This window comes from Aliiruegeria haliotis (assembly GCF_003003255.1).
GTDB classification, from domain to species: Bacteria; Pseudomonadota; Alphaproteobacteria; order Rhodobacterales; family Rhodobacteraceae; genus Tropicimonas; species Tropicimonas haliotis.
Window position 1 is genome coordinate 286,556 of the sequence record NZ_PVTD01000002.1, and the last position, 57,524, is coordinate 344,079.

The 57,524-nt window shown below is 63.5% G+C and carries 52 protein-coding genes (2 of these 52 running past the window's edge); 35 read left to right on the plus strand and 17 right to left on the minus strand.

Translation table 11 applies throughout. The features are described 5' to 3' along the window. The 3 genes in view from CLV78_RS06740 to CLV78_RS06750 are tightly spaced (each overlapping or abutting the next) and all read left to right on the plus strand, a layout consistent with a single transcriptional unit that may run on beyond the window. A protein-coding gene (locus CLV78_RS06740; RefSeq protein ID WP_245924862.1) for a lysylphosphatidylglycerol synthase transmembrane domain-containing protein crosses the window boundary here: on the plus strand, positions 1-423 show its 3' end. The gene continues 567 nt to the left of window position 1, outside the view; 423 of the gene's 990 nt are visible here — the last part of the coding sequence; the start codon falls outside the window, past its left edge; the stop codon is at positions 421-423. Beyond that, positions 404-1,711: an FAD-binding oxidoreductase gene (locus CLV78_RS06745; protein WP_106204025.1), complete on the plus strand. Its 1,308-nt coding sequence runs from the start codon at positions 404-406 to the stop codon at positions 1,709-1,711. Before CLV78_RS06740 ends, CLV78_RS06745 begins: the two co-directional genes overlap by 20 nt. Continuing rightward, positions 1,708-2,457: an SDR family NAD(P)-dependent oxidoreductase gene (locus CLV78_RS06750; protein WP_106204026.1), complete on the plus strand. Its 750-nt coding sequence runs from the start codon at positions 1,708-1,710 to the stop codon at positions 2,455-2,457. Before CLV78_RS06745 ends, CLV78_RS06750 begins: the two co-directional genes overlap by 4 nt. A 6-nt stretch (positions 2,458-2,463) precedes the next feature. Here CLV78_RS06750 and CLV78_RS06755 read toward each other — a convergent pair whose 3' ends face one another. Then, the gene (locus CLV78_RS06755) at positions 2,464-3,396 is read right to left on the minus strand and encodes a lytic transglycosylase domain-containing protein (RefSeq protein WP_425427923.1); all 933 of its coding nucleotides are present in this window, start codon (positions 3,394-3,396) and stop codon (positions 2,464-2,466) included. Between the two features lie 350 nt (positions 3,397-3,746). Between CLV78_RS06755 and CLV78_RS06760 the strand changes: the two genes are divergently transcribed. The 13 genes from CLV78_RS06760 (at position 3,747) to CLV78_RS06820 (ending at position 14,310) form a co-directional block, all read left to right on the plus strand. Further along, positions 3,747-3,944 (plus strand): Flp family type IVb pilin, encoded by a 198-nt coding sequence (locus CLV78_RS06760; RefSeq protein ID WP_106204027.1) that lies wholly within the window; start codon positions 3,747-3,749, stop codon positions 3,942-3,944. Between the two features lie 395 nt (positions 3,945-4,339). Next, entirely contained in the window at positions 4,340-4,537 is a 198-nt protein-coding gene (locus tag CLV78_RS06765) for a Flp family type IVb pilin (RefSeq protein ID WP_106204027.1), read from the plus strand. Positions 4,538-4,798: 261 nt separating this feature from the next. Beyond that, positions 4,799-4,996, plus strand: coding sequence for a Flp family type IVb pilin (locus tag CLV78_RS06770; protein WP_106204028.1), 198 nt, complete (start codon positions 4,799-4,801; stop codon positions 4,994-4,996). Between the two features lie 264 nt (positions 4,997-5,260). Next, positions 5,261-5,458 carry a hypothetical protein gene (locus tag CLV78_RS06775; protein WP_106204029.1) on the plus strand — a complete coding sequence of 66 codons (198 nt, stop codon included), beginning with the start codon at positions 5,261-5,263 and terminating at the stop codon, positions 5,456-5,458. Positions 5,459-5,733: 275 nt separating this feature from the next. Further along, a complete protein-coding gene (locus tag CLV78_RS06780) occupies positions 5,734-5,925 on the plus strand; it encodes a hypothetical protein (RefSeq protein WP_425427924.1) in 192 nt (63 codons plus the stop codon). Positions 5,926-6,159: 234 nt separating this feature from the next. Beyond that, complete coding sequence (locus CLV78_RS06785; protein WP_106204031.1) at positions 6,160-6,342, plus strand: hypothetical protein; 183 nt, start codon at positions 6,160-6,162, stop codon at positions 6,340-6,342. Between the two features lie 168 nt (positions 6,343-6,510). Then, entirely contained in the window at positions 6,511-7,365 is an 855-nt protein-coding gene (cpaB, locus tag CLV78_RS06790) for a Flp pilus assembly protein CpaB (protein WP_106204032.1), read from the plus strand. Between the two features lie 197 nt (positions 7,366-7,562). Further along, positions 7,563-8,966 carry a type II and III secretion system protein family protein gene (locus tag CLV78_RS06795; protein ID WP_106204033.1) on the plus strand — a complete coding sequence of 468 codons (1,404 nt, stop codon included), beginning with the start codon at positions 7,563-7,565 and terminating at the stop codon, positions 8,964-8,966. 5 nt (positions 8,967-8,971) lie between these two features. Next, a complete protein-coding gene (locus CLV78_RS06800) occupies positions 8,972-9,292 on the plus strand; it encodes a hypothetical protein (protein WP_106204034.1) in 321 nt (106 codons plus the stop codon). A gap of 314 nt (positions 9,293-9,606) precedes the next feature. Beyond that, entirely contained in the window at positions 9,607-10,857 is a 1,251-nt protein-coding gene (locus CLV78_RS06805; protein ID WP_106204035.1) for a CpaE/TadZ family protein, read from the plus strand. A gap of 33 nt (positions 10,858-10,890) precedes the next feature. After that, positions 10,891-12,330, plus strand: coding sequence for a TadA family conjugal transfer-associated ATPase (locus tag CLV78_RS06810; protein ID WP_106204036.1), 1,440 nt, complete (start codon positions 10,891-10,893; stop codon positions 12,328-12,330). Between the two features lie 3 nt (positions 12,331-12,333). Beyond that, positions 12,334-13,302, plus strand: coding sequence for a type II secretion system F family protein (locus CLV78_RS06815; protein WP_106204037.1), 969 nt, complete (start codon positions 12,334-12,336; stop codon positions 13,300-13,302). 9 nt (positions 13,303-13,311) lie between these two features. Then, positions 13,312-14,310 (plus strand): type II secretion system F family protein, encoded by a 999-nt coding sequence (locus CLV78_RS06820; RefSeq protein ID WP_106204038.1) that lies wholly within the window; start codon positions 13,312-13,314, stop codon positions 14,308-14,310. A gap of 81 nt (positions 14,311-14,391) precedes the next feature. On the opposite strand, the gene CLV78_RS06825 is transcribed toward CLV78_RS06820, so the two are convergent. After that, the gene (locus CLV78_RS06825; protein WP_281261141.1) at positions 14,392-15,300 is read right to left on the minus strand and encodes an NAD(P)-dependent oxidoreductase; all 909 of its coding nucleotides are present in this window, start codon (positions 15,298-15,300) and stop codon (positions 14,392-14,394) included. A 294-nt stretch (positions 15,301-15,594) separates the two neighbouring features. On the opposite strand from CLV78_RS06825, the gene CLV78_RS06830 reads away from it, so the two are divergent. From CLV78_RS06830 to CLV78_RS06840, 3 genes are read left to right on the plus strand one after another with little or no spacing between them, the layout of a single operon-like run. Beyond that, positions 15,595-16,161 carry a tetratricopeptide repeat protein gene (locus CLV78_RS06830; RefSeq protein ID WP_106204040.1) on the plus strand — a complete coding sequence of 189 codons (567 nt, stop codon included), beginning with the start codon at positions 15,595-15,597 and terminating at the stop codon, positions 16,159-16,161. Between the two features lie 29 nt (positions 16,162-16,190). After that, positions 16,191-17,039, plus strand: coding sequence for a tetratricopeptide repeat protein (locus CLV78_RS06835; protein ID WP_106204041.1), 849 nt, complete (start codon positions 16,191-16,193; stop codon positions 17,037-17,039). Positions 17,040-17,046: 7 nt separating this feature from the next. Continuing rightward, positions 17,047-17,547: a prepilin peptidase gene (locus CLV78_RS06840; protein WP_106204042.1), complete on the plus strand. Its 501-nt coding sequence runs from the start codon at positions 17,047-17,049 to the stop codon at positions 17,545-17,547. A gap of 45 nt (positions 17,548-17,592) precedes the next feature. Here CLV78_RS06840 and CLV78_RS06845 read toward each other — a convergent pair whose 3' ends face one another. Next, positions 17,593-18,183: a hypothetical protein gene (locus CLV78_RS06845; protein ID WP_106204043.1), complete on the minus strand. Its 591-nt coding sequence runs from the start codon at positions 18,181-18,183 to the stop codon at positions 17,593-17,595. A 121-nt stretch (positions 18,184-18,304) separates the two neighbouring features. Continuing rightward, a complete protein-coding gene (locus CLV78_RS06850) occupies positions 18,305-19,921 on the minus strand; it encodes a glycosyltransferase family 87 protein (protein ID WP_106204044.1) in 1,617 nt (538 codons plus the stop codon). A 130-nt stretch (positions 19,922-20,051) separates the two neighbouring features. Between CLV78_RS06850 and CLV78_RS06855 the strand changes: the two genes are divergently transcribed. The 5 genes from CLV78_RS06855 to CLV78_RS06875 all read left to right on the plus strand — a co-directional run bounded on the left by CLV78_RS06855 (position 20,052) and on the right by CLV78_RS06875 (position 26,034). Beyond that, positions 20,052-21,362: an ATPase gene (locus tag CLV78_RS06855; protein WP_106204045.1), complete on the plus strand. Its 1,311-nt coding sequence runs from the start codon at positions 20,052-20,054 to the stop codon at positions 21,360-21,362. Beyond that, positions 21,359-22,180, plus strand: coding sequence for an NAD(P)-dependent oxidoreductase (locus CLV78_RS06860; RefSeq protein WP_245924863.1), 822 nt, complete (start codon positions 21,359-21,361; stop codon positions 22,178-22,180). Before CLV78_RS06855 ends, CLV78_RS06860 begins: the two co-directional genes overlap by 4 nt. A 121-nt stretch (positions 22,181-22,301) precedes the next feature. Then, positions 22,302-24,713 (plus strand): ligase-associated DNA damage response DEXH box helicase, encoded by a 2,412-nt coding sequence (locus CLV78_RS06865; protein WP_106204047.1) that lies wholly within the window; start codon positions 22,302-22,304, stop codon positions 24,711-24,713. A gap of 39 nt (positions 24,714-24,752) precedes the next feature. Next, on the plus strand, positions 24,753-25,400 hold the full coding sequence (gene pdeM, locus CLV78_RS06870; RefSeq protein WP_106204048.1) for a ligase-associated DNA damage response endonuclease PdeM: 648 nt from the start codon (positions 24,753-24,755) through the stop codon (positions 25,398-25,400). 220 nt (positions 25,401-25,620) lie between these two features. Next, positions 25,621-26,034, plus strand: a complete 414-nt coding sequence (locus CLV78_RS06875; RefSeq protein ID WP_106204492.1) for a PaaI family thioesterase — start codon at positions 25,621-25,623, stop codon at positions 26,032-26,034. Between the two features lie 81 nt (positions 26,035-26,115). Here the strand turns inward: CLV78_RS06875 and folD are convergent, their stop codons facing one another. From folD to pepT, 4 genes are all read right to left on the minus strand, one after another. Beyond that, positions 26,116-27,009 carry a bifunctional methylenetetrahydrofolate dehydrogenase/methenyltetrahydrofolate cyclohydrolase FolD gene (gene folD, locus CLV78_RS06880; RefSeq protein ID WP_106204493.1) on the minus strand — a complete coding sequence of 298 codons (894 nt, stop codon included), beginning with the start codon at positions 27,007-27,009 and terminating at the stop codon, positions 26,116-26,118. A 117-nt stretch (positions 27,010-27,126) separates the two neighbouring features. Beyond that, positions 27,127-27,435: a chorismate mutase gene (locus CLV78_RS06885; protein ID WP_106204049.1), complete on the minus strand. Its 309-nt coding sequence runs from the start codon at positions 27,433-27,435 to the stop codon at positions 27,127-27,129. A 55-nt stretch (positions 27,436-27,490) separates the two neighbouring features. Beyond that, complete coding sequence (locus CLV78_RS06890) at positions 27,491-29,167, minus strand: formate--tetrahydrofolate ligase (RefSeq protein WP_106204050.1); 1,677 nt, start codon at positions 29,165-29,167, stop codon at positions 27,491-27,493. 473 nt (positions 29,168-29,640) lie between these two features. Further along, entirely contained in the window at positions 29,641-30,882 is a 1,242-nt protein-coding gene (gene pepT, locus CLV78_RS06900; RefSeq protein ID WP_106204052.1) for a peptidase T, read from the minus strand. A 707-nt stretch (positions 30,883-31,589) separates the two neighbouring features. Between pepT and CLV78_RS23830 the strand changes: the two genes are divergently transcribed. The 4 genes from CLV78_RS23830 (at position 31,590) to CLV78_RS06920 (ending at position 35,892) form a co-directional block, all read left to right on the plus strand. Further along, a complete protein-coding gene (locus CLV78_RS23830; protein WP_158263461.1) occupies positions 31,590-32,087 on the plus strand; it encodes a TRAP transporter small permease subunit in 498 nt (165 codons plus the stop codon). Beyond that, positions 32,080-33,696 (plus strand): TRAP transporter large permease, encoded by a 1,617-nt coding sequence (locus tag CLV78_RS06910; RefSeq protein ID WP_106204054.1) that lies wholly within the window; start codon positions 32,080-32,082, stop codon positions 33,694-33,696. Before CLV78_RS23830 ends, CLV78_RS06910 begins: the two co-directional genes overlap by 8 nt. A 44-nt stretch (positions 33,697-33,740) precedes the next feature. Continuing rightward, complete coding sequence (locus tag CLV78_RS06915; protein WP_106204055.1) at positions 33,741-34,805, plus strand: TRAP transporter substrate-binding protein; 1,065 nt, start codon at positions 33,741-33,743, stop codon at positions 34,803-34,805. A 439-nt stretch (positions 34,806-35,244) separates the two neighbouring features. Continuing rightward, positions 35,245-35,892: a Crp/Fnr family transcriptional regulator gene (locus tag CLV78_RS06920; RefSeq protein WP_106204056.1), complete on the plus strand. Its 648-nt coding sequence runs from the start codon at positions 35,245-35,247 to the stop codon at positions 35,890-35,892. A gap of 443 nt (positions 35,893-36,335) precedes the next feature. Here CLV78_RS06920 and ppc read toward each other — a convergent pair whose 3' ends face one another. The 5 genes from ppc to CLV78_RS06945 all read right to left on the minus strand — a co-directional run bounded on the left by ppc (position 36,336) and on the right by CLV78_RS06945 (position 42,941). Beyond that, on the minus strand, positions 36,336-39,047 hold the full coding sequence (ppc, locus tag CLV78_RS06925) for a phosphoenolpyruvate carboxylase (RefSeq protein WP_106204057.1): 2,712 nt from the start codon (positions 39,045-39,047) through the stop codon (positions 36,336-36,338). A gap of 220 nt (positions 39,048-39,267) precedes the next feature. Next, on the minus strand, positions 39,268-39,879 hold the full coding sequence (locus CLV78_RS06930; RefSeq protein ID WP_106204058.1) for an inner membrane-spanning protein YciB: 612 nt from the start codon (positions 39,877-39,879) through the stop codon (positions 39,268-39,270). A gap of 52 nt (positions 39,880-39,931) precedes the next feature. Next, positions 39,932-40,834 carry a DMT family transporter gene (locus CLV78_RS06935; protein WP_106204059.1) on the minus strand — a complete coding sequence of 301 codons (903 nt, stop codon included), beginning with the start codon at positions 40,832-40,834 and terminating at the stop codon, positions 39,932-39,934. 78 nt (positions 40,835-40,912) lie between these two features. Continuing rightward, positions 40,913-42,202 (minus strand): signal recognition particle-docking protein FtsY, encoded by a 1,290-nt coding sequence (gene ftsY, locus CLV78_RS06940; RefSeq protein WP_106204060.1) that lies wholly within the window; start codon positions 42,200-42,202, stop codon positions 40,913-40,915. A gap of 76 nt (positions 42,203-42,278) precedes the next feature. Next, a complete protein-coding gene (locus CLV78_RS06945; RefSeq protein WP_106204061.1) occupies positions 42,279-42,941 on the minus strand; it encodes a lysoplasmalogenase in 663 nt (220 codons plus the stop codon). A 208-nt stretch (positions 42,942-43,149) separates the two neighbouring features. Here CLV78_RS06945 and CLV78_RS06950 point away from each other — a divergent pair, with 208 nt between their 5' ends. Continuing rightward, entirely contained in the window at positions 43,150-43,551 is a 402-nt protein-coding gene (locus tag CLV78_RS06950) for a hypothetical protein (RefSeq protein WP_106204062.1), read from the plus strand. 523 nt (positions 43,552-44,074) lie between these two features. Here CLV78_RS06950 and CLV78_RS06955 read toward each other — a convergent pair. The 3 genes from CLV78_RS06955 to CLV78_RS06965 form a co-directional block, all read right to left on the minus strand. Beyond that, positions 44,075-45,337 (minus strand): ABC transporter permease, encoded by a 1,263-nt coding sequence (locus tag CLV78_RS06955; protein ID WP_106204063.1) that lies wholly within the window; start codon positions 45,335-45,337, stop codon positions 44,075-44,077. Then, positions 45,334-46,140, minus strand: coding sequence for a taurine ABC transporter ATP-binding protein (locus CLV78_RS06960; protein ID WP_106204064.1), 807 nt, complete (start codon positions 46,138-46,140; stop codon positions 45,334-45,336). The genes CLV78_RS06955 and CLV78_RS06960 overlap by 4 nt, the downstream gene beginning before the upstream one ends. 107 nt (positions 46,141-46,247) lie before the next feature. Beyond that, positions 46,248-47,249: a taurine ABC transporter substrate-binding protein gene (locus CLV78_RS06965; RefSeq protein ID WP_106204065.1), complete on the minus strand. Its 1,002-nt coding sequence runs from the start codon at positions 47,247-47,249 to the stop codon at positions 46,248-46,250. A 254-nt stretch (positions 47,250-47,503) separates the two neighbouring features. On the opposite strand from CLV78_RS06965, the gene CLV78_RS06970 reads away from it, so the two are divergent. Then, the gene (locus tag CLV78_RS06970) at positions 47,504-48,883 is read left to right on the plus strand and encodes an aminotransferase family protein (protein ID WP_106204066.1); all 1,380 of its coding nucleotides are present in this window, start codon (positions 47,504-47,506) and stop codon (positions 48,881-48,883) included. A gap of 115 nt (positions 48,884-48,998) precedes the next feature. Here CLV78_RS06970 and CLV78_RS06975 read toward each other — a convergent pair whose 3' ends face one another. Beyond that, a complete protein-coding gene (locus CLV78_RS06975; RefSeq protein WP_106204067.1) occupies positions 48,999-49,928 on the minus strand; it encodes a LysR substrate-binding domain-containing protein in 930 nt (309 codons plus the stop codon). A gap of 458 nt (positions 49,929-50,386) precedes the next feature. On the opposite strand from CLV78_RS06975, the gene pdxR reads away from it, so the two are divergent. From pdxR to CLV78_RS07000, 5 genes are all read left to right on the plus strand, one after another. Continuing rightward, positions 50,387-51,853: a MocR-like pyridoxine biosynthesis transcription factor PdxR gene (gene pdxR / locus CLV78_RS06980; protein ID WP_106204068.1), complete on the plus strand. Its 1,467-nt coding sequence runs from the start codon at positions 50,387-50,389 to the stop codon at positions 51,851-51,853. A gap of 153 nt (positions 51,854-52,006) precedes the next feature. Beyond that, entirely contained in the window at positions 52,007-53,782 is a 1,776-nt protein-coding gene (gene xsc, locus CLV78_RS06985; RefSeq protein WP_106204069.1) for a sulfoacetaldehyde acetyltransferase, read from the plus strand. Positions 53,783-53,995: 213 nt separating this feature from the next. After that, a complete protein-coding gene (locus tag CLV78_RS06990) occupies positions 53,996-55,018 on the plus strand; it encodes a YeiH family protein (RefSeq protein WP_106204070.1) in 1,023 nt (340 codons plus the stop codon). A gap of 167 nt (positions 55,019-55,185) precedes the next feature. Next, complete coding sequence (locus CLV78_RS06995) at positions 55,186-55,749, plus strand: helix-turn-helix domain-containing protein (RefSeq protein WP_106204071.1); 564 nt, start codon at positions 55,186-55,188, stop codon at positions 55,747-55,749. A gap of 33 nt (positions 55,750-55,782) precedes the next feature. Then, on the plus strand, positions 55,783-57,524 hold the 5' portion of the coding sequence (locus CLV78_RS07000) for a GcvT family protein (RefSeq protein WP_106204072.1). It continues 700 nt past the right edge of the window; the window shows 1,742 of its 2,442 coding nt (coding positions 1-1,742); it begins with the start codon at positions 55,783-55,785; the stop codon falls past the right edge of the window.

The window sequence follows — 57,524 nt, forward strand, 5'->3', positions numbered from 1 at the left end:
CGATGGAAGCGCCATTTCGGCAAGATCCGGCAGTCGACACGCTCGCTGGAATTGTTCAGCCGCCCGACCGTGCTGGGCTCCGCGCTCGTGCTCGGTGGCGTCGGTTGGCTCGCCGAGGGCTATGCCTTCTTCATGCTGCTTGGCTGGATGGGGGCTGACATCCCGTTCTGGAACGCGGTCGGCATCTTCATCTTCTCGACTCTTGCCGGGGGGCTGACCGGCGCCCCGGGCGGCGTCGGTGGCGCCGAAGCCGCGATGATCGCATTGCTGAAACTGCAAGGCGTACCGCTGGAAGTCTCCATTCCCGCGACCGCCGTCATTCGCCTGACCACCCTCTGGTTCGCCATCGGGCTCGGGCTCGTCGTCTTCCCCTTTGCGGAAAGCCATTCGAAAAAGGCCGCACATGACCTGGAAAACCGCTGAATACGCCGGCTGGGGCCGGTTCTTCACCGCCCGCGGAGAGCTTGCCCGCCCCGAGCGCATCTCGGCGCTGAGCCGGCTCGCAACCGAGACCCCTGCCCCCGCCATCGGCGCCTGCCGGTCCTATGCCGATGCCTGTCTGAACGCGGGCGGCCGGGCGATCACCACCGCGCGGTTGAATCGCCTGCTCGGCTTCGACGCGGAAACCGGGATACTGACCGCCGAAGCCGGCGTGCCCCTCGGCGATATCGTCACGGCCTTCGGCGCCAAGGGCTGGCTGCCCACGATCCTGCCCGGCACCGGCTTTGCGACCGTGGGCGGCGCCATTGCCATGGACGTGCATGGCAAGAACCATCACCAAAAGGGCAGCTTCGGCCAGCACGTGGTGGAACTGACTTTGCACCTGCCAGACGGCCCCCGGACGATCACTCCGGAGGACCCACTCTTTGCGGCAACCGTTGGCGGCATGGGTCAGACCGGCCCCATCGGCACCGTGAAACTGCAAATGCAGCCGGTGCGGGGCGATGTGATGATGGTGACCGAGCAACGGATGCCGAACCTCGACAGCTTCCTCGATCACCTGGACCGTTCCGAGGCAACCTACACCGTCGGATGGATCGACGCGACGGCCAAGGGCGACGCTCTGGGCCGCGGCATCCTAGAAGAAGGAGAAACCGGCCCCGGTCTTGTCCCCCCTGCCAAGCGCGGCAAGCGCGTGCCCATGGATGCCCCCAGTTTCGCGCTATCCGGGCCGATCGTGCGCAACTTCAATGCCGCCTATTATCGCCGCATCCCGGAGCGTGGGCGCACGGTGGTGAAGCCGCTGGAGGATTTCTTCTTCCCGCTCGACAAGATCCACGACTGGAACCGGCTCTACGGGAAGCGCGGCTTTCACCAGTTCCAATGCGTCGTGCCCATCGCGGCCCGCGAGGTGCTGCGCGACATGCTGAACCGCGTCAGCGCCTCGGGGCTGGCCTCTCCGCTTGCGGTGCTGAAACGCATGGGGCCGGGCAATGCCGGCATGATGTCCTTCCCGACCGAGGGCTACACGCTGGCCATCGATTTCCCGGCGCGCGACGAGGCTCCGGACATGATCCGCACATTGATCGGACTCGTGCAGGACGTTGGCGGCCGGGTGTACTTGGCCAAGGACGCCTTCGCGACCGCCGAACAGATGGATGCGATGTACCCAGACCGTGCCGCCTGGGCGGAGATCGTCAACGACCTCGACCCCGAGCATGCCTATGAAACCGACCTGACACGCCGTCTTGCCCTGAGGACCCAGACATGACCGAGACCCCGCAGGAAACCTGGCTCATCGTCGGCGCGACGTCCTCGATGGCGCGCGCGCTCGCCCGAGAACTGGCGGAACGCGGCGCTGCCGTGATCGTCTGCGGTCGCGACATGGTGGATCTGGACGCCACGGCGGCCGATTGCAGGCTGCGCGGCGCCCCGTTCGCCGAGGCCATGCGCTTCGATGCCCGCGACCCGGAGAGCTTTCCGGCACTGATCGACGCCATGGCCGCCCGCGAAGGCACGTTGAACGCGGCCGTGTTTGTCGGCTCGATGCCACCACAGGAGGAGATCGACGGCGCCCCGGACATGCTCGACGGTGTGGTTGCCGACAGTTTCACCGGTCCGGCACGGTTGTTGCACATGCTTGCCCCGCTCCTCGAGGAGCGCCAAGGCGGCACCATCGTTGGCGTGGGCTCCGTCGCCGGCGATCGCGGTCGGGTTGGCAACTACGTCTACGGCTCGGCCAAGGCCGGGTTCGCGACCTACATGTCCGGCTTGCGCAATCGACTGACGCGCTCCGGCGCGCACGCGGTCACGGTGAAGCCCGGGTTTGTCGATACCGCGATGACATGGGGGCTCGACGGCATGTTCCTCGTCGCCCCGCCCGAGGCTGTGGCCGAGTCCATCCTGACGGCCGTGGCGAAGAAGAAGAACGTGCTCTACACGCCCTTCTTCTGGCGCTACATCATGATGATCATCCGCGCCGTGCCGGAGCCGATCTTCAAGAAGATGTCGATCTGACGCCGATCAGTCGGAGGCGCTCGCCGTCGCCCGGACACTGGTGCGGAAGACACAGCCGTCCGAGACCAACTGCGGCTGCGTGAGGCAGAGACCGCGCGCCACGCTCCAGGCGGCGATCACCTTCGGCACGTAGTCACGCGTCTCGGCGTAAGGGGGGATGCCGCCGTTTTTCTCGACCGCGCCTTCACCTGCGTTGTACCCCGCCAGCGCCATCAGCGGATCGCGCCCGAAGCGGTTCAGCAACCAGTCGAGATAGGCCACACCGCCCTTGATATTCTCCGAGGCGATGGTGCTGTCCTTGACGCCAAAACGTTCCGCCGTTGCCGGCATCAACTGCATCAGCCCGGTTGCACCAGCATGGCTGACCGCTTGCCTCTTGCCTGCGCTCTCGATGCTGATCACGGCAAGCACCAGCGCGGGTGAGACCCGCGTGCCGATCGTTGCCTTGAGGATCTCTGCCCCGTACCTGTCCGCGATGTCCTGCATCGTCGAAAGGCGCGGTGCCTTGACGGTCCGGCCATCGGGACCGTTGTGCAAAGCGTTGATCGCGCTTTCCATCCGCCCCGACCGGCTTTTCGCAAGCTCAGGCGACATCAGGTCCCAATACCAGTCATAGGCCGCCGAAGCGACTTTCTTCGTCGCTCCATCGCCCCCATCCGGTCGGATCGAGCCATCGGGCTGCGCGGTCACGGGCTTGACGCCGTCGGGGAACGGCGCCGGCACAGCCGGGTTTACCGCCAGCAGACGCTTCTGCTCCGCCGGATCGATCTGGACAAGAATGCGCTTTCCCGCACCACCACCGCCGACCTTGACGCGCTTGAAGGTAAAATCCTTCGACTTGGCGCTGACCGTCTTCGCCTCCTGGGCCTGAGCCGCACAGGAAAACGCCACGACGGCAAGTGCGGCCACACATCTTTGCATGGATCGCCTGTACATCATTGAACTGCTCGTTTTGTCTTTTCCACAGGGTCCCAGATCGGAGATCACATTGCCAGTCACGATCGCCGAAGCCGCGATCTTTCGCGTCGGAACCGGCATTCAGGCCACAACGCAAGCGTCAAAAACAACCGGCTTGGCTCCAAATTTCGCATTCTTTCCAATCAATTACCCCAATACCCCGCCACGACCGACCTGATGCCAAAAAGGTACGATACGCGCCCAAGTCTCGCCTCAATCCGGTGGCCTATTGAGCCCATGCCAAGCGGGGATCGGGTCATTGAGAGGCCGGCCCGAGACGAACCGGAGAGGCAAATCGACACTGTGCTAGATCCTTTCTGGAGGGAAAACCCATGAAACTGTTCAACCTGATCAAGAACTTCCGCAACGACGAAGACGGCGCCGTGACCGTTGACTGGGTCGTGCTGACCGCCGCCATCGTTGGCCTGGGCATTGCCGTGCTGACCGCCGTCGAGGGCGGCGTCGAGAGCGTCACCAACGAGATCACCACCGAGCTGTCCCGCGACCGCGTGAAGACGACCTTCAACTGATCGCATACGCGTCAGTCGAACCAGTTGGCCGCGCCCGAAAGGACGCGGCCTTCTGCTATTTCGGACATGGCATCGCTTGCCCGGACAGCCACGTCCACCAAGCGCCCCCACCTGCATGTGCCCAAAGCGGACTGTCCCCCTGGATCGCTCCGGCGACGACGGCCTTCTCTCCGCCGCTGCGGAAAACTCAACACATTGAACCCGAAGCCGTTTTCACTTTCTTAGGAAAAATGTGTCTGCTGCAAAATCTCACGAAACTTGCCCAATTCCCGCCAGTTTCCGAGGGCTATATGCTCCCATACCGAACGGAGATCGGGTCATGGAGAGGCCGATCCGAGATGATCCGATGAGGTTTCGACCTACTCTGTGCTAGATCCTTTCTGGAGGGAAAACCCATGAAACTGTTCAACCTGATCAAGAACTTCCGCAACGACGAAGACGGCGCCGTGACCGTTGACTGGGTCGTGCTGACCGCCGCCATCGTTGGCCTGGGCATTGCCGTGCTGACCGCCGTCGAGGGCGGCGTCGAGAGCGTCACCAACGAGATCACCACCGAGCTGTCCCGCGACCGCGTGAAGACGACCTTCAACTGATCGCATACGCGTCAGTCGAACCAGTTGGCCGCGTCCGAAAGGACGCGGCCTTCTGCTTTTGGCCAACACTCTTCGCGGCACTTGGCGGATCCTCGGTACTGGCAGCCGAACTGCCCAAAAAAGAACGCAAATTGCCCAAATCATGCCCTCATCGACGATTTTCTTTCTACGCGACCTGACCGGGATCAGGCCACGTGGAGACCGGCCTGATCTGCTCCGTGAAGGTAGTGCCAAGGTTCAAGTTCTTTCTGGAGGGAAACCATGAAACTGTTTGATCTGATCCGGAGCTTCCGCAACGACGAAGACGGCGCCGTGACCGTTGACTGGGTCGTGCTGACCGCCGCCATCGTTGGCCTGGGAGTCGCCGTTCTGACCGCCGTCGAGGGCGGCATCGAGAGCGTCACCAACGAAATCACTGCGGAGCTGTCCCGTGACCGTGTGAAGACGACCTTCAACTGATCACTGACGCATTGCCGACCCGTATGGCCGCGCCCAATCGGCGCGGCCTTGGTGTTTCAGACCCGCCGCCATCGCGTCAATCATGTCCATGTTCGCGCTTGCCCTGCAGGCTTCGACAAAAAGATTAACGTTCCAACAAAATGTCGCCACTTTTTTGATGTCATCTGGCCACAGACCCAACCGGGAACGAGTCGCAAGCGAGGTCGGCTCGGAGTGCTCCCAGGGGGGTGGGACGACATTGTAAAAGATTTGTGGAGTGAAATCATGAAACCTCTCGACCTTCTGAACAGATTTCGAAACGACGAGAATGGTGCTGTGACCGTCGACTGGGTGGTCCTGACCGCGGCTCTGGTCGGCTTGGGAATTGCGGTTCTGAGCGCCGTCGAAACCGGGGTCGAAAGCGTTACCAACGAGATCACCACCGAGCTATCGCGGGATCGCGTGAAAACCACCTTCGACTGATATCCATTGCATCTGACGGATCGACAGGCCGCGCCCCAGTGGGCGTGGCCCTTTGTTTCCAGATCCTGCCTGTGCGCCGCCCATTCAGGTCCATTGTCCATCCAAGGTGGCCAACTATTGCAAAAAGGAACCTAACACGCCCAAATCTCGCCCCGTTTTAAGGTTTTTCTAATCCTCGACCAAACCGGGATAGGGCCATATGTGGGGCCGGCTCATACTACTCCGTCGAGGTTGACGCCAATGTGCTAAATCCTTTCTGGAGGGAAAAAGTGAAAATGTACGACCTTATCAAGACTTTTCGTGACGACGAGGACGGTGCCGTGACCGTTGACTGGGTCGTGCTCACCGCCGCGCTCGTGGGCCTGGCCATCGCGCTCATGGCGGCTGTTGCCGGCGGCGTTGACACGGCGACTAACGAGATCACGACCGAAATGGACGCGTTCGCAGTGAAGACGACTTTCAACTAGTCGTGGCGCCAACTCACCCGGCCAAGGCCGCGTCCTAACGGGCGCGGCCCTTTTCTTGGGCCCGTCCGGGGCCAAGACACGACGATCCCGGCACCGTTGCCCCGATCGCCGGTGGGTGTCGAAAGATGCCCGGATCCCGCTGTTCTCTGGCCGCATTCGGCGTACAGACTGGTTGCGTGGCCCATAGGGGTCCTGTTTGAAAGTGCGCCGCACATTGCGGCAAAGGGTGGTAAAATGTGTTTCGTTTTGCGAAGTTTCATCCAGAAGGACGATGGTGCCATTTCGTCCGACTGGGTCATTTTGGGGGTTGGAATTCTCATGTTCGCCGCTGGCGCGGCAAGCGTGATCCTGACCGGCGGCAGCACCATGTCGCTCGACACTCGGGTCGCCATGGAAGGTGCGTCCATTGGCGGCTGATCGGCCACATGACGGGCGGGGCTTGATCTTCGTTCACCTCTTCTAGAGGTTTCTCGCCCAAGTCATGGGGGTGCCAAGGTTCCGCCGCAATTGCCCCGCACAATCGAAACAGAGTCGCCACAGCCGCGCTTTGTTGCCCTGTGGGAAAGAATAGAGAAAGGACATGACATGCGAATGGTATTTGCCCTCGTCCTGATCGCTGGAGTCGGTCTGGCCGGGTTTGCCGTTTACATGGCGCAAGGCTTCATGTCGCAGATGAGTGCCGAGCGCGATGCGCTCCTCGCGGCCCAAGCTGCCGCCCCGCCCATGGTCGACGTCGTTGTGCTGAAATCCGACAAGACCTACGGCCAGCTCCTCACCAAGGAAGACGTTAGGTGGGCTCGCATGCAGGAAGACAGCCTGCCGGAAGGCGCGTTCACCGAAGCCGACAAGGAGAAGCTGTTCCCGGAGAACGGCGATCTCCGCTATGTCATCACCGCCATGCGGAAGTTCGAACCGATCCTGGCCCACAAGGTCACGGAACCGGGCGAAGATGCCGGAATCACCTCGCGACTCGCCAAGGGCAAGCGCGCGTTTGCAATCCGGGTCGATGTGTCCTCCGGCGTTTCGGGGTTCCTGCGGCCGGGCGACCGCGTGGATATCTACTGGACCGGATCGCCGAGCAACCTCTCCGAAGTGGCGGGGGATCTGACGAAGCTCATCGAAAGCAGCGTGAAGCTGATCGCGGTCGACCAGATCGCCGACACCGGCCGGACATCGCCGGTCATCGCGCGCACCGTGACGGTCGAGGCCTCCCCGCAGCAGGTCGCTGCACTGGCGCAGGCACAATCCTCAGGCCGGTTGTCACTGTCGCTGGTCGGTGCCGAGGACGATACCGTGGCGGAGGTCAGCCAGGTCGACCAGCGTGCGCTGCTCGGCATCATCGAACAGGCTCCGGTCGTGATCGAGCAGGAACGCATCTGCACCACGAAGATCCGCCGCGGCGCCGAAGTCATCGAGCAGGAGATCCCCTGCACGAACTGACCGCCCTACGAAAAGCCTTTCAAAACAACACGATCCCAATTCACGAACCCGCTGCAGTCCCCGACTGTTGCGGGTTCACTACATAAGAATCGCTCCACAACATGTTGATTCTTGCAATAAAACGCGTTTGCGGGCACTCTTCGGACAGATGCGGGCAAAGACCCGCCGTAAATCTGTGATCGAGAGGCAGGGTCACCATGACAGTCAAGTCGCTTGTGCGAGCGGGTCTTTTGGGCCTTGCGATTGCCAGTACTACCTACGTTCCCTACGCCGCCGCCGAAACACTGAGGGTGTCTGGAGGGACAGTGCAGCGGGCGCTCAAAGTGCCCATGAATCGCGCGGTTGTTGTCGAAGCCGACACACCCTTCGCGGAACTATCCATTGCAAATCCGGGGATTGCCGACATCTCGACCTTGTCGGAGTCCTCGATTTACGTGCTCGGCAAGGCGCCGGGCCGGACCACTCTGACGCTGTTGGCGCCAGACGGGTCGCTCATCACCAATGTCGAGGTGCAGGTCACCGCCGATGTCGGCGAGTTGAAGGAGCGTCTGCGCGAGGTTCTTCCCGGCGAATCCATCGAGGTCCGCCCGGCAAATGACGGCATCGTCCTGTCGGGCACCGTTTCCAGCGCGATGGCGCTGGACCGGGCCATGGACCTTGCCAACCGCTACGCCCCCGACCGGGTGTCCAACCTGATGATGGTCGGCGGCACGCAGCAGGTCATGATGAAGGTTCGCTTCGCTGAAATGAGCCGATCGGTGAAGAAGTCGCTTGGCCTCTCCGCCGCGTTGCAAGGTACCAGCGACAACGGGTCGATCGGGTTCCAGGGTGGAACCGGTGGCTTCCTGAACAACAATGACGGCACCGCAACGCTGAATTCCGAATCGCAGGGCGCGTTCCAGATCGGCTTCGGCTACGGCGACGTCGAGTTTGCGGTTCTGATCGAAGCCCTTGAATCCAAGGGATTTGTTCGCACCCTCGCCGAACCCAACCTGACTTCGCTGTCGGGTCAGGAAGCCAGCTTCCTCGCCGGCGGAGAATACCCGGTGCCGGTCCGCGACGACGACGGCAACGTGTCGGTGACCTTCAAGCCCTTCGGTATCGTGCTCAACATGATCCCGCGGGTGATCGGCGAAAACATCAACCTGTCGCTGGTGGCGGAAGTCAGCCAGATCGACAGCTCGATCGGCATCACCGACGCGGGCTTCAGCATCTCCGGCTTCTCGACCCGCAAGACGGAGAGCACGGTCGAGATGCGGGACGGCGAGAGCTTCGCCATCGCCGGCCTGCTTCAGGACGACTTTGTCGACGCCAGCGCACAGGTGCCCTGGCTGGGGGATGTGCCGGTCCTTGGCTCGCTCTTCCGCAGCGCCGACTACCAGCGTGACCAATCCGAACTGGTGATCATCGTCTCGGCCCACCTGGTGACCCCGACACGCGGCGACGCCCTCGCGCTGCCGACCGATCGGGTTCGTCCGCCGACCGAGAATCAGCTGTTCATGCGCGGCGTGACTGCGGTGACCAACCGTCCGGTGACCGGTGGCGCAGGCGAAGTCGCCCGGCAGGACTTCACCGGGTCCTACGGCTACGTGATGGAGTGAGAGAGATGAAACAGACCTTCACCATTCTCGCTTTCGCGACCATCACCAGCCTTGCCGGCTGCGGCAGCTACTGGAACGAGGAGGCAGGCGCCTCTCTCGACCAGGGCGAGTTCGGCAATGCCACGATGAACAACCAGCTGGCGCATACCTGCCGGAAGGTCACCCCGGCAAACCTGTCGAAATACGGCAACCCGATCTCCGCCGGATGCCCGGGCAGGGTGCAGGATGGCAAATATGCCCTCTTCGCCTACCAGGAGACGGTCGAAAGCGCGACCTTCACCTCCGAGATCACCGGAGAATCGGTCACAGAGGGCGTTACGGAGTAACTATACTCCGAAAAACGCGAGCCTTTTCAATGGCGCCCCCGTTTCGGTGGGCGCCATTAACCATTTGAGAGACCTCGGATTCACTTTCTACGCATCGGAAACAGAAAGCCCTATCCCGGCGAACCGAGCCCGGATACCGCACAATTTCGATAATCTGGCCCCATTTTCGCCCGGTTTCCCGATCAGACAGGATCAAAGGATTAGTGCGGGCAAAATGTGCGCGCGAAAGGCAAGAACCAGCATACGCAGGCACTGGGCTGGATCCCGGCCTTGCGCCGAGCCGGCCAAGCCATCTGTTGAAGGACGAGAATACCATGGCAAGCAGTATTGCATTGACCCCCGAGCCCGCGCCCGTCGCAGCGTGCACGGTCAGCCGTGACGTGCAGAATTTCGACCTTCTGATCGAGGACATGGAAACCGAACTGGGTGAGAGCTGGGGGGACCTGAGCTTCACCGACGCCTTGGCCTTCCTCGACCAGCCAGACGCCAACGCATTGGAATTCCTTGCAATTGCGATGGACAATCAGGACGAGGATGAGTTGATCCTGATTGGTGACCTGATCGCGGCGGCGCGTGAAAAGGGCATCAAGGCGATTCTGATCGCCGAAGACGTGAGCCCCGGGGTCTTGCACCAGTTGCTGCGCACCGGCGCAAACGACTTCCTGCCCTACCCGCTTCCCGAAGGTGCGCTGCACGAGGCGATCGAACGCATCCGTGCCCCGGAACCCGAACCTGTCACGAAGCCGATGGAGAGCGGACCCGCTACCGCGACCGGTGACAGCGGCGAGCACGATGGGGCGATTCTCTCCGTGCACGGCCTGGCAGGCGGGGTTGGCGCAACGACCTTCGCCGTGAACCTGGCCTGGGAACTCGCAACCAAGGAGAAGAAGGACGGCCCGCGGGTATGTCTGATGGATCTGGATCTTCAGACCGGCTCCACGTCGACCTACCTCGACCTGCCGCGCCGGGATATCATTTCGGAGATGCTGTCTGACACCTCCTCCATGGACAACGACAGTTTCATGCAGGCCCTGCAGACCTACAACGACAGGCTGCATGTCTTCACCGCGCCTGCCGAGATGCTGCCGCTCGACCTGATCACGCCCGATGATATCGCGGTGCTGATCGACATTGCCCGATCCAATTTCGACGTTGTGGTGATCGACCTTCCAAAGACCCTGGTTTCCTGGACAGAGACGGTCCTGCATGCGTCGCATGTCTACTTCGCGCTGATGGAGCTCGACATGCGCTCCGCCCAGAACGCGTTGCGCTTCGTGCGCCTGCTCAAGAGCGAGGACCTGCCCTACGAGAAACTGCGTTTCGCGCTCAATCGCGCGCCGCGGTTCACCGATCTGCAAGGCAAGGGGCGGGTTAAGCGGATGGCTGAAAGCCTCGACATCGATATCGAACTGATGCTGCCCGATGGCCAACGCCAGGTGACGCAGGCCTGCGACCACGGGTTGCCGCTGTCGGAATCCGCGGCGAAGAACCCGTTGCGCAAGGAGATCGCCAAACTCGCAGCGTCCCTGCACGACTTGATTTCCAGTGAGGTCGAAACCGGCTGATTTGCCGGCATTGTTACGTAGGAGAGATTGTACATGTTCTCGCGCTACAAGAAACAGGCACCAGAGGCGGTCCAGGCCGCAAACTCTGCCCCGCGCGTCGAAGCCGCCCCTGCCGCGCCGGCTCCGCGGACCCAGCGGAAATCCGCGTCCAAGCCAAAGGCGGCGGCGCAGGTCACGCCGATGGACAAGGAACAGAAGCGCAAGGAGAAGCTCGCCGAAGTCAAAGTCGAGCTGCACAAGGCGCTTCTGGACAACCTGAACCTCGCCGCGCTGGAAACCGCCTCGGAACAAGATCTCCGCGCCGAGATTGCCGCCATCGCCGCCGAGAGCCTCGAGGAGATGGCCGTTGTCCTGAACAAGGACGAACGGCTTTCGCTGCACCAGGACCTCTATGACGAAGTGACCGGCCTCGGCCCGCTCGAACCGCTTCTGAAGGATGACACGGTCAACGATATTCTTGTCAACGGCCCCAAGCAGATCTTCATCGAACGCTCCGGCAAGCTCGAAGTTTCCGAGATCACCTTCAAGGATGAACGGCACCTGCTGCGGATCATCGACAAGATCGTTTCCGCCGTGGGACGGCGGGTCGATGAATCGAACCCCTACGTGGACGCCCGTCTTGCCGACGGGTCGCGTTTCAACGCCATGGTGCCGCCCATCGCGGTGGACGGCTCTCTGGTCTCCATTCGTAAGTTCAAGAAGGACAAGCTGGGCGTCGATGACCTGGTGAAATTCGGCGCCTTCACCGAGGAGATGGCCGCTTATCTTCAGGCTGCGGTTGCCTGCCGGCTGAACATCATCGTCTCTGGCGGTACGGGCTCGGGCAAGACAACAACGCTCAACGCGCTGTCGTCCTTCATCGACAATTCGGAACGCATCCTGACCATCGAGGACACCGCGGAACTCCAGCTCCAGCAGACCCACGTCGGGCGGATGGAAAGCCGGCCTGCCAACGTCGAGGGCAAGGGCAGCGTCTCGCAGCGGGATTGTCTGAAGAACGCGCTCCGGATGCGCCCCGACCGCATCATCGTCGGCGAGACACGCGGCGAGGAAGTCATCGACATGTTGCAGGCCATGAACACGGGCCACGACGGGTCGATGACCACGATCCACGCGAACTCCGCCCGTGATGCGGTGTCCCGTCTTGAGAACATGATCGCAATGGCCGGCATCGAGATGCCGCTGAAGGCGGTCCGGTCCCAGATCGCTTCGGCCGTGAACCTGATCGTGCAGGCCTCACGCTTGCAGGACGGATCCCGCCGCATGGTCTCTGTCACCGAAATCACTGGCATGGAAGGCGAAGTCATCTCCATGCAGGAGGTGTTCCGCTACGAACGCCTCGGCCTTCAGAACGACGGCAAGATCATCGGCCGCTTCAACGCTACGGGCGTGCGGTCTTTCTATTCCGACCGGTTCAAGCAGTGGGGCTACGATCTGCCGGCTTCCATCTACGAACCCATCGTCGCGGAGTAAGTCATGCAGATTTCCGCCGAACCTCTCATTTACGGCCTGATCTTCGTCGCTGTTCTCGTGCTCGTCGAGGGCATCTACCTCACCGTCTTCGGCAAGTCGATCAGCCTGAACTCGAAGGTCAACCGCCGCCTGGACCTGCTCGAAAAGGGCGGCGCCCGGGACGAAGTGCTGGAACAACTCCGCAAGGAGATGTCGCAGCACATGAATGCCAAGGGCATTCCGCTCTATTCCATCCTTGCCGACAAGGCCCAGAAGGCAAATATCGCCTTTTCGCCATCGCAACTCGTGCTCTTGATGATCGTGTTGGGCGGGGTCGCCTTCGTCGGTCTGACCGTCGGCACCCAGGCCGGCCTCGCGGTTCGGATCGTGGTATCGATCGGCATGGGCGTGGGCGGTGTCTACGTCTGGGTCAACAAGAAGGCCAAGAAGCGGCTCGACATGATCGAAGAGCAGCTTCCGGACGCCGTGGAACTGATGGTCCGGAGCCTTCGTGTCGGGCATCCGTTCTCCTCTGCCGTCAGCATCGTCGCCAAGGAGATCCCCGATCCGCTTGGCTCCGAGTTTGGCATGATCGCCGACGAAAGCGCCTATGGCCGCGAGATCTCCGAAAGCCTCAAGGCACTGGCCGAGCGCATGGACATGCAGGACCTTCGTTTCCTCGCTGTGGCCGTGACGATCCAGCAGCAATCGGGCGGCAACCTGGCCGAGATCCTGCACGGACTGGCGCAGGTGATCCGGGCCCGCTTCAAGCTGTTCCGCCGGGTGAAGGCAATCACGGCCGAGGCCAAGTGGTCCGGCATGTTCCTGTCGGTCTTTCCGATCCTGGCGCTGATCATGATCAACGTGATCCAGCCCGATTACTATGACGACGTGAAGGAAACGTCGGCGTTCATCCCGGCCTGTCTGGTGGTCGGCGTGTTCCTGGTCGTGAACGTGATCTTCATGAAGATCATGGTCAACATCAAGGTGTAGGGGGTAGCAATGGAATTTCTGATCCAGGCCAATGAGTGGCTGGTCGCCAATTTCGGAGAGCTGGGCCCGCTCTATGCGGTCGGAGTTCTGGGCGTCGTTCTTGTCGCACTGACGCTGCCGATCTTCTTGCAACGCCGCGAGGATCCGCTCGACAAGCTGAAGCGGCAATCCCCCTCCGGGAGCGGAATGGGGCGCAAGGACAAGGCCGAGAAGAAGAAGCTGCGCTACGAAAGCGGGCGGGCCGACAAGCTCGACAAGTTCTCCAGTTTCCTGGAGCCACAGGACGAAAAGGAAATGTCCTCGGCACGGCTGAAGATGCTTCAGGCCGGATATCGCTCGAAATCGGCGGTCCGCACCTTCCACTTCGCGCAATTCGCGCTTGGAATCGGCTTCCTGTGCCTCGGCCTGCTCTATGCGATCATCACCTCCACGACCGGCGAGGTCGAGACCTCGCAGCTGATCCTGTCGGTGATCATTCCCGGCGCTGTCGGCTACTACCTGCCCAAGTACTGGGTGGAGCGTCGCCTGCAGAGCCGCCAGCAGGAAATCACCAACGGCTTTCCCGATTCGCTCGACATGATGCTCGTTTGCGTGGAAGCCGGTCAGTCGCTGGAGCAATCCATCATTCGCGTCGCCAAGGAGATCCGCGCCGGCTATCCCGCGCTTGGCGAAGAGTACGAGATGGTGTCGCACGAGATGAAGGCCGGCAAGGAGAAGATCCAGGTCCTGCGCGACATGGCCGAGCGTTGCGGCGTGCCCGACGTTGCTTCCTTTGTCACCGTGCTGATCCAGTCCACTAGCTTCGGCACCTCGATCGCGGACGCCCTGCGCGTCTACGCCAGCGAAATGCGCGACAAGCGCGTGCTGCGCGCGGAGGAAAAGGCCAACGTCCTGCCAACGAAACTCACGCTGGGCACGATGATGTTCACCCTTCCGCCTCTCCTGATCATCCTGATCGGCCCTTCGATCTACGAGATCTCGGAGACGCTGCAGGCATCGAACTTCTGAATGAAAACGGGCCCGCGTGGGGCCCGTTTCCCTGTCTGGCAGACAGGCTTTGCGGGGCGCCTTGGCGCCCCGTTGCCGTTGTTACTTTCCGAGTTTCAGGAAGTAGTCGAAAATTTCCGGCACATTGCCGTTGCCCATGTCGGCATCGACCGCCGCCTGAAGGTTATGCGACGTGCCTTCCGCGATCTCGGCCCGGGTGCCCAGGTCTTCGACCATCTTCAGGAAATAGCCCAGATCCTTGTTCGCATTGGCAATGGAAAAGCCCAGATCGCTCACGCCATCCACGGCGTAGTTCTTGCAGAACCCCATGAAGGGCGAGTTGGACGGACCGGTCGACATGATGTCGAAGAGTTGCTGGCGATCCACGCCCGCGCGATCGGCGACCGCGAAGGCCTGCGACATGGCGCAGACGGTGGTCATGCCCATGAAGTTGTTGATCAGCTTCGTCGTGTGGCCGGCGCCGAGCGCACCGAGGTAGAAAACGTTCTCGCCCTGCTCATCCAGTACCGGCTTGACCTTGTCGAAGGTCTCCTTGTCGCCGGCGGCCATGATGTTCAGCAGGCCGTCCTTGGCGTGAGCCGGCGTGCGGCCGAGCGGAGCATCGATCATGCCCGCGCCCTTGGCGGCAAGGTCGGCGCCGATCTTGCGCGTGGAGGCCGGAATCGATGTGCCGAAGTCGATCAGCACGGACCCTTCCTTGATGCCGGCAAGAATACCGTCGTCGCCATAGACGATCTTTTCGACCACGTCGGAGGTTGTGAGGCACAGCATCACGATGTCGCTGGCCTCGGCCAGGGCTTTCGGCGAAGCAGCCTCGCTGGCATTGCCACGGGCGACCACGGCTGCCACGGCATCCTTATTGAGGTCCATGACCACCAGCTCGTAGCCCTTCTTTTGAAGGTTTTCGACCATGTTGCCACCCATGAGGCCAAGGCCGATAAAACCGATAACGGGTTTGGACATGTCTGACTCCTGAAGATATGTGTGAATATTCCGCTGGGACCGGTATACCAATTTTTACAAATTTGCCAGAGCCAGTTTCGAATTTGACAACTTGGCGGAACGCTGATGGTTCGCCATCGGCGATCTGGCGCCGACACACCCCAAGCCCACCCTGTTGCCGGCGCCCGGTCGCGCAGGAACGCAACGCCGGATGGGGGCAGTTTCAAGGGAGTCGGATTTGCCACACCCCTCTTCGAACACCGCACCGACCGGATCTGCCCCCTTGGCGGGCTCCGCCGGAGCGAACACACTGCCGCAAGTTTCACCTGACAGGCTGCCTGAATGCTCCGCCCGACCGCCCTGCCCCTGATGATCTGCCTGATGCTGGCCGCCTGTGGCGAGGACCCGCGGCTCGAAGCGCTCAACGAAGGCCCGCCCGCACCGCCGGGCACCGAGACGGTCGACGACGCGGTTGACGGCTTGATCGTGGGCCACCGGCTGATGGCCGCCGGCGAATACGAATTGGCGCTTAAGGAATACCTGCGGGCCGCGGGCGAACACGGGCTCGACGTCGACGTGCTCTCCGCCCTCGGGTCCGCGAACCTCAAACTTGGCCGCCTTGGCCAGGCCGAGCGCATGCTGCGCCGCGCCACCGATGAAGATGAAGCCTTCGCCGCCGCCTGGAACAACCTTGGCGTCGTGTTGATGGAGCAGGGTGAGATTGGCGAAGCCGCGCGCACCTTCCGGATCGCCTTCGCACTGGATAGTGGCCAAAGTGCCGAAATCAGGGAAAACCTGACCCGCGCGCTCGCAAAACTGGAGAATCCCGCCTACACTTCCGAAAACAACTATAATTTTGAGCTGGTGCGCAGAGGGAGCAGTCAATACCGCCTTCTCAGCACACCCTGAGGCAGACCGAGCAGAAAAGGACGCAGAAAATGCGCCGCACGATACTTGTTACGCTGTGCCTTGGCAGCGCCATGGCCCTTTCCGCCTGTCAGAAGGCCGCCGACAGCGAAGTCGATCGCGCCATTCAGAGTGTCAACGCCATCGACGACAACAACCTTTCAGACGTCATGCTGACGGTGGCTGACCCCAACGAGGCCGTCGCCTATTTCAAGCGCACATCGGCGCAGAGCCCCGACCGGATCGACCTGCAACGTGGTCTGGCCGGGTCGCTTGTTCGCGCCAAGCAATACACCGAAGCATCCGCGGCCTGGAGCAAGGTCGTGGGAATGCCGGGCTCGACCACTGCGGACAAGGTGGAATACGCCGATGCGCTCGTGCGGGCCGGCAAGTGGGAAAAGGCCGAGCAGGTGCTCGACACGATCGCGCCCACCCACGAGACCTTCAAGCGCTACAAGCTTGAGGCGATGATTGCCGATGGCAACAAGGAGTGGAAGAAGGCCGACAGCTTCTACGAAACCGCTGTTGGCCTGACGACCAAGCCCGCGTCCGTGCTGAACAACTGGGGCTATTCCAAGTTGTCCCGCGGGGATTTCCGCGAGGCTGAGCGGCTCTTCGGCGAGGCCATCCAGTATGATCCGAAGCTCTACACCGCCAAGAACAACCTGATTCTGGCCCGGGGTGCGCAGCGCAACTACCAGATGCCGATCCTCGACATGACACAGACGGAGCGTGCACAGCTGATGCACACTCTGGCGCTGACCGCGATCAAGCATGGCGATGTCTCCATGGGCAAATCGCTTCTGCAGGATGCGATCGACACCCACCCGCAGCATTTTGAAGCCGCGGTGCACAGCCTGAACGCACTGAAGGGCGTCTGAGGCAGACATGCTCGAAATCACCACGTGGGAGGCGCTCTGCTTCCTGCCATTCGCGGTGCCAATCGGGATCTGGGTTGCTGTCAACGACATGGCCCACATGAAAATCCCCAACAAGGCGGTGATGGCGCTGGTCGCCGTCTTCGCCGTGGTGGGGCTCGTGGCCCTGCCGCTGGAGGCCTACCTGTGGCGCTGGCTGCATCTCGTCGTGGTGCTGGTGATCGGCTTTCTGGCCAACATGATCCGGTTGCTCGGTGCCGGCGACGCGAAGTTTGCCGCGGCGATGGCGCCTTTCATCGTTCTCGGCGATGCGACCAAGGTCATCTATCTTTTCGCCGGACTGGTCCTTCTGACCTATGCCGGGCACCGGATTGCCCGTGCGGTCCCGGCGATCCGGAATGCCACGCCGGATTGGGAAAGCTGGAAACGCCGCAAGGATTTCCCGATGGGCCTCGCGCTCGGCCCCTTGCTGATCGTCTACCTCGCGCTCGGCGCGCTCTACGGAACCTGACCGGGTCTCGTTTTTCCCTACAGAGCAGGTGCAAAGACCAGGACGCTAGAGGCCGCAGTCCCTCAATACATCCAGATCGTCGGTATCGAAGGCCGGGTTGTCTGCCGCGAACTGGCGCGGCATTGTCCTGTCTTCGAAAACATCGAACCCTCCGACGATTTCGGCAAACCCGCAGACCGTCTGCGGCTCGGGTGCGTTGCGCAGAAGCTCGCTCAGCACATCGAGGGGGCCGTCCCCGAGGATGATCAGAGCGCCCGCATCCACGAGCGGTTCCGAGGATTGCAGGTATGCCTCGCCGGAGATCCGCCCCTCGACGAACAGCTTGTTGAGCGTCCCGATGACCACCACCCCCTGCCCCGTCGCGACAGGAAATCCCGCATCGATCAACTTCTGCACGTTTCGCGCAGGCTGGTCCGACAGCGCGGCAAAGCCCATCGACTGCATATCGACCTGCCCCGTCGTGATGTCGTCCCGGACACAATCGCCCAGCTTCGGGCTGCCCTCGGGGCGGGGATCCGCAAGCAGGGCCTTCACGTGCTCCAAGCATAGCACCCGGTGGTCGGCCGCCGCCACATTGCCGGCGCCTGCCAGCAGCGATACAGCGAAGGCGCCAAGGCACAGGGCAGGTCTGATCATCTCGGTTCCCCATCTGGTCCGGCGCAACCGGCGCCACCGGACGAAGCATAAAGAATGGCCGAAAAAGGGAAAGCAGGCGCGGAGCCGGCACGGTTGTCGCGTCGCGTGCCGCCGCCCGACGTCAGGGTTGGGTCAGGCCCAACACAATATAGCTTTCGGTCCGGTGACGTTCTTCCAATCCGTAGCCGCCCTCCGCCAGCAGTGACAGCGTCGACTGCCGCGCAGCATTGTGGATCGGGCAGAGTGGCACCAGCACATGGTCGGCCGTCTCGATCCCCGGCAAGCCATCATACCGCCAGGGGGCTGCCCCACGCAGACGCTCGAAATCGCCAAAGAGCCAGTAGCCGGTCAGCAGATCAGCAACGAACAGCTTCGAGCCGCCAAAGCCCGCGGCCTCCATATCCCGCGCGATAGCGTCGTATAGGACGATGGACCCGGACAGGATATCGCAATTCTCCAGTACCGCCCCATTCAGGATCGTCGGTTCCACGTCCTCTTCGAGATCCGAGAAATCGACGCCGACAACGTCGAGCTCCGCCCGCACCACCGGGCGCTGCCAGCGTTCCTCGTGCACATACATATCGTCCAGCGCCAGGTCCGAGCCCGGGAACATCGGCTGAAACTCCCCGGCGTCGAGCGTCAGGTGTCGCAGCGGGCTAAACGCCAGGTTCAGCGCGGTTGGCAGGCCAATCACGAAGGCCGCCGCCCCGGCCAGTCGCACCGCATTGCGCATGTCCCAGCCGCGGGCGTTCGTCGTGCCGGGGTCTGGAGCCAGTGCAAAGAGCAGCAATCCCAGCAGGTAGATCCACTGCGGATCGTTGCCGTAGTTCTGATAGGTGACATAGGCGAAACCGGGAAAGAGCAGCAGCAACAACAACCCCTCGCGGTCGCGTCCACCCTGACGCAGCAGGACGACTGCCGCCACCGCCACGATGGAGCCGCCGAGATAGGCGGGCGCGGACAGGACGCTGCTCAGGCCGAGGCCCGGCTTCGAACGCATTTCCGAGTTCTTCACGTCCAGAAGGTCTCCGAAATAGGCGCTCCAAAAGTCGGGTCCCGCGGCAAGGGTGAAGATCGCCACCACGGCGAGCCCGGCCAGCGTCGCGGCCAGCAGGGCCATCCAGTCGCGGCGCAACAGCAGCGCGAGCGTCACCACGGGCAGGAAGGCCGCCACATAGGTCACCTTGATCATCGCAAGCGCCGCGATGGCCAGCCCGCAGATCACACCGTCTGCGATGGAGCCCTGTCGATTGACGGGCGGCAAGACCGCGATGGCGATGGCCAGGAAGGACAGCGCCCAGGCCCAGCGGTTGTAGTGCATGGAGATCGAGGCAAGCGGTTCGGCCTCCCCGTGCACCAGCGCCAGCGTCAGAACGAGGCAGATCGCCCCGAAGGCCACCGCCCATCCGAAGGGAAGGCGCGAGATACCGACCCACCAGATTGGCAGCAGCAGCAGCGCGCCCACCAGCACCTGGCTGGCGAGGATCGACATGCCCACGCCCCAGCCCATGGACGCAAACAGTGCGATCGGCGCCGTAGCGAGGTATCCGATGGGTGACATGAAATCGAGATGCGGCCATTCACCGGCGGCCTCACGCAACACGATGTCGACAAGGTGGATGGTATCGCCCTCGTGCATGGAGACGTAGAAGCCCCCCTTCGCCAGCCCGACCGCGCTCAGAACCGCCCACAGCACGAGAAGAAACCCGCCGAAAGCGGCCGCACCCTGTCTTTGCATCACTGCTCTCTTTCCATTTTTTGGCCACAATACCACGGCATGTTTCACACTGTCTGCTGAATGGCGGGCGTTGGTGTCGATTTCCGGGCGAGATTGGCAAAAATGTTTGGATGAGCGGTCAGGTGACAAGATGAACATGGAAGTCGGCAATGTGATGGCGCCCCCGGCGCCGAAGCGGCTGGAAGAGATGCAGCTTCCGCTCGTCATGATGCGGGATATCCTGCTCAAGACGATCTTCCGCAAGAACATCGAGATGGTCAGCGAACTGTCCCAGGCCGTCTGCCTGCCGATCCCCGTGACACAGGAACTCGTCGACATGGCCCGGGAGCAGAAGCTGGTGGAAGCGACCGGCACGCTGCTGGCCAATTCCGGCGGCGAGATGGGCTACCAGTTGACCGATGCCGGAAAGGCGCGTGCGCTCGATGCGCTGTCGCAATCCGAGTATTATGGCGCCATGCCCGTGCCGCTGGAGATCTACGGCGAACAGGTGAAGCGCCAGTCGATCCGCAACATCCAGATCACGCGGGACATGCTGACCGGTGCCATGGGCCACCTGGTCCTGCCGGAGAACCTGCTTGGGCAGCTTGGCCCGGCCGTTTCCGCCGGTCGCTCGATCCTGATGTACGGCCCGCCGGGCAACGGTAAATCGTCGATCTCCAACGGTATCCGCGATGCCCTCGGCGACAAGATCTACATCCCCCGCGCCATCGAATACGCGGGGCAGGTGATCACGGTCTATGACCCCATCGTGCACAGCGCCGCCGAAGAGCAGATCGACGATCCGAACTCTCTGCGACGCACCGGCAACCGGTTCGACACCCGCTATGTCCGGTGCGAACGCCCCACCGTCATCACCGGCGGTGAACTGTCGCTCTCCATGCTCGACCTCGTCTACAACCCCACCGCGCGCACCTACCAGGCGTCAATGCAGCTCAAGTCCACCGGCGGCATCTTCATCGTCGACGACCTCGGCCGCCAGAAGGAGCCTCCGCAGGCGCTGGTCAACCGCTGGATTCTGCCGCTGGAGGAGAACCGCGACATCCTTGCCCTGCAATCGGGCGAGAAATTCGAGGTGCCCTTCGACACGCTCGTGATCTTCTCCACCAACTTCCACCCCAACGAGATCTTCGACAAGGCGGCGCTGCGCCGGATCTTCTTCAAGATCAAGATCGACGGGCCGGAACAGGAGGATTTCCTGAAGATCTTCGCAATGGTCGCCAAGAAGCGGAAGATGCCGCTGGATCAGGATACGCTGATCCATCTTCTGACCAACAAGTACCCGACGATCGACAACGTCTATGCGAACTACCAGCCGATCTTCCTGATCGACCAGATGATTTCAATCTGCAGGTACGAGGGCATTCCGAACCAGATGTCGCCGGAACTGATCGACCGCGCGTGGGAGAACATGTTCGTCAAGCAGGAGCACATCGAGCATTGACCGTTCTCGGCCGGATCGGTGTTGCGGGATGTGGCCGCATGGGCGGGCCGATGCTGGCGGCGCTGGTCGCGGCCGGGTTCGAGGCGGATGGGTACGACATCGCGCCTGATGGCGTGCTGGACGATGTGCCGGTCACCGATGATCCGACGGCGTTTTCCAAGGGTCTTCAGGTTTTGGTCAGCGTCGTCCGGGACGCCGATCAGACCGACGACGTACTGTTCGGGCGCGGGGCACTGGCGCATGCCGGGGACCTGCGGACGCTTGTCATCTCCTCCACGCTGTCTCCGCGCTATGTCCGCGGCCTGAAGGACCGGATGCCGGGCCATGTCCGGCTGGTCGATGCACCGATGTCGGGTGCCCGCATTGCGGCGCAGGAGCGGCGGCTGAGCTTCATGCTTGGCGGCGACGATAAGGAGCTCGACAGGCTCCAGCCGATCTTCGATGCGATGGGCCGACACTTTCACCGCATGGGTCCTTTTGGCTCCGGCGCGCAATCCAAGGTGCTGAACAACCTCCTCGCGGCGTCGCACACTGCAATGACCCGGCTGGTTCTGGACTGGGCCGACGAGGCCGGGCTCGACGAACGGCGCTTGCTTAAACTGATCGAGACATCTTCGGGGCAGAACTGGCTGGCAAGCGGCATCGACGATATCGAGTTTGCGCGCGATGGCTGGTCGGAGGAAAACTCAATCGGCATCCTGGTAAAGGATGTCGCTGCCGCGCTGGATGCCGCGCCGGACGGTGCCGACACGCGGCTTCCGGAAACGGTCAAGGCGACCATCCGTGCATTGAAGAAGCGACCGCCGCCGAAGGCGTAAGCGCCGCGCGATCTGCGGACGCCGCGTGGTGCGTCCGGTCACTGCCTGACGCATATGGATCCGGAACAAACCGGGATCAAAAACACTGGCCTCCCCCGGCCGGTGTCCCTAAAGTCGCCCCATGTCCCGCCCGCTTCCCCCTGCTTTCACCGACTGGTTCGCCGCGCGCGGATGGGAGGTTCACCCGCATCAGCAGCTCATGCTGGACAGGGCCGACGCCCCTGCCCTCCTGCTCATCGCTCCGACTGGCGGCGGAAAGACTCTGGCAGGGTTTCTGCCCACGCTGGCGGAGCTTTCGGACGGCGACCATGGCGGGCTGCACACGCTCTACGTGTCCCCGCTGAAGGCGCTGGCCGCCGACATTCGCCGCAACCTGACCATGCCGGTCACTGAGATGGGGCTGCCGATCAGGATCGAGGACCGCACCGGCGACACGTCGGCGACACGGAAAAAGCGCCAGCGGGCCGACCCGCCACACATCCTGCTGACGACGCCGGAATCGCTCGCCCTGCTGACCTCCTACGAGGATGCGCCGCGCATGTTCGCCGGCCTCTCCCGGGTGATCGTGGACGAGATCCACGCCCTCGCCGAGAGCAAGCGGGGCGACCAGCTCATGCTGTCGCTTGCCCGCCTGTCGACACTTGCCCCCGGATTGCGCCGCGTTGGGCTCTCTGCGACGGTCGACGACCCGAAGGCCATCGGGCAACTGATGGCGCGTCACCCCGACCCGGTGGAGATTGTGCAGGCCGATCCCGGCCCCGCGCCCGACATCTCCATGCTGGAAACCGAAACGCCGCCGCCCTGGTCCGGCGGTGGCGGGCGATACGCGATCCCGGCGGTTCTCGACCAGGTTCGCCAGCACCGGACCACGCTGATCTTCCACAACACCCGCGCGCAGGCGGAGATCTTCTTTCACCACCTCTGGCTTGCCAACGACGAGGGGCTTCCGATCGGCATCCACCACGGTTCGCTCGCCCGCGAACAACGGGAGAAGGTGGAGGCCGCGATGGTCGCGGGAAAGCTGCGCGCCATTGTCTGCACCGGCTCTCTCGATCTCGGCATCGACTGGGGCGACGTGGACCTCGTGATCCAGGTCGGCGCACCGAAAAACGTCAAACGGCTGGTGCAGCGGATCGGGCGGGCAAATCATCGCTACAATGCGCCCTCAAAGGCGCTGCTTGTGCCCGCCAACAGGTTCGAGATCGTCGAATGCCAGGCGGCATTGGAAGCAGTGCAGGACGGTGACCTCGACGGCGCACCACGCGGCCCGGGCCCACGCGACGTGCTGTGCCAGCACATCCTGATAGCCGCCTGCGCGGGGCCCTTCTCCGCCGATGACCTGTATGCCGAATTGACCAGCGCCGGAGCCTATGCGGACCTGTCCCGCGCGGCGTTCGACGCCTGCCTCGATTTCGTTGCCACCGGCGGATACGCCCTGCGGGCCTATGACAAGTGGCAGCGATTGCAACAGCGCCCGGATGGCACTTGGCACCTGCGCGATCCACGTGCCGCGGCGCGCATTCGCATGAACATCGGCACAATTCAGGATTCCGACCTGCTGAAGGTCCGTATGAAGGGCCGGATGGGCGGCAAGCCGCTGGGCGAGGTCGAGGAGGCCTTCGCCGCCTCCTTGACCCCGGGCGACACCTTCCTGATCGGCGGGCAGATCGTGCGCTACGAGGGTTTGCGGGAGATGACGGTGGAGGTCACCCGCCACGCGGCCAGGAAGCCAAAGGTCGCCGTCTTCTCGGGCACGAAGTTCGCCAGTTCCACGCGGTTGCAGGAACGGATTCTGGAGATGTTCCGCCAACCCGACTGGCCGGCACTTCCGGGTCACACGCGGGACTGGCTGGCGCTGCAACGGGAGGTGTCCCGCCTGCCGGAACACGACCGGCTTCTGGTCGAGAGCTTCCCGCATGACGGTCGGCAGCATGTCTGCGCCTACGGGTTTGCCGGCAAGAACGCCCAGCAGACGCTTGGCCTGCTGCTCACGCGACGCATGGAGGACGCCGGCCTGCATCCGCTCGGCTTCGTCTCCACCGACTACGCCACCCTGATCTGGGGGTTGGATCCGCTGCGGGAGGCCGCACCGTTGTTCGCGCGCGAGACCCTGCGCGACGGGCTGGACACCTGGCTGGCCGGGAACGCGGTGATGAAACGCACCTTTCGCGCCTGCGCGACCATTGCCGGGCTTATCGAACGCAATACGATGGGCGCAAGGAAATCCGGGCGGCAGGCGACGTTTTCCTCCGACATTCTTTACGACACGTTGTTGAAATACGAACCCGATCACTTGCTGATGCAAATCACGCGGGAAGAGGCCCTGCGAGGCTTGGTCGATTTCGGCCGGATCGAGGAGATGATCGACCGGATCGGCGACCGGATCGACCATGTGCGGCTCGACCGTGTGTCGCCGCTCGCCGCGCCCCTTTTTCTCGAGGTCGGGAAGGTACCCGTTGTCGGCGAAGGACGGGAGCGGCTGGTCGCCGAGGAAGCCGCGCGTCTGATGCAGGCGGCGGGGCTTTCGGCGTGATGGGCCCGCGTGGCGACCGGCTGCGGGGAGAGGAGAGGCATGAACGCGCTGACGTTTAACGGAGAATCGCTGGTGCTGCGTCCGTCCGGCGCGCTGTGGTGGCCGACAGAGCGGCTGCTTTGTGTTTCCGACCTGCATCTGGGCAAGGCGGAACGCATGGCCCGCCGCGGGGGCGCTCTGGTCCCGCCCTACGAATGTGACGAAACCCTGGAGCGGCTGGACGCCGAAATCTCGGCCATGGCGCCACGGCGGGTGATCTGCCTGGGCGACAGTTTCGACGATGGTCCGGCGGAACACGGCCTGTCCGAAGCACACCGGATGTGGATCGCGCGCATGATGGCAGGGCGCGACTGGGTCTGGATTGCGGGCAATCACGATCCCGGGCCGGTGCGGTTGGGGGGCGAACACCTGGCGGAGGTTCGGCTCGGCGGACTGGTGTTCCGGCACATCGCCGAAGCCGATGCGGCCCCCGGCGAGGTTTCGGGCCACTACCATCCGAAAGCGCGGCTCGCCGGAAGCCGACGGCCCTGTTTCCTCACAGACGGGTGCCGCCTGATCCTGCCGGCCTTTGGCTCCTACACCGGCGGCATGGATGCTGATGCACCGGAGATTCTTGCCCTCCTGCGCCCGCCCATGAAGGCCGTGTTGACGGGCCCCACACCGGTCGTGTTTCCGATCGGCCCGTGACGGGGGGCTCCCGCCGGATCGGCCTCATCAAGGATGAGACCTCTCCGTTGGGCGTGGCCGCGCGCAAGCGCGGCCACGCCCGGTTCGCAGGACATCGAACACCACCCCTTCCAGCGCTCGGTCGGATCGGCGCAACATCGCCGCGACGGCAGCCAGCAATTGGCAGGGTCTGTTGGCTGTGGAAGGATACATCGGGACATCAAGGGGGGATGGAATGGAACTGGCGCCTGACATCGAGGACAAGATCCAGCAAAGCTTCGCCGCTCAGCGCATGATGGCCACACTTGGCGCGCGCCTTGACCGGATCGAGGCCGGCCGGGTCGCGATCCGGGCACCGATCCTCGATTGTGCGCAGCAACAGCACGGGTTTGGACATGCCGGGCTGACGTTCTCCATCGGAGACAGCGCCGCAGGCTACGCTGCCCTCTCTGTCATGCCGCCGGACGCGGAAGTTATGACCGTGGAGATGAAGATCAACCTGCTCGCCCCGGCCGACGGCGAACAGTTGCGCGCGGTTGGCGAGGTGGTCAAAGCCGGCCGACGGTTGGTCGTTGTGAAGGCTGAGGTCTTTGCCACGAAGAGCGATAGGACAACGGGAATCGCGCTTCTTCAAGGGACAATGATCCCTCTGTGAACGCGGCGCGCGCGGCGACAGCCGCGCGCCCGGCCCAACGCTTCCGGGGGGCCGCCAGGCCACCTGAAAGGGGCGGGAGCCCTACGCCGTGAGCCCTTCAGGCTCGGGCAGGCCGTTGGCCCGGCAGCAGGCCGTCAAGGTATTCGCCAGCAGACACGCGATGGTCATCGGACCGACGCCCCCGGGAACGGGCGTGATCGCGCCGGCCACCTCGACCGCAGAGTCGAACTCCACGTCCCCGACAAGGCGGGTCTTGCCGTCCTCTTTCGGGATCCGGTTGATTCCAACATCGATCACGGTCGCACCGGGCTTGATCCACGCGCCCGGGATCATCTGTGGCCGCCCGACCGCCGCGATCACGATATCCGCGCCGCGAACAACCGACGGAAGGTCCTTCGTGCGGCTGTGAGCGATGGTCACCGTACAGCTATCGCCCAGCAAAAGCTGCGCCATCGGCTTGCCGACAATGTTCGATCGGCCAACGACGACGGCGTTCAGCCCCGACAGCGAACCGTGGTAGTCCCGCAGCATCATCAGGCAACCGAGCGGCGTGCAGGGCACCATGGATTTCTGCCCCGTCCCGAGCAAGCCAACATTCGAAATGTGAAAGCCGTCGACATCCTTGGCGGGATCGATAGCGTTGATCACGAGGTCCGAGTTCAGGTGTTCCGGCAAGGGCAACTGCACGAGTATGCCATGGATCGCCGGGTCGTTGTTCAACGCGTCGATCAGCTTCAGCAGGTCCTCCTCGGAGGTGCTCTCGGGCAGACGATGCTCAACCGAATGCATACCGACTTCCCTGGTCTGCTTTCCCTTGTTGCGGACATAGACCTGGCTTGCCGGGTCGTCCCCCAGAAGAACCACCGCCAATCCGGGGGTTAGCCCATGATCCTGAACCAGTGTCGCGACCTGTGCTCCGACCTTCTCCCGTACACTGGCCGCGAAGGCCTTTCCGTCGATGATTTCTGCTGCCATGCGCATCATTCCTTTTCCCGAGCCAGCCCGCGTGGGCTCGCCCATGATTCAGACCGAGACCGGCCGTCCAATTGTCTGTGGCGCTTCACCCGTTGGCGCCACCTGATCCATCTTGGCTCAAGCGCCTTCGGAGCCCAGCACGCGTTCCTCGCGCCGGATCGACCACTCGATCAACTGCCGCCAGATCAGCTCGATCAAATCGGCGTCGAGCCCATCGGCAAGCGCTTCAGCGCGGACATTGGCAACGACCTCCTCCACCCGCGACCCGATCCGCGCCGGCTGGCCATCGACCATCTTCAATGCGGCGGCGCGGTCGATGTAGCCCGCGCGCTCGGCGAGGAGACGCACCAGGTCCATGTCCAGTGCATCGATCTGAGCGCGCAGTTCCGCCATCGACTGACAGCTCTCTGCCGGTTTGCGGGTCATTGTCATCCTACTCCTGCGGCCATCCTTGCGGCCGCAGGCATACTCCTTTGAGCGCTCAGAACAAGCCTTCGACGTCACCTGCGTCATTGAGCATGATCGCTTCAGCGGCCGGCACCCTCGGCAGGCCCGGCATGGTCATGATCTCTCCGCAGATCGCAACGATGAATCCGGCACCTGCGGACAGGCGCACCTCGCGGATCGGCACACCATGTCCGGTTGGAGCGCCGCGCAGGTTCGGGTCGGTCGAAAACGAGTATTGGGTCTTGGCCATGCACACCGGCAGCGTGCCGTATCCCTGTTCCTCCCACTGGCGCAACTGATCGCGTATCTTCTTGTCGGCAAGGACTTCCGAGGCATGGTAGATCCGCTTGGCAATGGTCTCGATCTTCTCGAAAAGCGGCATGTCGTCTTCGTAGAGCGGGGCGAACTGGGAGACACCGCTATCGGCGATCTCGGCCACGCGGGTGGCAAGTTCCTCCGTGCCCTCCGAGCCCAGTTCCCAGTGACGGCAGAGGATGGCCTCCGCGCCCTGCGTCTCAACGAACGCTTTCACGGCGTCCACTTCCGCCTCGGTGTCGGTCACGAAATGGTTGATTGCCACGACAACTGGCACACCGAAACTCTTCACATTCGCTATATGCCGCCCGAGGTTGGGGCAGCCTGCCTGAACGGCCTCCACGTTTTCCGGGCCGAGATCCTTGCGGGCCACGCCGCCGTTCATCTTCAGCGCCCGGATCGTAGCGACGATCACAACTGCGTCCGGGGAGAGGCCAGCCTTCCGGCACTTGATGTTCATGAACTTCTCGGCCCCGAGGTCGGCACCGAAGCCGGCCTCCGTCACCACGTAGTCGGCGAGCTTCAATGCCGTCTTGGTGGCGATCACCGAGTTGCAGCCATGCGCGATATTGGCAAAGGGTCCGCCATGCACGAAGGCCGGGTTGTTTTCGAGGGTCTGCACCAGGTTCGGCTGCATGGCGTCCTTGAGCAGCACGGTCATCGCGCCGTCCGCCTTCAGATCACGGGCATAGATCGGGTCCCGCGTCCGCGTGTAGGCGACGATGATGTTTCCAAGGCGTCTTTGCAAATCCCCAAGATCGTTGGCAAGGCAGAGACAGGCCATGACCTCGGAGGCCACGGTAATGTCGAAGCCGGTCTGGCGCGGGAAACCATTGGCCACACCGCCAAGGGACGTGACCATATCGCGCAACGCGCGGTCATTCATGTCGACGACCCGACGCCAGGTGACCCGGCGTTCGTCGATGCCGAGTTCGTTGCCCCAGTAGATATGGTTGTCGATCAGTGCGGAGAGCAGGTTGTGGGCGCTGGTGATGGCGTGGAAGTCGCCGGTGAAGTGAAGGTTCATCTCTTCCATTGGCACGACCTGCGCGTAGCCACCGCCGGCTGCACCACCTTTCATGCCGAAGCACGGCCCGAGCGAGGCCTCGCGGATACAGATCGCGGCCTTCTTGCCGATCCGGTTGAGCCCGTCGCCCAGCCCGACGGTCGTGGTGGTCTTGCCCTCGCCAGCCGGTGTCGGGTTGATGGCCGTCACCAGGATCAGCTTGCCATCCTTGCGCCCTCCGAGCGAGCCGATGAAGTCCTGAGAGACCTTGGCCTTGTCGTGACCATAGGGCAGCAGGCTTTCGGACGGAATTTCCAACCTGGCACCGATCTCCTGGATCGGCTTCTTGTTGGCTTCTCGGGCAATCTCAATGTCGGACTTGTGGCTCACGCTGGTCTCCTCCCGGCCGCTCGTGAAGTGTTACTTTCGCTCTTATCGTCACGGCAACCGGCCGCGCATGGTTTTTCCGACATTTTCGAGGCTGGGAGCGGCGTTGACGGCGACAACGGTTTCGTTTTGGAAACCCGGACCGCCCAGACAGCACCAGTTGTACCCGATCGGCATCCGGCATCGCACCGAGATCGGGATGTTGCCGAACCGGTCAGGACACTGCATTTGACCGGCCATGCCGGTGTCGCAGGACGTGCCGGAGCAATCGGCCCTCCCCCGGAAATTGGGCCAGTCCGACCCGCCCTGAGCCCACGTCGCGGGCCATTGAGCGCGATAGCTCACCGGGTGACCACTCCCCCAACTCAGGCGGACGCGGGCCAGCATTTGCCCTCGCCGAAATCTGTGCGCAGGCAGCGGCAGGGTCGATCCCGATTGCCTTGGCTGTCCGTCCGAGCGCCCATGCCCGGCCTGACCTATTCTTTCCGGGCGGCCAGTTCGACGAGGTGAATGCAGACCTCGGTTGCCTTCACCATGTCCTGCACCGAGATCCACTCCAACGGGCCATGGATTTCCTGCATTCCGGTGAAGATATTGGGCGTCGGCAGGCCGAACTCGGTCAAGCGGGACCCGTCCGTGCCACCGCGGATGGGCTGGGAAAAGGGCTCCACCCCACTCTCGCGGCAGGCCTCCAACGCGAGCTCCACCGGCGTCATGTCATCCTCCAGCCAATAGCGCATGTTGCGATACTGGTGGCCGATCTCGCAGGTAATCGTGGCGCGCGGTTCGGTGGCCGCCACGGCTTCGCAAACCTGCCGCAGCAACGTCCCCTTCGCCTCCAGCCCGTCGCGTTCAAAGTCGCGCAGGATGAACTTGATCCGCATTTCCGACGAGCCGCCGCTCATCTCGGTGGCATGGATGAACCCCTTGCGTCCGTCGGTAACCTCCGGCGTCATCGTCGCCTGCGGCAATGTCGCGATGATCTTCGACGCAAGGTGGATGGCATTCACCATCTTGTCCTTTGCCTTGCCGGGATGGATGGAAACGCCGGAGATCGTGACCACCGCCCCGTCGGCGGAGAAGCTTTCGTAGACGATTTCGCCGACCACGCCGCCATCGAACGTATAGGCAAAGTCGCAGGCCATGTCCTTTGGCAGCGGCTCGGTCACGCCCCGTCCGATCTCCTCGTCCGGCGTGAATGCGACACGGATCGGGCCATGCTTGATCTGCGGGTTCTCCATCAGGTGGCGCATTGCCGTCATGATGATCGCCACGCCCGCCTTGTCGTCGGCACCGAGCAGCGTCAGACCCGAAGCGGTGATGATGTCATCTCCGACCTTCTCGCCAAGATAGGCGTTCACCTCGGGTGAGAGCACCAGCGAAGGATCTTCGGGGAAGGTGATCTCGCCGCCGGAGTAGCCCCGGATCACCCTTGGTTTCACGCCGGTGGCGTTGAACTGCGGTGCCGTATCGACATGGGCGAGGAACCCGATCGTCGGCCCGGGGGCATTCCCGGGTATCGTTGCGAGTACGACACCATAGTCGGTGATCTCAACATTCTCTGCACCGATCCCGGTCAGTTCTTCTTCCAGCAGACGGAGCATATCGAACTGGATCTCCGTACTGGGCGAAGTGGTGGATTGCTCATCGGACTGACTGTCGATCGCGGCATATCGGACGAGGCGATCTTCGAGTTCCTGATTAAAAGTCTGTGTCATCGGATCTCCTGAATTCTGACCGGAGAAGGGATCGCCCGGCTGCGAGAGTCAACTCACTTCCGGGAACGGCCGCGGCGGTCGCCACCGCGGTATCCTTGTCAGCGTACCCGGCGATGTCGGGACCGGCGTGGGAAGACGCCCTTGGCACCTTGGTTTGCACCCGGCAAACAGCCTTTTAGGCGCTCAAGCCGGGAATGGGAAAGGTCAGCGGCACGCGCTCGCGCTCGGCAGGAAACAGCCCATCGGGTCGGATGCGGGCGATATCGTGGTCGCTGCTCGCGGCGGTTTTTAGTCGAAACGCCAAGGCGTCAGCGTGGCGTCCGCCCGAACCATGTAGGCGAGCGTCCCGAACCGCATCGTCACCCATGCAGGATTGGTGGCGACGATCCGTGTTTTCCGCCCCGTCCGCCGTGCACTTCAGGCACGACCGGGCGCCGGTTCCGGTTCTATTCGTGACACCAGAGGGCGCCCAAGAATGGCTTCACCGAACGGCCTTCGGGACGGAACACCAACGTCGTCAGGCAGACGCTGCACCGCCGCCCCATGAATTGCCACATGCCCTGCAAATCCTGCGCAAAAGCCCCTCCAAGAGCTGGATTCCACTCCGGAAACCAACGAAACAGCCAAACTGTCGCGGCTGCCGTCAGGCACCGGCCCTTGCAGAGACTGGGGCGATTGGGCATTTGGCTGACAAGAAAGGGAAACAGATGACCATTCTGTCCAAGACGGCCAGCCGGGTGCACCATCTCACGCGCCGGCTCTGCCAGATCCTCCTCGGGCTCATGTTCATCGGGCAGTTTTCCGTTGTGATCCTGCGATACGTCTTTGGCGTCGGGTTCATCGAGTTGCAGGATGCCGTGGCCTACAGCTTTGCCACGCTCGTGGTGCTGGGTCTGCCCGTGGCACAGGCGCTCGACGCCCATGTCCGCGTCGACGTGTTCCGCAGCGGCCAAACTACGCAGGTGCGCCACTGGTTCGACCGGGTGGGCATCGCTGCCTTCCTCATTCCCGTCTTTGGCCTGACGATCTGGTGGGGCTGGCCGGATGTGACCTACAGCTGGTCGATCCGCGAAGCCTCGGTCGAGACCGGCGGATTGCCGGGGCTCTACCTCGTCAAGACCATGTTGCCGCTCGCCTGCGTGCTGATGATCCTGCAAGGGATTTCCGGCCTGTTCGTGCCGGCCTCGGAGACCCGCGATGCTTGAGAACATGTGGCTGATCATCCTCGGGATGAGCCTTTTGGCCGGCATCCTCTCCGGAATCCCGGTGATGCTGATCCTGGCCGGCGTTCCCGTGGTCGTGGCCTTCGTGGCATCGGCCTTCGGCGCCTTCGACCTCAGCTTCCTGCAGGCATATCCGCAGCGAGCCTTCGGGGTAATGCAGAACTCCCTCCTGATCGCGGTGCCGCTGTTCGTCCTGATGGGCGTGCTGTTGGAGCGCTCACGGGTGGCCGAACGCACCTTGATGCAGGTCAGTCGCCTTCTAGGTGGCTCGCCGCGGGCGCTGGCCCTTTCCGTGCTCCTGATCGCCACGCTGATCGCCGCCTCCACCGGCATCATCGGAGCCACCATCGTCATGCTTGCCATGATCTCCCTGCCGGCCATGCGCCGCGTCGGGGTGCCGGACGCCACCTCCAGCGGCCTGATCTGTGCCGCGGGAACGCTGGGCCAGATCATCCCGCCCTCGATCGTCCTGATCCTGCTGGGCGACCAGGTCGCCAATGCCTATCTCGATGCCCAGCAACGGGCGGGGAACTTCGCTCCGGACGCGGTCACCGTCGGCGATCTTTTCGCCGGGGCGTTGGTGCCGGGATTGGTGCTGGTGCTGCTCTACGGGATCTTCATCTCCTTCCGGCTGGCGCGGGTGCCCGCCGAAGCCGTGGACACCGATCCGAAGATTGGCCTTTGGGATGTGATGCGGGAAGTGCTGCCGCCGATCCTGCTCATCCTCGCGGTGCTTGGCTCGATCCTCGCCGGTGTCGCCACCCCGACAGAGGCCGCAGCCATCGGCGTTGCCGGCACCTTGCTGATCACCGCCGCGCGCGTGACAACCGCCAGCGACGCCGCCTCCCAACCTGACGGCACAGCCCCCCGCACACCCGAAAAGCGCCGCAGCCCGGCCTGGCTGCGCCACGGCATGACCGCGACCGCTGTGGCCGGTTTCGCCCTGGTGATCCTGCGGTTGACCGGGGTCGGTCGGATCAACCTCAGCTCCGGGGAACTGACCCTTGGCGGCGGCTCGATCCTTGCCCTCGGCCTGACCGCGCTCGTGGTGATCGGGTTGAGCGTGGCCGTCGTCACATTGACCCGTTCGGGCGTTTTCGGCGCTGCACTGGGAGAGGCCGCCAAGGTCTCCGGCATGATCTTCGGCATCATCCTCGCCGCCTCCATGCTGAGCCTCGTCTTCCGCGGCTTCGGGGGCGACGACTGGGTGCACGCATTGCTGACCAACCTGCCGGGCGATCACACGACGATGTTGATCTTCACCCTTCTGGTGATCTTCGCGATGGGATTCATCCTCGAATTCATCGAGATCGTCTTCATCGTCATTCCGCTCGTCGGCCCGATCCTGCTTCAGGATGTCGATCCGGTCTGGTTCGCGGTGCTGGTTGCGCTCAACCTGCAAACCTCGTTCCTGACACCGCCCTTCGGGTTCGCCCTGTTCTATTTCCGCTCCGCCGCTCCGGAAGAGATCACCACCAGCACGATCTACCGCGCCGTGGTGCCGTTCATTCTCATCCAGGTCGTGACGCTGGGCATCGTGTTCCTGTGGCCGCCGCTGGCGACCTGGCTGCCGCAAGTTCTGTTCGGATAACTGAAGAACCGGGGCGGTGGTGCCCCGCATGAAGGGAGAAGAAGATGAAACGTCGCGATTTCCTGAAGACCGGGGCCATTGCCGCCCCCGCCGCAGCCCTCGCCGCACCTGCCATCGCGCAAGGCGTGATCGAGTGGAAATGCCCGACCTCCTTCCCGTCGAAAGCCCCCGGGATCGGGACCAATGCGACCACCTTCGTCGAGCGTGTGAATGCCATGGCCGATGGCCGGCTGAAGCTGAAGCTCTATTCGGGCGGCGAGCTTGTCCCTGCCTTTGCCGTGGAAGATGCAGTGCAGAACGGCACCGCCGAGATCGGTCATGGAACGCCCTACTACAACGCCGGCAAGAACTCCGCGAACCACTTCTTCACCACGATCCCGTTTGGGATGACAGCCACCGAGATGTCGGCCTGGTTGAAGTTCGGCGGCGGCCAGGACCTCTACGACGAGATCTACGGCCAGCGGAACCTCGTGCCCTTCAACTCGGGCAACTCGACCGTGCAAGCTGCGGGCTGGTTCAAGAAGGAGATCACCTCGGTCGAGGATTTCTCCGGCCTTAACATGCGGATCGCCGGGCTTGGCGGCGAGGCCATGCGCAAGCTCGGTGTGAATGCCGTGCTTCTGCCGCCGACCGAGATCTTCCCCGCCTTCCAGTCCGGCGCCATCGACGCCGCCGAATGGGTTGGCCCGATGCTCGACCAGGCCTTCGGCATGAACAAGGTCGCCGATATCTGCTACGCGCCCGCCTTCCACGAGCCCGGCGCAGGCCTGAACGTCGTGGTGAACAAGGACGCCTGGGAGAGCCTCAGCCCCGACCTTCAGGCGATCATCCGCAATGCCGCCGAAGCCGCGGAATCGGAGACCATCGCCCAGTTCGAGTATTTCAACGCCCAGGCGTTCAAGGCGTTGCAGGACAGCGGCGTCATGTTCAAGACCTTCCCGGAGGAAGTCCTTGCGGCGCTGAAGACGGCCGTGGTCGAGGTTCTGGACGAGCAGGCCGCCGCCAATCCCGACTTCGCGCGCTGCCTTGAGAGCTACAATGCCTACTTGTCCGTTGCCAGACCATACAGCGCCGCCTTCTCGGCCCCGTCGATGCTGCAACGCGGCTGAATGGCCCGTGCCCCCGGCGTCACCTTGGCGGCGGGGGCACAACACGCACCCCTCAGGCATCGACGCCAAAGGTGCGCCTTGGCGGGCGAGCCTTTCCCGGCAAGAGCGGTGCTTTCCAACCGTGCCCCGCATACCTTCGGCTGCCCCAATCGATGTGCCCACCGGGGGCCTGCGCCGCATCGCGGCGCCATCGCCGCTCGGGCTCTGCCCGGCGGCTGCTTCCCCTGCCCGCCTTTGATCCGCCGCAGTCAAGACGCCGGGCCAGTACGCACCCACTTCGCTCCGACATCGACTGGCCGCGCTCCGGAGGTCTGGGGCAACCACATCCGGATCGGTGACAACTCCGTGAATCTCGTTTAGAAGTGAACATGTTGACGGCCACCGCCGCCTGAACAGGGCCACTCCCCTGTCCGGGGGCCATCTGAGACGACCGTGGAGCATGACGGAACAGGACAGTGAAGAAGACTGGGGCACGCGTCTGGTCGCGTTGCTCGGCGCGCGGCTGAAGGAGATCCGTCTCAAGGCAGGCGCGGTGCTCTTTGAGCAAGGCGACCACGATGACCGGTTGTTCATCCTCGACGAGGGAACGCTGGAGATCGGGGTCCTGACCGCTGCGGGCCGGAAACTATCCCTGAGCCGCCTCGATGCCGGTGCCGTATTTGGGGAGATCGCGATTTTCGATCCGGGGCCCCGCACCGCACGGGCCAAGGCGCTGTCCAACTGCCGGCTGCGCATGATTGGGCAGGATGCCCTTCTCCGGGAACTGACCCACAGCCCCGAGATCGCCCTTGCCCTGCTCCGCGTTGCCGGTCAGCGGATGCGGCTGATGAACCAGCAGGTCCAGGATCAGGTCTTCCTGCCGCCGACTCCGCGCCTTGCGGCACAGCTGCTCCTACTGGCCGATACCAAGGACACGATCCGCATGTCCCAGGCAGAGCTTGCCGACTACGTTGGCGCGACCCGCGAACATGTCTCAAAGACGCTGGCGGAATGGCGCCGTGGCAATCTCGTCGATGTCGGCCGCGGGCGAATCCGGTTGCTGGACCGGGCCGAGCTTGCAAGGCTCCGGGATTGCGAACAAATCTGACCTGTTCTGGCCATTAATCTCGGTTAACTAGCAGCTTGTGTGAACCGGCTCACAGAAACCGGGGGTCACAGGTGCCATACATGGGACATGGCCGCGTTGGTCATGTTTCCGAGTGGACCCGTCATGATATCGCAGGACATCGAGAGCTCAAACTCAGCGGAGATTGCCTCCGTACCGATGGACTTGCGGCGACTGGCTGCCCCGCGTCGTTCGCACTTGCCTTGTTCTGGGGCTTCCCGGTGTGGCGCAGGGTATTGGTCCGGGTTTTTCTGCGGCGCCCGTCGCAACAAGCCCTTTTCAGTAGCAAGTTGTTTCCCAAATGGTCGGCTGGTGATGTCTATTCCAACATCCCCAATGTCCTGAAGGCGTGCGGCGGCACGCCGGATATATGCTCCAGGCCGATCATGGTGGGGCGGGGAGAGTGGCCCCGCCCCATCGCTTTTCTAGCCGGTGTTGCGCAGCCCCGACGCCACGCCGTTGATCGACAGCAGCAATCCGCGTTGCAACCGTTCGGTGATTTCCTCGGAACGGGCCTTCTTGAGAAGGGCGACCTGGATATGGTTCAGCGGATCGAGATACGGCGTACGGTCCTCCAGATCCTCGCCCGGGCGCTGGCCGGTGATCGTTTCCAACGCCTGCACCGTGGCCTCCCATTCCTCCGAGATCCGACTGAAGATCCGATCACGAAGCTCTGTGTCCGGCACAAGATCGGCGTAGTGCGCCGCAATCGACAGATCGCTCTTCCGGATCATCGAGGCAACCTTGTCCACCAGCGAATGGAAGAAGGGCCATTCCCGGTAGAGAGCCACAAGAGCCTCCGGATCGCCGGCATCGCTCTCCAGCCATTGCCGGATCGCGGTGCCGAAACCGTACCAGCCGGGCAGCATCAGCCGGCATTGCGCCCAACTGAAGACCCAGGGAATTGCCCGCAACGACCGGATCTCCCGCGTGGCGGAGCGCGACGCGGGGCGCGACCCGATGTTGAGACCCGCGATTTCGCTGATGATCGTCGATTCCCAGAAGAACTCCTCGAACCCCTCGGTGTTGAAAACGAGGTCGCGATAGGCCTGGAACGCAAACTCCGAGAGGCTCTCCATGATCGCGGCCGCCTCATTGGTGGCAAGGTCTTCGCCCGGCATCAGCGAGGCTTCGATCGTTGCTGTCACAAGCGTCTCGAGGTGGGCATAGCCGCTCTCGGGATGGGAATAGCGAGAGGAGATCACCTCCCCCTGCTCTGTCAGCCGGATCTGGCCATCCACCGCGCCCGGCGGCTGGGCCACGATGGCTTCGCGGGCCGGTCCGCCGCCGCGACCGACAGAGCCGCCGCGGCCGTGGAACAGCCGCATTTTCAGCGACCGGGCCTTGAACAGCTTCACCAGTTCCCGTTCCGCCTTGTAGAGTTCCCAGCCGGAGGTGACGAAGCCGCCGTCCTTGTTGGAATCGCTGTAGCCCAGCATGATCTCTTGGGTGCCCGCCTGACTGTCGAGCACGCGGGCATACTCCGGCAGGTCCAGAAGATCGGAGACGATCTGCGGCCCCATGCGAAGGTCGGCGATGGTCTCGAACAGCGGCACGACCGAGATCGTGCAGGTGCCATCAGTTTGCATCAACCCGACCTGCTTGAGCAGCACGCAGACCTCCAGGACGTCGGAGACCGACTGCGCGTTGGAGATGATCGACGTGGTGATCGCCTTCGGCCCGAACCGGTCGATGATCTCCCGGGCCGCCCTGAAGATGCGCAACTCCTTCTCGACCGCCTCCGAGTAGGTCCAGAATGGCCGGATGAGCGATCGCGGGGAGTTCAGTTCCTCGCAGAGCAGCGCGATCCGCGCCGCTTCGTCCATCTCCTTGTAGCCGGTGCCGGGCGCGATGGCCTCGAACAGCTCCGCCAACGTGGCCTCGTGCACCATCGAGTTCTGTCGCAGATCGACACTTGAGAGATGGAAGCCGAAGCTGCGGATCTTGCCTCGCAGTTCCAGCAGTCGACCGTCGGCGATAATCGCAGCCTGGTTGGCGCGCAGCGAGGCATCGACGGCGTCGAGGACCTCCATCAGTTCCTCGGTGCCCTGGTAGGGTTCGGCCGGTTGCGCCGGGCGCGGTGGCGGGGCTTCGGGATCGATGTCCTTCAGCGTCGCGGCAAGGCGGGCAAAGACCCCGATCATGACCCGCTTGTAGGGTTCGTCGTCGCGGTGGGGGGAGGCATCGGGCGACGCCTCCGCGAGGCGCCGGACCTCGTCGCTGACCTTCACGACCCGGATCGACATCGAAAGCTCCCGGGTGAGGTGGTCGACCTCTTCGAGGTAGTGTGTGAGCGCGTGGCCGGCTTGCAGGCGGAACGCATTGCGGAGGACTTCGTCGGTGACGAAGGGATTGCCGTCCCGGTCGCCGCCAATCCAGGAGCCGATGCGCAGGAACGGCGGCGTCAGTTCGCCGGGCGGGATGTTGAGAGCATCATGGGTCGTTTCGAGGATCTTCGGGACCGCCTCGAAAAAGGTATGGTCGTAGTAGGCCAGACCGTTCTTGATCTCGTCATTGACGGTCAGCTTGCTCCGGCGCAGCAGGTGGGTTTGCCACAGGGTCGCGATCTCGCGTTCGATGGCGCTGTCGATCTTCGCGTGATCGAGCCCCACCGCGCGCGCCCGTGTCCGCTCGTCAAGCAGCCGGACGATGGAGAACTCGGAGCGCATCGTGCTCTGGCGACGGATCTCCGTCGGGTGGGCCGTCAGGATCGGACTGATCAGTGCTTCTCGGAAGAACTTGAGGATCTGCTCTTCGGTGTAGCCCGCGTCGCGCACCGCCTGGATCACCACATCCAGCTCCGACGCCGCGGTGCGTTCCGCCTCAAGCGTCCCCTGATCCTGCGCGATATTCAGCAGGTGGAGGAAGTAGGTAAAGGCGCGCAGAACCTGAAGCGTGCGCTCCTCCGGCAACCCAGCAATGGTTCGTTGCAGCTTCGCATAGGCATTCTCGTCCCCGGTACGGTGGTATTCGACCGATGCCAGGCGAATGTTCTCCACCGTGTCATAGGCGAGACCGCCTTCCTGAGCGTGAAGAACGCGGCCGAGGATCTTGCCGAGGAAGCGGATACCCTGATCGGACGGAGAAAGTTGCGGACCCTTGTCGTCGGTCGCGCTTGACGGAGAAGGATTGCTCACGGAAGAGGCTCCCTGATTGGCTTGGTCGGCCCTTCCATAATGCGGTTTTCAAAGGACTGATAGCGGTAAAGGTAGCATGGCCGGCAATCGGTCCGGTTGACTCGCAAGTGATGAAATCAGGTCGACAGGGCGACCTTGCATGACCGGTTTTGCGGCAGTCCCGGTCTGGTTTCATGCATCCCGAAGCGACACAGCACGCCGTCAACACGCTGCCGCGCCATCACTCCTCGGGTCTGGCGTCCTCCAGATCCATGTATTTCTGCAACGTGACGATCTGCGCCCAGAGATAGACGAAGAGCGCGATCGGGAAACCGAAAGTCTCGATCTTCACCCAGGCGTCGGTGGACATGGTGCGCCAGACAAACTCGTTGGCGACAGCCAGAACGCCAAAGCCGATTGCCAGCCGCCATGTCAGCTTCATCCAGCCTTCGTGCGCCATCGGCATCATGTCGCCCAGCACCCAGGCGAGGTAGCTGCGCCCCTGCGCCAACCCGATGAAGAGCAGGACAGCAAACAGGCCATAGACGATTGTCGTCTTCATCTTGAAGAAGGTCTCGTCGTTGAACCAGACCGTCAGCCCCCCAAAGACGATGACCAGAAAGGCCGTGACGGCCTGGATCCGGGACAGTTTTCCAGTGAGTTTCCACAGCACCGCCATCGAGGCGAGCAGAAGCGGCACGAAGGCACCAGCGGCAACGATGAAACCGCCATATTCCGTGCCAGCGATCGTGTAGGTCTCGTCGCGCATGTACATGTAGACGACGAAGAACGCGAGTGGAGGCCCAAGCTCGAGCACCTGTTTCAGCACCGGGTTGACGGTCCGTTCTTCCATGTATCGCGCCTCTGTTCTGGTCGGGTCTGGACACCGTGTTTTGGACGGCGTGTCAACCGCCGAGTTCAACGATCACGGCGCCGAGAGCAATTGTTGTCATCAGCGCCAGACGACGTGGCCCGACGGTTTCCTTCAGCACAAGCCACCCGATGAGGGCCGCGAAGACGGTGGATGTCTCTCGCAGAACGGCGGCCTCGCCGACCTTGTCGAGACGTGTGGCGAGCATCACCGAGCCGAAGCTACCCCAGGCCACGATGGCCCCGAAGAAGCCCATGCCGAGAAGCGGGCGCAATGGCGGGTGGCTTGCCATGTTGTGCCAGCGAAGTGCGGCGATGATCGGCATGTCTATGGCGGTGAGGAAGAAGAACCAGGCAAGGAAGGTGAACGGGTCAGGTGTGTAGCGGATGCCGAAGGCGTCGTAGGTGGTGTAGAGCGCGACCATGGCGCCGGTGAACAAGGCCAGCCAGAGGGCCGCGACAAGCGTATCGCGGTCGATCTCGATATGGATCAGGTTGTAGACAGCAAGGCCGAAGATCCCGGCCACAAGAGTCAGAACGCCAAGCCATTGTATCAGGCTGAACGTCTCTCCGAAGAGCAGGTAGGCGCCGATGACCGTGAAAAGCGGGCCCGAACCGCGCACGACCGGGTAGACGACGGTAAAGGCCCCGCGGGAGAAGGCGAGCGCCATGCCGATCTTGTAGGCGAAGTGGATCACCATGGCGCCGCCAAGGATCAACCATGCCTTGCCCTCGGGCCACGGCACCACGAACAGCGCGATTGGCGCGGAGAGAACGAATAGCCAGCTATCGATTGCTCCGCGCGACAGCCACGGATCATAGCGCCCCTTTTGCAGCGCACCGAAGACCGCGTGCAGGAAGGCCGCGCCAAGCGCCAGCAGTGTCGCCACCGTCGCACCGGCGTCAGTGCCCTCAAGGCTGGTGATCCATTCGGACATGTTGTGCGGCTACTCTCGGCTCGCCCCCGGGACATCCCCCGGATCGCCGGGGGACCTGCGGAACGTCACCGCCCCCTGTCAGGTGCTTGCGCCAGTGAGGGCCTGGGCAAAGTCTTCCGGGTCGAAGGCCTGAAGGTCGTCGATCTGTTCCCCGACGCCGATGGCATGGATGGGCAGGCCGAACCTGTCGGCAAGCGCGACGAGCACGCCGCCTTTCGCGGTTCCGTCGAGCTTGGTCATCACCAGCCCGGAGACGTCGGCGAGGTCGCGGAAGGTCTCCACCTGGGAGAGCGCGTTCTGCCCTGTGGTCGCGTCCAGCACCAGCAGCGTGTTGTGCGGCGCGTCCGGGTCCTTCTTGCGGATGACACGCACGATCTTGGCCAGTTCCTCCATGAGGTCGGCACGGTTCTGAAGCCGGCCAGCAGTGTCGATCATCAAAAGGTCGGCGCCGTCCTTTTGCGCCTGCTCCATCGCGTCGAAGGCGAGGCTGGCCGGGTCGGATCCTTCGGGCGCGGTCAGCACGGGCACGCCCGCGCGGTCGCCCCAGACCTGAAGCTGTTCGACGGCGGCGGCGCGGAAGGTGTCACCGGCGGCGATGACCACGGATTTTCCCGCGGCACGGAACTGGCTGGCCAGTTTGCCGATGGTCGTGGTCTTGCCCGAGCCGTTGACCCCGACCACGAGCACGACCTGCGGCTTTCGCGCATAGAGCGGCATCGGCTTGGCGACCGGTTCCATGATGCGGGCGATCTCGCCGGAGAGCAGCCGCTGGATTTCCTCGGTGGAGAGCTTCTTGCCGAAGCGCCCCTCGGCGAGGTTGGCGGAGACGCGCAAGGCCGTGTCCACGCCCATGTCGGAAGCGATCAGGAGTTCCTCAAGCTGTTCAAGCATATCGTCGTCGAGCGTGCGGCGAACGACAGTTTTGGGCTCGGAGCGCCCGAGGATGCGGCCAAGGAATCCCGGGCGGGCCGTCTCTTCCGGGGTGTCGGGCGTGGTCGGCTCGGGCACCGGCGCGGGGTCGACCGGTTGCGGGACCTCGATCGGCGCGGGCTCGGGCATCGGCTCTGGCGCCGCCGGTGTCTCCTCCGGCGTGGCGGGCGGCCGGGACGGTGTCGGGTCGACCGGGATCTCAACCTCCGGCACGCTGACCGGCATCGGCTCGGGCTCGGGCACTTCCTCGGGCGCGGGCGCCGTGGTCTCCGGCGCGGCGGGCGGGATCGGGGCGGGCTCTTTCTCGGGCTGGGGGTCCGGCGTGGACGGCTCCGCGACCTCTGCCTCGCCACCTTCCTGGACAATCGCATCGAGCCCCTCCTCGAGTTTCGAGGAGGATTTGAACAGCCGGTCCTTGAGTTTCTTGAGGAATGCCATCTTGGAACTTTCTCTGCCAGTCCCGCTCACCTAATCAACCGCGCCGGAATATGGAAGGGTTCGGGTGACGCGGGGTTCAGGGCGTGAAGCCTCGGAGCAGCAGGTATTGCGCCGCCCAGTAGCTGGACCAGATGACGAAAGGCGCAACGCGGCGCAGGGGATGGCGTTTCGGCAGCAGGAAGAGCTCGGCCGACAGAACCGCGTCGGACAGGATGAAGAGCGCCGCTCCCGCAAGCGCCGTCGCAGGAGCGATAGCGAGCGCCTGCGGTGGCGTGGCCAGCGCGGCGAGCCCCATGGTGAGGATGATCGCGAGGTAACCCATGACGGACCAGCGCAGGACACCGCTCGCCGGCCAGAGCAACCGCCCCATGGCGCCCCCGAAAGCGAGCAGGCCGAGTGCCGCGTTCATCCGCCAGCCAGTTTGCAGAACGCCCGGGTCGGCACCGCCCGTGGCCACGAACAGAACGATATAGGCTACATGGGCAAGCGCGAAGGCCATCAGGCCGGTCAGGAAGGCCGTTTCGCCGTCTCTGGAAAGCGCCAGATCGCCGGCCGCCCCAAGCGCAAGTGCCACCGCCAGCAATGGGGGCGCATCCAAAGCCAGCGCGGCAACGGCGAGCAGTGACGTGGACATCGTTTTGCTGACCGACTTGGGCAGGCTGGGTCCGCGGTAGCATTGCGCGACCAGGTAGTAGACCGCGTTGGCGGCAGCGAGGGCGATCAGGATCGGCGGGACCATGGCGTGAGCCTAGCCGGGACCGTTCCAGCCTGCCACCGCTGCCGTGGCGGCAGGCCCGGCGGTCCATAAGCCCCGCCGTCCGGGGAGCCAATTGGTGCCCGGCCTCCACCGCTCGGGGCGACACTCTCTGGCGGGGTTGTGACTGGCCGTTCGGGGGGCACTTGTGGCAGAGTGCGCGCGACCCACCTGTCGACAGGATGCCGGACCGATGATGCGCCTTTCCCCCCTCACCTTCCTGCTCACCTTGCTGCCATTGGCCGCGACCGCACAATCCCCGATGACTGGGGAGCAATTCGATGCCCACACCCTCGGACGGACGTTGTACTTCTTCTCTGACGGCGAAGCCTACGGGGTAGAGCGGTACCGGGAGGGACAACGGGTGACGTGGTCCTTCCTCGATGGTGAGTGCAAGGAGGGGCGCTGGTATCAGGACGGGCCCTTCATCTGTTTCGTCTATGACGGCGACGGAGCGCCACAATGCTGGACGTTCTATGCCCGCGGCGATGGGCTGAGGGCCTTGTTCGAGGATCAACCCGGGGCAACGGAGCTTTATGAAGCGGGTGAGGCGGAGGAACCGATGCTCTGCTACGGACCGGAGGTCGGAGTTTGAGGTCCGGCGCCGGCTGATCAACCCCTCGTTCGGCACCATGACCATTGCAAAGCCCGCTCGCAGCGCTGTGGCCCGTGGGGATCCCGAAAGATTGCGCAGAGACTTCCCTGCGCCTTCCCCGAGATGAGTGATCGAACCTGGGCATAGTTGGCCCCTGATCCCCAAAGCCGGTACACCTGCGAGTTGATGGTTGCGCCCATCCGCGCCGGCGGCCTCGCATTCCGGCAATCGAGGATTGAGGCACACCTTGCTGAAGGTGCACGAAGCCTTCCCTCAGGGATCTGGATGAAATCGCTTGCCCGTAGCTCTGCCCTGGCCTTTCGCAGAATGATCAGGTCGGGTTGACGGCTCGAGCCGCGACAATGCCCCTGCCAGAAATCGGGCCGGCTTGGTAGAGGGCGCTCAGTGCCTCGCTCAAAGGCATCCGGTCCCATTGCATGGTGAACGCAAGGAGACGGCCCCCGTGTACGGAGGCCGTGATGATGCAGACCGTGAGACAAGGTCCCTGCCCCGACCGCCGAGGTCAGGAACGACCTTTCCACGGAACCAGGATCCGCTCGGCCATGCGCATAAGGATGTCGATGCCATACCCGATGACACCGATCAGGATGATGCCCATGATCACGATGTCGGTGAGCTGGAACTTCGACGCCGCGATGATCATCATCCCCGCGCCCTTCTGCGCCGCCACAAGTTCGGCGGCGACAACGGTGCCCCAGCAGACGCCCATGGCTACCCGGGCGCCGGTGAAGATCTCCGGCAGCGAGTTCGGGACGATCACATGCCTGAGCACCTGTCGCTTGCTGGCACCCAGCGAATACGCGGCGTGCACCTTCGAGATGCTCACCCCGGACACACCGGCCCGCGCTGCAATGGTCATGATCCAAAGGGCCGCGAGGAACAGCAGCACGATCTTGCCAGTTTCCCATATGCCGAACCAGATGATCACCAGGGGGATCAGAGCCAGCGGCGGCACAGGCCGCATGAACTCGACGATCGGGTCGAACCAACCACGGAACCAGCCCGACAGACCCATCGCGTAGCCCAGCGGAATGCCCACCAGGGACCCCAGGACAAAGCCCGCGACCACCCGAAGCAGCGACCATCCGAGATGCTCCCACAGGGTGAAGTTTTGGTAGCCTTCGGTGGCGATCTCGAAAAACCGCTCCACCACCGCTTCCGGCGGCGGCATCCAGATGGGTTCCATTTGCAACCCCTTGGCGGGCGTGAAGTTGAGCGACCCCTTGGCCGTCATTTCCACCGCGCCATCCGCGACCCGCACCCGTTGACCCGGCGCAATGGGCTGCCCGTCGACCGCGGTCACCGCAGCGCCCTCACCGTCGTTTCGAACGGCCTTCACCAGCACCGAGCGCCAGGCCCCGACGGCGACAGAATCGTCCTGCGCGAAGCCATCGCCCGGGGGGACCTCAGCCGGCGCCGCCTTGGTTCCCACCTCGTGGACGACGACATGCACACGGGCGTCATCCGTCGCCCCGGAACCATCCGTGGCGGTGTAGGCAAAGCTCGTCTCCCCAAGAAAGGGACCGGGAACGTGGAACGGCACCCACTTGGACCCCGTGAAGGCCCCCCAGATCACGAAAATCACGACAACCGAGAAAAACGAGGCCCAGCGGTCTGGCCGGATCGCGCTCTCGTCGCCGAAGGTCACTGTCTTCAGGCTGGTGTAGTCATGTTCCTTCCGGCCGATGGAGTGGATGAACCGGACGACGAAATACAGGCCGACAAAAAGGCCGACATAGATCAGCAGAAGCACAAGGCCGGTCATGCCGCGCCCTCCGCCCGGCCCATGATCTCCTCTTCCATCTCCCAAATCATCGACAGGATTTCGTCGCGGGTCTCCCCGAAGGCCGGGACCTTCTTGACCTCGCGCAGATCGGCCCCCACCGCATTGTCGGCAAAGGGCAGGTTGTACTCCCGGTAGATCCGGCCCGGACGCGGCGCCATCACGATCAGCCTTTCGCCGAGCAGCAATGCCTCCTCCACCGAATGGGTAATCAGGATCACCGTCTTTCCGGTCTCCTTCCAGAGCTTCAGCACCAGCCCCTGCATCTTCTCCCGGGTGAGCGCGTCGAGCGCACCCAACGGCTCATCCATCAGGATAACGTCAGGATCATTGGCCAGGCATCGCGCCAGCGCCACACGCTGCTGCATGCCCCCTGACAATTCGTAGACCGCCTTCTCCTTGAAGTCCTGAAGTCCGACCGTCTCCAGGAGATGATCGACGATTTCCGTGCGCTCGGGTTTCGCCATTCCCTTCATGCGCGGACCGAAAGAGACGTTCTTTCGCACGCTCATCCACTCGAACAGGGCGCCTTTCTGGAACACCATGCCGCGCTCGGCATCTGGCCCCTGGACAACGTGGCCGTTCATCCGGACCTGCCCGCCAGTGGGCGCGAGGAACCCTGCAAGTATGTTCAGCAAAGTGGTCTTGCCGCAGCCCGAGGGGCCGAGGACCGACACGATCTCGCCGGTCTTGATCTCCAGCGACACGTCCTGCAGCGCCTGCACATGCGTTCCGTCTGGCAGGTCGAACCGCATGGAGATGTTCTCGATATGAAGGCCGTCCATGGGCTGGCGGTCTCCTCTCATGTGGGGAAAAACGGGGTGCGCGCAGGGCGCAATCGGTTGTGGGAGGGGGCAGCTCGCCGCCACCCCCCTCCGCGTCCTGTGGGAGCCTACATGCTGCTGGCAGCAGTCAGCGGACCGGTGTTCACCGAATCCTCGTAGGTGTCGAGGGCGGCCGGGATGGACCCGGCATCCTTGAACACCTTGGCCACGCCAAGCATGAACTCGGCCGCGCCGCCTCCGAGCCACTTCTCGCCCAATTGCTCCTCGACAGAGGGGAACGTGAAGGTCGCAATGGTTTCCCGGGTGGCATCAAGGTCCATGCCTGCATCCTTTGCGATCACTTCCAGCATCGCGTCAGTGTTCTCACCGGAGTTCCACATCGCGTTGGCTTTTGCCGTCACCGCAAGGAATTTGGAGAGGAGTTCGGCTTCTTCGGCCGCGAAGCTTGCCGGCACGGAGGTGACATCAAAGACGAGGATGCCCAGCTCTTCCTTCTCGGCGCCGGTCAAAAGGACGTTTCCATGTTCCTGCATGCGCCGCAGCGCCCCGCCCCAGCCACAGACCATGTCCAGGTTGCCCTGGGCGAAGGCCGCCGCGCCATCGGCCGGTGCCATGTCAACGATCTCCATCGTCGAGACGTCGACCCCGAAATGGCTCATCTGGCTGAGGAATCCGTAGTGGGCGGCGGTCCCGATCGGCACGCCGACCTTCTTTCCCTCCAGCTCGCCAGCCGATTCCTTGTCGATTTCAAGCGCCTCGGCGACGACGCAATTGTCGTTCTCCGAGTAGCTCACGGCCACGTCGACGATCTGCAGGTCCTGTCCCGCCGAAGCCGCGACGACGAACGGGGGCACACCCTGGCTCACGGAAATCTGGACGTCTCCGGAGGCCATGGCCGCCGACATCGCGGTCCCGGCGTCAAAGGAAACCCAGTTCACCTCCATGCCGAGAGCCTCGTCGTACATCCCCGTCGCCTTCGCGTACTGGAACGGCATCGGCCATTCGAGGAAATACGCAACGGTCAGGCTGTCCGCTGCCAACGCGGCCTGCGAACCAGTGAGCAGCGCCACACCGGCCGCCGCTCCGAGAAGTCTGTTCTTGATGGTCATGCGTTTCACTCTCCTGTTGATTGGCAGACCTGCGGGCGCGCCCCGTCTGGTGAAGCCCACCCTGCGGCGGACCTGTCTGCGTAGGAAAAAGCTTACGCCAGAACCGGAGTCTGGCAACACGGCCATCTTTCTGGACCGATCCCAACATTGAATCTGGACCTATATCCAGCACCCTTTCCATGCAGTTTGAGAAGCAAGCTGCCGGTCGACGGAGTCCCCGGCTCGCGCCCCCTGCACTTTCAAGGAGTTCCGAGATGAATGTCTCCCTGACCGCCAATGATATCAGCCGCGTTGTCGAGGCCGACCGCGCCCATATCTGGCACCACCTCCTTCAGCACAAGCCACTGGAAACCAACGACCCTCGTATCATGGTCGAAGGCAAGGGCATGCGGTTGTGGGACGCCACCGGGCGCGAACACCTAGACGCGGTTTCGGGCGGCGTGTGGACGGTGAATGTCGGCTACGGCCGCGAATCCATCGCCGATGCGGTACGCGACCAACTGGTGAAACTGAACTACTTCGCCCAGTCGGCAGGCTCCATTCCAGGCTCGATGTTTGCCGAGGCCCTGATCGCCAAGATGCCGGGGCTGAGCCGGGTGTACTACGTGAACTCCGGCACGGAGGCCAACGAGAAGGCCTTCAAGATGGTCCGCCAGATCGCGCACAAGCGCCATGGCGGACGGAAGCACAAGATCCTCTACCGCGAGCGCGACTACCACGGCTCCTCCATCACCGCGATCTCCGCCGGTGGCCAGCCCGAGCGGAACCTGCAATACGGCCCCTACACGCCGGGCTTCGTCGAAGTGCCCCATTGCCTGGAGTACCGCGCCCAGTGGGACGTGGAGAACTATGGCGAGCGCGCCGCCGACGCGATCGAGGAAGTCATCCTCCGGGAAGGCCCCGACACAGTGGGCGCGCTCTGCCTGGAACCGGTGACAGCTGGCGGCGGTGTCATCACGCCCCCGGAGGGCTACTGGCAGCGGGTGCGGGAGATCTGTGACAAGTACGAGATCCTGCTTCACATTGACGAGGTCGTCTGCGGCGTTGGCCGCACCGGCACCTGGTTCGGCTACCAGCAATACGGCATCGAACCGGACTTCGTGACCATGGCGAAAGGCGTGGCCTCCGGCTATGCGGCCATCGCCTGCATGGTCACCAACGAGAAGGTCTTCGCGTTGTTCAAGGACGACGCGGAGGATCCGCTCAATTACTTCCGCGACATCTCCACATTCGGTGGCTGCACCGCCGGCCCGGCCGCCGCGCTGGAGAACATGCGCATCATCGAGAACGAGGACCTGCTCGCCAACACCACGGCGATGGGCGAGCGGATGCTGGGGAACCTGCAATCCCTGATGGAGAAGCACAAGGTCATCGGCGACGTGCGCGGCAAGGGGCTGTTTCTCGGGGCGGAACTTGTTGCCGATCGTGCCACCAAGGAACCGGTTGCCGAGAAACTCGCCCAGGCAGTGGTCGCGGAATGCGGCGCGCAGGGGGTCATCATCGGCGTCACCAACCGCTCACTCCCGGGGTTCAACAACACGCTGTGCTTCTCGCCGGCGCTGATTGCCACGCCCGACGACATCGACCAGATCACCGAGGCCGTCGACGTCGCCCTGGGGCGCGTGTTCAGCTAGGGCGCCGCAAAAGAAGACCGGGCGCTCCCGCCGGTTTCCACTCGCAGCAAGCTGCTCGGGAAACGGTTGGGGGTGGCCGCGCCTCCGGCGCGGCAGGGGAACTGACCGCCATCGGCTAAACCTCGTCGAAACGCTCGAGATCCAGTGCCGCCCGGTCTCGCCCAGCCTCCTGTTCGACCCATTCTGCAAAGCGCCGGACCTTCGGTTCCTGCCATCTTTCGCGATGCGAGATCAGGCAGATCGGCCCTTGCGGCGAGGTGCGGACCATGTCCGGGAACGGGAGCACCAGCTGCCCGCGCTCAATCTCTTCGCGGCACAGTACCAGATCGGCCATCACGACCCCCGACCCGATGACCGCGGCCCGGGTTGCCATGTCGAGGTTCGGGAACACGTCGCCGGACTCGGCCGACACCCCGGGCACGGGAAACCGATCCAGCCACGCCTGCCAGTCCGAACGCTCCGCGACCTCGTGCAGGAGTTTCACCCGGGCAAGGTCCTCTGGTCGCTTGAGCGCGGCCTCGCCCTCCAGCATGGAGGGTGCGCATCCCGGCGTCAGGAAGACGGGGAAAAGCTCGCGGGTCTCGATATCCGGTGACCTTCCCGGTGACAGCGCGCAGGTAAAGCCGATGTCGTATTCTGCCGCGTCGTAATTGCCGCCGGAATGAAACTCGGTCGTCAGCCGAACGCGGATCTCCGGGTGCGCGGCGCGAAAGGCGTCGAGCCTCGGTATCAGCCAACGGATCGAGGTCGCCGGCGGGCAGATGATCCTCAGGTCTGCCGCCTGTTCCGATAGCGCATTCGTGGCCCCGGCAATTCGCCCGAAAGCGTCGCTGAGCACCGGCAACAAGCGCCGCCCTGCCTCCGTCAGGGCCACGCCACGCGAATGGCGGTGGAAAAGCGGCACACCGAGATGCGTTTCCAGGGCCTTGATCTGCTGGCTGACAGCCCCGCGGGTCACGCACAACTCGTCCGCCGCGGCGATGAAGCCTTCGTGGCGGGCGGCGGCCTCGAAGGCTCGGAGTGCATTCAGCGGGGGAAGTTTCATGGCACACCATGGGAGAGATTTTCTAACTCATTCTAGCAGGTATTCTCGTTTGCGCAAAATCCACAATGGTCCAACTATCGTCCCAGTGGTCAATTGCAAAAGGACACACACGATGGCCGCCCTGTCCCGTCAGCCGTTTCTTCGCCTTTGGAGTATCTCTCCGCCGGACGCCAGCAGTAGCTGCGCTCTCCCAACCGCCGACACTGACGGCACCGAACTCCCGCATGAAGACTTGGCCCGTCTTGCGGCGCTGTCCCCGCATCTGCTCTCCGATGTGGGCTTTCGCAGGGATCCATGCCGTTCGACCACATTCCATACGGTCTGGGAACGCCAGGGGAGGCGCATCGCGGTCTGCGCCACAACAGGGGAGGTTTCGCCGCTCTCCTGACAGCCCGGTGGCCTTCCCGGTGAAACGGCGCTAGATATAGGTCCAGTTCCGTCGCATCATAGGGCCAGCCATGGCAATTCCAGCCGAGACGTTCTTCCTCGACCCCGACAGCGACCAGACCCTCCAACAGCAGATCCAGCAACAGGTGGCCGAAGCCATCCTGACCGGCCGGTTCCAACCCGGCGAAAGAATGCCGTCGTCTCGCAGGCTTGCCCGGCACCTCGGCGTTGCCCGCATCACGGTGACCATCGCCTACACCGAGCTCGTCGCCAACGACTACCTCGCCTCGCGCGGGCGGTCGGGGTATTTCGTCTCCGACAACGCCCCCCGACCACCGAACTTCGCACCGCAGGCCGCACCCACCGAAAGCCGCGTGGACTGGTCTCGCGCCCTTGGCCAGCGATTTTCCCATCGCGCGACGCTCACCCGCCCTCCGAACTGGCGCGATTTCCGTTTTCCCTTCATCTACGGACAGGCCGACGCGCGCCTGTTCGACCACCAGAACTGGCGCCTTTGCGCGTTGCAGGCGCTGGGGCAGAAGGATTTCGAAGCTCTCACCTCCGACTACTACGAACGCGACGACCCGCGACTGATCGAGTTCATTTTGCGTCACATCCTGCCCCGGCGCGGGATTTCCGCCCGCCCGGAAGAGATCCTGATCACCATGGGCGCGCAGAACGCGCTTTGGACCACGGCCCAGATCCTGCTCACCCAGCGGCGGACAGCGGTGATTGAGAACCCCTGTTACCACGGGTTGCGCGATATCCTTTCGCAGGCCCGCTGTATCACCCACCCCGTGGACGTCGACGAAGGCGGCTTGCCCCCGGACGCCATCCCCGGCGGCGCAGACGTCGTCTTCACGACCGCCAGCCACCACTGCCCGACCAATGCCACCATGCCGCTGGAGCGCCGCAAGGCACTTCTGGAGCGAGCCGCGCGGGACGGATTCCTGATCGTCGAGGATGACTACGAGTTCGAGATACCCTTTCTCCGCTCGCCCTCACCGGCACTGAAATCGCTCGATGGCGAAGGCGCCGTGATCTACACAGGTTCCTTCTCCAAATCGCTCTTTCCCGGTCTGCGGCTTGGCTATCTCGTAGCGTCGGAGCCCTTCATCCGCGAGGCCCGCGCCCTTCGTTCCCTCGTCATGCGCCACCCGCCAGGCCATATCCAGCGCACCGCGGCCTATTTCCTGTCGCTTGGCCACTACGATGCACAGGTCGCCCGCATGGGACGCGCTTACCGCCGCCGCCGGGCGACCATGGACGAGGCAATCCGCGAGAACGGCCTGAAAGTCTCCGGTCGTGGGACCTTTGGCGGCTCCTCCTACTGGATGCAGGCGCCCGACGGTATCGATACCACGCAACTCGCGCAGCAATTGCGCGAGCAAAGCGTTCTGATCGAACCCGGCCGCGCCTTCTTCGGGGCGGATCAGAATATCACTAGCCACTACCGTCTGGCCTATTCTTCCATCGCCACCGCCCGGATTCCAGATGGGATCGCCCGTATTGCCCAGGCCATCCGGGAGTCGACTTGAGCCGCGCTGAGCTGCAACCAGGCGTTCGAGGGTTCGCAAGAGAACTGGCCCCATTCCGATATTGCATCTGGCCCTATTGCGCCCACCCTCCGGACGACTAGGACTTGGGCCAAACGCGCAGTGATGGCGCCAGTCATTCCAGGAGTCCGCCCAATGAAGATGACGACCGAAGAGGCCTTCGTCAAAACCCTCCAGATGCACGGGATCGAGCATGCCTTCGGCATCATCGGTTCAGCCTTCATGCCGATCTCGGACCTGTTTCCCAAGGCCGGCATCACCTTCTGGGACTGCGCGCACGAAGGCTCCGGCGGCATGATGGCGGATGGCTACACAAGGGCCAGCGGAAAGATGTCGATGATGATCGCCCAGAACGGGCCCGGCATCACAAATTTCGTCACCGCGGTGAAAACGGCCTACTGGAACCACACGCCACTACTACTTGTCACACCGCAAGCCGCGAACAAGACGCTGGGCCAGGGCGGTTTCCAGGAAGTCGAGCAGATGGCGCTGTTCAAGGACATGGTCGCCTACCAGGAGGAAGTGCGCGACCCGTCCCGCATCCCGGAGGTCCTCAATCGCGTGATCCAGAATGCCCGGCGCGCCTCTGCCCCGGCCCAGATCAACGTACCGCGAGATTTCTTCACCCATATCATCGATGTCGAGCTTCCCGCGATCGTAGACTTCGAGCGCCCGGCAGGCGGGCAAGAGGCCATCGCCCAGGCGGCCGACCTGCTGTCTTCCGCAAGATTTCCAGTGATGCTGAATGGCGCGGGGGTCATCCTCGGTGGCGCCATTCCGGCCTCCATCGAGTTGGCTGAACGCCTGACCGCCCCGGTCTGCTGCGGCTACCAGCACAATGACGCCTTCCCCGGGTCGCATCCGCTCTTTGCGGGACCGGTGGGGTACAACGGCTCGAAAGCCGGGATGGAGCTTATCTCCAAGGCCGACGTGGTGCTGGCCCTTGGAACGCGGCTCAACCCGTTCTCCACCCTGCCCGGCTACGGAATCGACTATTGGCCCAGGGACGCGAAGATCATCCAGGTCGACATCAATCCCGACCGGATCGGCCTGACCAAGCCGGTCAGTGTCGGCATCGTTGGTGACGCGAAAAAAGTCGCGACGGCGATCCTCGGCAAACTCTCCGGCTCGGCCGGTGACGAGGGCCGCGAAGCGCGCAAGGCCACCATCGCGCAGACCAAATCCGCCTGGGCGCAGCAGCTTTCCTCGATGGACCACGAGGAGGACGACCCCGGTACCACCTGGAATGAGCGCGCGCGCGCGGACAAGCCCGAATGGATGTCGCCCCGCATGGCGTGGCGTGCAATCTCCGCCGCCTTGCCGAAAGAGGCGATCATCTCCTCCGACATCGGCAACAATTGCGCGATCGGCAACGCCTACCCGACATTCGAGGCCGGTCGGAAATACCTCGCGCCGGGCCTCTTTGGCCCCTGCGGCTACGGGCTCCCCTCTATCATCGGCGCGAAGATCGCGAAGCCGGACACACCGGTTGTCGGCTTCTCCGGTGACGGCGCCTTCGGGATCGCGGTGACCGAACTTACCGCCATCGGACGCGGAGAATGGCCGGCGATTACCCAGATCGTCTTCCGCAACTACCAGTGGGGCGCAGAGAAGCGGAACTCCACCCTGTGGTACGACGACAACTTCGTGGGCACCGAACTGGACGAACAGGTGTCCTATGCCGGCATCGCGAAGGCCTGTGGCCTTCAGGGCGTCGTCGCACGCACGATGGAGGAACTGACGGAGGCCCTGCGCCAGGCGCTGAAGGACCAGGCCGAGGGCAAGACCACGCTCATCGAGGCGATGATCAATCAGGAACTCGGCGAGCCCTTCCGCCGCGACGCTATGAAGACGCCGGTGGAGGTTGCCGGCATCGATCCCGGCGATATGCGGCCGCAAAAGGGCGCCTGACCGCCCCGAACGCCCGCAGCGCAGGGCCGCGCGCCTCCACTGTCACCATCGGTGCCTGAACCGGTGGTGGCCGTCACCAGCAATCGGAAGTTCCCCGGCAGCGGATTGGGATCGCACGTCGGTTTCCCTGTGTTCGCCTGACTGAATGCGCAGGTCGCTGCGGGCAAAGCTCCCCGCACCAGGGCAACGCCCAAATCCAATCCAAGAGTCATCATGTCCGACGTCACGACACGCCGCCTTGCGCCGCTTCGCCAATCCGCAACGACCCTGATGCCCGGCATCGTCGTGACGATGCTTGTCGCGACCACGGCCCAGTTTCTGGCCGAACACTACGGCACACCTGCGATGCTGTTGGCGCTCCTGCTCGGGATCGCCGTTTCCTTTCTTGGCGAGGAGGGCAAGACCGTTCCCGGTGTCGCCTTTTCCGCCCGCTCGCTGCTTCGGCTTGGCGTGGCGCTCCTCGGGGTGCGGATCTCGGCCGACCTGATCCTGGACCTGGGGCCGCACCTCATCGGCCTCGTCGTGTTTGGGGTCGTGGCCACGATCGGCTTCGGCCTCGCCGTCGGGCGGTTGTTTGGGCGCCGCTGGCGGTTTGCCTTCCTGACGGCTGGCTCGGTCGCCATTTGCGGCGCCTCCGCGGCCATAGCGATCTCTGCCATCCTGCCACGGGACGCCCGCTCCGAACAGAACCTCATCTTTACCGTGATGGGCGTCACCGTGCTGTCAACGATGGCGATGATCCTGTACCCGATCCTGGTCGACGCCGCCGGGCTCGACCCGCGGCAGGCCGGGGTGTTCCTCGGCGGCACCATCCATGACGTGGCACAGGTCGTCGGCGCGGGCTACACGCTCTCCGAGGAAACCGGCGACACCGCCACGCTCGTCAAGCTGATCCGTGTCTCCATGCTCGCGCCGGTCGTGCTGGTGGCCTCCCTGCTTATCCGCAGCTTCGCAGCGGCACCGCAGGACGGCATCGCGCCCCCCTTGCTCCCGGGGTTTGTTCTGGGCTTTCTCGTGCTCGCGGCGCTGAACTCCGCCCACCTGATCCCGGAGCAGATCGCGACCCTTCTCAGCGAATGCTCCCGGTGGCTCCTGCTTTCCGCAATTGCGGCCGTGGGGATGAAGACCAATCTCAGGCAAGTGCTGGAAGTCGGCGGCTCTGCCATTGGCCTGCTTGTGGCGGAAACGGTCTTCATCGCCGCGTTGATCCTCGCGGGTATCCGTCTCATCGGCTGACGATCTGGCACGGCCACAACGACTAGAAACCGCTACCCTGTCGAAGAACACGGCTTTCGGCACACCGGTGGCCTGCGCACACGTCGCCAATCGTGAAATTTCCTTTGACTTTTTCACGGCGGATCGTGAAATTTCTATCCAAAATTTCACCATTGACCGAGTCGCCCATGACGCCGCCGGAAAGCAACACATTGGGAAAGGACCTTCGTGCCCTGCGGATCTCCCGCAAGATGACGCTGGAGGACCTCGCCACGCGGCTCGACCGCTCGGTCGGGTGGCTGTCACAGGTAGAGCGCGACATCTCCACCCCGCGCCTGTCCGACCTGCGGGAAATTGCAGACACTTTCAACGTCCCACTGTCACTGCTCTTCGGCGCGGCCGATGCCCCCGCGACGGAGAAGGGCCGCATCGTGCGCGCCGCCGCGCGGCGCATCATGGGCGAGCATGACCAGGGGTTGGTCGAAACGCTGATATCTCCCGATCTCACCGACAGTTTCGAGGTCATCCACTCAACGTTCCAGCCGGGGTCGCACCGGGACAAGCCGATCTCCCGCTCCACCCAGGAGGTCGCCTACATGATCTCGGGCACGCTGGACATATGGCTGGACGAGCAACCCTTCTCGGTCTCCACCGGAGACAGCTTCCGTATCCGTGGCCAGTCCTACCGCTGGGCCAACCCCCATGCCGAACCGGCAATCGCCATCTGGGTGATTTCTCCCCCCGTTTACTGACCACCGCCCCATCTACGAACCGAGGAACCGCCCATGTCCCTTCCCTCCACGGCCCGCGTTGTCATCATCGGCGGTGGCGTTGTCGGCGTCTCGACGCTCTTTCACCTCGCAAGGGGCGGCTGGACGGATTGCCTGCTGCTGGAAAAGAACGAACTGACCGCCGGATCGACCTGGCACGCAGCGGGCAACTGTCCGTCCTTCTCCGCATCGTGGTCGGTGATGAACATGCAGCGCTACGGGCTGGAACTCTACACGACGCTGGCCGACGACGTCGGATATCCGATCAACTACAACGTCACCGGCTCGGTCCGGCTCGCCCATTCCGATACGCGGATGCAGGAGTTCGAGAAGGTCGCCGGCATGGGTCGCTACCAGGGTATCGACATGAAGATCTGCTCCCCAGAGGAGTTGCAGCACTACCATCCTTTCATGGAGACCCACGACCTGGCGGGCGGCCTCTGGGACCCGGTGGATGGCGATATCGATCCCTCACAACTGACGCAGGCCATGGCCAAGGGCGCCCGGGATCTGGGCGCGCAGATCGAGCGGTTCTGTCCCGCGACAGGAGTTTCGCGCAAGAACGGCGAGTGGATCGTCCATACGGAAAAGGGCGATGTGCGCTGCGACATCGTGGTGAATGCGGCCGGGTACTATGCGCAGAAGGTCTCCGAATGGTTCGTTCCTTTCGGCGGGCGCGTGGCGCCGGCGGCCGTCATGGCGCACCAATACTTCCTGACGGAGGAAATCCCGGAACTGAAGGCGTGGACCCGTGAGAAGGGACACAAGCTGCCGCTGTTGCGGGATGTCGACAGCTCCTACTACCTGCGGCAGGACACGTTCAGCCTGAACCTTGGCCCCTACGAGTCCAACTGCAAGGCGCATTGGACATCGCCGGAAGATCCGTTCCCGGAGGATTTCTCCTTCCAGCTCTATCCCGACGACTTCGATCGGATCGAGTGGCATATCGAGGATGCGATGGCACGGGTGCCGATCCTCGGCGCGCAGGGGGTGCAGCGCAACATCAATGGCCCGATCCCCTACGCCCCGGACGGCAACCCCATGATCGGACCCATGCCCGGCGTGCCCAACGCCTTCGAAGCCCACAGCTTCACCTTCGGCATCGCGCAGGGCGGCGGCGCGGGCAAGGTGGCGGCAGAGTGGATCATGGAGGGGATGACGGAATGGGACATGTGGTCCTGCGATCCGCGCCGCTACACCGACTACACCGATCAGCAATACTGCGTCGACAAGGCCAGGGAGGTCTACGGCAACGAGTACGCGATGCATTTCCCCCACCACGCCTGGCCCGCCGCGCGGGACCGGAAGCTTTCCCCGGTACACGACACGATCAGGGACCTCGGTGGACAGATGGGGGCCTACAACGGCTGGGAACGGGCCAACTGGTTCGCGAAGCCGGGCGACGACACCTCCGAAGAGGCGACACAGACATGGCGGCGTTCCGGTCCATGGGAACAGCGCATCCGGGAAGAATGCGAGGCAGTGCGGGATTCCGTCGGTGTGCTGGACCTGCCCGGGTTTTCCCGCTTCAACCTCTCGGGCGACGGCGCAGCGGACTGGCTGCGGGGCATGGTCGCCGGCAACCTGTGCAAGGTCAGTCGTATGACGCTGGGGTATTTCCCCGACCGCCGGGGACGGATCCTGACCGAAATGTCGATCATGCGGCATGCGGAGGACTTTTTCACCCTGATCACGGCGGCCGCCGCGCAATGGCACGACTTCGAGCATCTGAAGGCGCACTTGCCCGAGAACCTGAC

Bases quoted from the DNA above. Each gene is read 5' to 3' on its own strand.
- CLV78_RS06745 (WP_106204025.1), top strand. From the start codon at position 404: ATGACCTGGAAAACCGCTGAATACGCCGGCTGGGGCCGGTTCTTCACC.
- CLV78_RS06750 (WP_106204026.1), top strand. From the start codon at position 1,708: ATGACCGAGACCCCGCAGGAAACCTGGCTCATCGTCGGCGCGACGTCC.
- CLV78_RS06755 (WP_425427923.1), bottom strand. From the start codon at position 3,396: ATGATGTACAGGCGATCCATGCAAAGATGTGTGGCCGCACTTGCCGTC.
- CLV78_RS06760 (WP_106204027.1), top strand. From the start codon at position 3,747: ATGAAACTGTTCAACCTGATCAAGAACTTCCGCAACGACGAAGACGGC.
- CLV78_RS06765 (WP_106204027.1), top strand. From the start codon at position 4,340: ATGAAACTGTTCAACCTGATCAAGAACTTCCGCAACGACGAAGACGGC.
- CLV78_RS06770 (WP_106204028.1), top strand. From the start codon at position 4,799: ATGAAACTGTTTGATCTGATCCGGAGCTTCCGCAACGACGAAGACGGC.
- CLV78_RS06775 (WP_106204029.1), top strand. From the start codon at position 5,261: ATGAAACCTCTCGACCTTCTGAACAGATTTCGAAACGACGAGAATGGT.
- CLV78_RS06780 (WP_425427924.1), top strand. From the start codon at position 5,734: ATGTACGACCTTATCAAGACTTTTCGTGACGACGAGGACGGTGCCGTG.
- CLV78_RS06785 (WP_106204031.1), top strand. From the start codon at position 6,160: ATGTGTTTCGTTTTGCGAAGTTTCATCCAGAAGGACGATGGTGCCATT.
- cpaB (WP_106204032.1), top strand. From the start codon at position 6,511: ATGCGAATGGTATTTGCCCTCGTCCTGATCGCTGGAGTCGGTCTGGCC.
- CLV78_RS06795 (WP_106204033.1), top strand. From the start codon at position 7,563: ATGACAGTCAAGTCGCTTGTGCGAGCGGGTCTTTTGGGCCTTGCGATT.
- CLV78_RS06800 (WP_106204034.1), top strand. From the start codon at position 8,972: ATGAAACAGACCTTCACCATTCTCGCTTTCGCGACCATCACCAGCCTT.
- CLV78_RS06805 (WP_106204035.1), top strand. From the start codon at position 9,607: ATGGCAAGCAGTATTGCATTGACCCCCGAGCCCGCGCCCGTCGCAGCG.
- CLV78_RS06810 (WP_106204036.1), top strand. From the start codon at position 10,891: ATGTTCTCGCGCTACAAGAAACAGGCACCAGAGGCGGTCCAGGCCGCA.
- CLV78_RS06815 (WP_106204037.1), top strand. From the start codon at position 12,334: ATGCAGATTTCCGCCGAACCTCTCATTTACGGCCTGATCTTCGTCGCT.
- CLV78_RS06820 (WP_106204038.1), top strand. From the start codon at position 13,312: ATGGAATTTCTGATCCAGGCCAATGAGTGGCTGGTCGCCAATTTCGGA.
- CLV78_RS06830 (WP_106204040.1), top strand. From the start codon at position 15,595: ATGCTCCGCCCGACCGCCCTGCCCCTGATGATCTGCCTGATGCTGGCC.
- CLV78_RS06835 (WP_106204041.1), top strand. From the start codon at position 16,191: ATGCGCCGCACGATACTTGTTACGCTGTGCCTTGGCAGCGCCATGGCC.
- CLV78_RS06840 (WP_106204042.1), top strand. From the start codon at position 17,047: ATGCTCGAAATCACCACGTGGGAGGCGCTCTGCTTCCTGCCATTCGCG.
- CLV78_RS06845 (WP_106204043.1), bottom strand. From the start codon at position 18,183: ATGATCAGACCTGCCCTGTGCCTTGGCGCCTTCGCTGTATCGCTGCTG.
- CLV78_RS06850 (WP_106204044.1), bottom strand. From the start codon at position 19,921: ATGCAAAGACAGGGTGCGGCCGCTTTCGGCGGGTTTCTTCTCGTGCTG.
- CLV78_RS06855 (WP_106204045.1), top strand. From the start codon at position 20,052: ATGAACATGGAAGTCGGCAATGTGATGGCGCCCCCGGCGCCGAAGCGG.
- CLV78_RS06865 (WP_106204047.1), top strand. From the start codon at position 22,302: ATGTCCCGCCCGCTTCCCCCTGCTTTCACCGACTGGTTCGCCGCGCGC.
- pdeM (WP_106204048.1), top strand. From the start codon at position 24,753: ATGAACGCGCTGACGTTTAACGGAGAATCGCTGGTGCTGCGTCCGTCC.
- folD (WP_106204493.1), bottom strand. From the start codon at position 27,009: ATGGCAGCAGAAATCATCGACGGAAAGGCCTTCGCGGCCAGTGTACGG.
- CLV78_RS06885 (WP_106204049.1), bottom strand. From the start codon at position 27,435: ATGACCCGCAAACCGGCAGAGAGCTGTCAGTCGATGGCGGAACTGCGC.
- pepT (WP_106204052.1), bottom strand. From the start codon at position 30,882: ATGACACAGACTTTTAATCAGGAACTCGAAGATCGCCTCGTCCGATAT.
- CLV78_RS23830 (WP_158263461.1), top strand. From the start codon at position 31,590: ATGACCATTCTGTCCAAGACGGCCAGCCGGGTGCACCATCTCACGCGC.
- CLV78_RS06910 (WP_106204054.1), top strand. From the start codon at position 32,080: ATGCTTGAGAACATGTGGCTGATCATCCTCGGGATGAGCCTTTTGGCC.
- CLV78_RS06915 (WP_106204055.1), top strand. From the start codon at position 33,741: ATGAAACGTCGCGATTTCCTGAAGACCGGGGCCATTGCCGCCCCCGCC.
- CLV78_RS06920 (WP_106204056.1), top strand. From the start codon at position 35,245: ATGACGGAACAGGACAGTGAAGAAGACTGGGGCACGCGTCTGGTCGCG.
- CLV78_RS06930 (WP_106204058.1), bottom strand. From the start codon at position 39,879: ATGGAAGAACGGACCGTCAACCCGGTGCTGAAACAGGTGCTCGAGCTT.
- CLV78_RS06935 (WP_106204059.1), bottom strand. From the start codon at position 40,834: ATGTCCGAATGGATCACCAGCCTTGAGGGCACTGACGCCGGTGCGACG.
- ftsY (WP_106204060.1), bottom strand. From the start codon at position 42,202: ATGGCATTCCTCAAGAAACTCAAGGACCGGCTGTTCAAATCCTCCTCG.
- CLV78_RS06945 (WP_106204061.1), bottom strand. From the start codon at position 42,941: ATGGTCCCGCCGATCCTGATCGCCCTCGCTGCCGCCAACGCGGTCTAC.
- CLV78_RS06950 (WP_106204062.1), top strand. From the start codon at position 43,150: ATGATGCGCCTTTCCCCCCTCACCTTCCTGCTCACCTTGCTGCCATTG.
- CLV78_RS06955 (WP_106204063.1), bottom strand. From the start codon at position 45,337: ATGACCGGCCTTGTGCTTCTGCTGATCTATGTCGGCCTTTTTGTCGGC.
- CLV78_RS06960 (WP_106204064.1), bottom strand. From the start codon at position 46,140: ATGGACGGCCTTCATATCGAGAACATCTCCATGCGGTTCGACCTGCCA.
- CLV78_RS06965 (WP_106204065.1), bottom strand. From the start codon at position 47,249: ATGACCATCAAGAACAGACTTCTCGGAGCGGCGGCCGGTGTGGCGCTG.
- CLV78_RS06970 (WP_106204066.1), top strand. From the start codon at position 47,504: ATGAATGTCTCCCTGACCGCCAATGATATCAGCCGCGTTGTCGAGGCC.
- CLV78_RS06975 (WP_106204067.1), bottom strand. From the start codon at position 49,928: ATGAAACTTCCCCCGCTGAATGCACTCCGAGCCTTCGAGGCCGCCGCC.
- pdxR (WP_106204068.1), top strand. From the start codon at position 50,387: ATGGCAATTCCAGCCGAGACGTTCTTCCTCGACCCCGACAGCGACCAG.
- xsc (WP_106204069.1), top strand. From the start codon at position 52,007: ATGAAGATGACGACCGAAGAGGCCTTCGTCAAAACCCTCCAGATGCAC.
- CLV78_RS06990 (WP_106204070.1), top strand. From the start codon at position 53,996: ATGTCCGACGTCACGACACGCCGCCTTGCGCCGCTTCGCCAATCCGCA.
- CLV78_RS06995 (WP_106204071.1), top strand. From the start codon at position 55,186: ATGACGCCGCCGGAAAGCAACACATTGGGAAAGGACCTTCGTGCCCTG.